This is a genomic window from Alkaliphilus hydrothermalis (assembly GCF_016908555.1).
GTDB lineage: Bacteria > Bacillota > Clostridia > Peptostreptococcales > Natronincolaceae > Alkaliphilus > Alkaliphilus hydrothermalis.
Genome location: NZ_JAFBEE010000018.1, coordinates 1 through 57,671 on the forward strand (window position 1 = coordinate 1; position 57,671 = coordinate 57,671).

The 57,671-nt window shown below is 37.9% G+C and carries 55 protein-coding genes, 1 pseudogene and 1 CRISPR repeat array (1 of these 57 running past the window's edge); of the genes and pseudogenes, 9 read left to right on the forward strand and 47 right to left on the reverse strand.

The features are described from left to right. Window positions 1–116: 116 nt before the first annotated feature. Window positions 117–992 carry an L-serine ammonia-lyase, iron-sulfur-dependent, subunit alpha gene (gene sdaAA / locus JOC73_RS11595; RefSeq protein ID WP_204403397.1) on the reverse strand — a complete coding sequence of 292 codons (876 nt, stop codon included), beginning with the start codon at window positions 990–992 and terminating at the stop codon, window positions 117–119. Between the two features lie 14 nt (window positions 993–1,006). Beyond that, window positions 1,007–1,675 carry an L-serine ammonia-lyase, iron-sulfur-dependent subunit beta gene (gene sdaAB / locus JOC73_RS11600; RefSeq protein WP_204403398.1) on the reverse strand — a complete coding sequence of 223 codons (669 nt, stop codon included), beginning with the start codon at window positions 1,673–1,675 and terminating at the stop codon, window positions 1,007–1,009. A 527-nt stretch (window positions 1,676–2,202) separates the two neighbouring features. On the opposite strand from sdaAB, the gene JOC73_RS11605 reads away from it, so the two are divergent. Beyond that, complete coding sequence (locus JOC73_RS11605; protein ID WP_204403399.1) at window positions 2,203–2,439, forward strand: hypothetical protein; 237 nt, start codon at window positions 2,203–2,205, stop codon at window positions 2,437–2,439. A 120-nt stretch (window positions 2,440–2,559) separates the two neighbouring features. Here the strand turns inward: JOC73_RS11605 and JOC73_RS11610 are convergent, their stop codons facing one another. The 9 genes and pseudogenes from JOC73_RS11610 to JOC73_RS11650 all read right to left on the reverse strand — a co-directional run bounded on the left by JOC73_RS11610 (window position 2,560) and on the right by JOC73_RS11650 (window position 13,088). Then, on the reverse strand, window positions 2,560–4,305 hold the full coding sequence (locus JOC73_RS11610) for an NADH-dependent [FeFe] hydrogenase, group A6 (protein WP_204403401.1): 1,746 nt from the start codon (window positions 4,303–4,305) through the stop codon (window positions 2,560–2,562). Between the two features lie 35 nt (window positions 4,306–4,340). Beyond that, window positions 4,341–6,014, reverse strand: coding sequence for an NADH-quinone oxidoreductase subunit NuoF (nuoF, locus tag JOC73_RS11615; protein ID WP_204403503.1), 1,674 nt, complete (start codon window positions 6,012–6,014; stop codon window positions 4,341–4,343). Window positions 6,015–6,058: 44 nt separating this feature from the next. Continuing rightward, window positions 6,059–6,433, reverse strand: a complete 375-nt coding sequence (locus JOC73_RS11620) for a (2Fe-2S) ferredoxin domain-containing protein (protein WP_204403403.1) — start codon at window positions 6,431–6,433, stop codon at window positions 6,059–6,061. A 16-nt stretch (window positions 6,434–6,449) separates the two neighbouring features. Beyond that, a complete protein-coding gene (locus JOC73_RS11625) occupies window positions 6,450–6,962 on the reverse strand; it encodes an NADH-quinone oxidoreductase subunit NuoE family protein (RefSeq protein ID WP_204403406.1) in 513 nt (170 codons plus the stop codon). A 204-nt stretch (window positions 6,963–7,166) separates the two neighbouring features. Continuing rightward, window positions 7,167–10,460, reverse strand: coding sequence for a DEAD/DEAH box helicase (locus tag JOC73_RS11630; RefSeq protein ID WP_204403408.1), 3,294 nt, complete (start codon window positions 10,458–10,460; stop codon window positions 7,167–7,169). Window positions 10,461–10,729: 269 nt separating this feature from the next. Next, window positions 10,730–11,020 (reverse strand): annotated as a pseudogene (locus tag JOC73_RS11635) (glutaredoxin family protein); the annotation flags it as partial. A 62-nt stretch (window positions 11,021–11,082) separates the two neighbouring features. Continuing rightward, entirely contained in the window at window positions 11,083–11,766 is a 684-nt protein-coding gene (locus JOC73_RS11640; RefSeq protein ID WP_204403412.1) for a helix-turn-helix domain-containing protein, read from the reverse strand. A gap of 119 nt (window positions 11,767–11,885) precedes the next feature. Continuing rightward, a complete protein-coding gene (locus JOC73_RS11645; RefSeq protein WP_204403414.1) occupies window positions 11,886–12,704 on the reverse strand; it encodes a YhfC family intramembrane metalloprotease in 819 nt (272 codons plus the stop codon). Between the two features lie 144 nt (window positions 12,705–12,848). After that, the gene (locus JOC73_RS11650; protein ID WP_204403416.1) at window positions 12,849–13,088 is read right to left on the reverse strand and encodes an autorepressor SdpR family transcription factor; all 240 of its coding nucleotides are present in this window, start codon (window positions 13,086–13,088) and stop codon (window positions 12,849–12,851) included. Between the two features lie 295 nt (window positions 13,089–13,383). Between JOC73_RS11650 and JOC73_RS11655 the strand changes: the two genes are divergently transcribed. The 5 genes from JOC73_RS11655 to JOC73_RS11675 all read left to right on the forward strand — a co-directional run bounded on the left by JOC73_RS11655 (window position 13,384) and on the right by JOC73_RS11675 (window position 17,499). After that, window positions 13,384–14,988, forward strand: coding sequence for a spore germination protein (locus JOC73_RS11655; protein ID WP_204403418.1), 1,605 nt, complete (start codon window positions 13,384–13,386; stop codon window positions 14,986–14,988). Between the two features lie 2 nt (window positions 14,989–14,990). Continuing rightward, window positions 14,991–15,503, forward strand: a complete 513-nt coding sequence (locus JOC73_RS11660) for a Ger(x)C family spore germination protein (RefSeq protein WP_204403420.1) — start codon at window positions 14,991–14,993, stop codon at window positions 15,501–15,503. A 138-nt stretch (window positions 15,504–15,641) separates the two neighbouring features. After that, window positions 15,642–16,175 carry a Ger(x)C family spore germination C-terminal domain-containing protein gene (locus JOC73_RS11665; RefSeq protein WP_330613181.1) on the forward strand — a complete coding sequence of 178 codons (534 nt, stop codon included), beginning with the start codon at window positions 15,642–15,644 and terminating at the stop codon, window positions 16,173–16,175. 13 nt (window positions 16,176–16,188) lie between these two features. Beyond that, the gene (locus tag JOC73_RS11670; protein WP_204403423.1) at window positions 16,189–16,398 is read left to right on the forward strand and encodes a hypothetical protein; all 210 of its coding nucleotides are present in this window, start codon (window positions 16,189–16,191) and stop codon (window positions 16,396–16,398) included. 15 nt (window positions 16,399–16,413) lie between these two features. Beyond that, complete coding sequence (locus tag JOC73_RS11675; protein WP_204403425.1) at window positions 16,414–17,499, forward strand: GerAB/ArcD/ProY family transporter; 1,086 nt, start codon at window positions 16,414–16,416, stop codon at window positions 17,497–17,499. Window positions 17,500–17,638: 139 nt separating this feature from the next. Here JOC73_RS11675 and JOC73_RS11680 read toward each other — a convergent pair whose 3' ends face one another. The 8 genes from JOC73_RS11680 to nadD all read right to left on the reverse strand — a co-directional run bounded on the left by JOC73_RS11680 (window position 17,639) and on the right by nadD (window position 25,442). Further along, window positions 17,639–18,019, reverse strand: a complete 381-nt coding sequence (locus tag JOC73_RS11680) for a RidA family protein (protein ID WP_204403427.1) — start codon at window positions 18,017–18,019, stop codon at window positions 17,639–17,641. Window positions 18,020–18,035: 16 nt separating this feature from the next. Next, a complete protein-coding gene (locus JOC73_RS11685; RefSeq protein WP_204403429.1) occupies window positions 18,036–18,683 on the reverse strand; it encodes a helix-turn-helix transcriptional regulator in 648 nt (215 codons plus the stop codon). 20 nt (window positions 18,684–18,703) lie between these two features. Continuing rightward, window positions 18,704–21,172, reverse strand: a complete 2,469-nt coding sequence (leuS, locus tag JOC73_RS11690) for a leucine--tRNA ligase (protein ID WP_204403432.1) — start codon at window positions 21,170–21,172, stop codon at window positions 18,704–18,706. A gap of 304 nt (window positions 21,173–21,476) precedes the next feature. Continuing rightward, entirely contained in the window at window positions 21,477–21,845 is a 369-nt protein-coding gene (rsfS, locus tag JOC73_RS11695) for a ribosome silencing factor (RefSeq protein WP_204403434.1), read from the reverse strand. 18 nt (window positions 21,846–21,863) lie between these two features. After that, complete coding sequence (locus tag JOC73_RS11700) at window positions 21,864–22,862, reverse strand: calcium/sodium antiporter (protein ID WP_204403436.1); 999 nt, start codon at window positions 22,860–22,862, stop codon at window positions 21,864–21,866. Between the two features lie 123 nt (window positions 22,863–22,985). Next, complete coding sequence (locus tag JOC73_RS11705) at window positions 22,986–24,197, reverse strand: LCP family protein (protein WP_204403438.1); 1,212 nt, start codon at window positions 24,195–24,197, stop codon at window positions 22,986–22,988. Beyond that, window positions 24,185–24,787 carry a bis(5'-nucleosyl)-tetraphosphatase (symmetrical) YqeK gene (gene yqeK / locus JOC73_RS11710; RefSeq protein ID WP_204403441.1) on the reverse strand — a complete coding sequence of 201 codons (603 nt, stop codon included), beginning with the start codon at window positions 24,785–24,787 and terminating at the stop codon, window positions 24,185–24,187. Before yqeK ends, JOC73_RS11705 begins: the two co-directional genes overlap by 13 nt. Window positions 24,788–24,791: 4 nt before the next feature. Then, on the reverse strand, window positions 24,792–25,442 hold the full coding sequence (gene nadD / locus JOC73_RS11715; protein ID WP_204403443.1) for a nicotinate-nucleotide adenylyltransferase: 651 nt from the start codon (window positions 25,440–25,442) through the stop codon (window positions 24,792–24,794). A gap of 236 nt (window positions 25,443–25,678) precedes the next feature. Between nadD and JOC73_RS11720 the strand changes: the two genes are divergently transcribed. Beyond that, a complete protein-coding gene (locus JOC73_RS11720; RefSeq protein WP_204403445.1) occupies window positions 25,679–26,149 on the forward strand; it encodes a hypothetical protein in 471 nt (156 codons plus the stop codon). A 172-nt stretch (window positions 26,150–26,321) separates the two neighbouring features. Here JOC73_RS11720 and JOC73_RS11725 read toward each other — a convergent pair whose 3' ends face one another. From JOC73_RS11725 to obgE, 15 genes are all read right to left on the reverse strand, one after another. Next, a complete protein-coding gene (locus JOC73_RS11725) occupies window positions 26,322–27,806 on the reverse strand; it encodes a DUF6382 domain-containing protein (RefSeq protein WP_204403447.1) in 1,485 nt (494 codons plus the stop codon). Window positions 27,807–27,860: 54 nt separating this feature from the next. Further along, window positions 27,861–28,295, reverse strand: a complete 435-nt coding sequence (locus tag JOC73_RS11730) for a prepilin peptidase (RefSeq protein ID WP_204403449.1) — start codon at window positions 28,293–28,295, stop codon at window positions 27,861–27,863. A 46-nt stretch (window positions 28,296–28,341) separates the two neighbouring features. Next, window positions 28,342–29,460, reverse strand: a complete 1,119-nt coding sequence (locus JOC73_RS11735) for a TadE/TadG family type IV pilus assembly protein (protein WP_204403451.1) — start codon at window positions 29,458–29,460, stop codon at window positions 28,342–28,344. Window positions 29,461–29,514: 54 nt separating this feature from the next. Then, window positions 29,515–31,689 carry a DUF5702 domain-containing protein gene (locus JOC73_RS15425; RefSeq protein ID WP_204403453.1) on the reverse strand — a complete coding sequence of 725 codons (2,175 nt, stop codon included), beginning with the start codon at window positions 31,687–31,689 and terminating at the stop codon, window positions 29,515–29,517. Then, on the reverse strand, window positions 31,667–32,371 hold the full coding sequence (locus JOC73_RS11745; RefSeq protein WP_204403455.1) for a TadE/TadG family type IV pilus assembly protein: 705 nt from the start codon (window positions 32,369–32,371) through the stop codon (window positions 31,667–31,669). The genes JOC73_RS15425 and JOC73_RS11745 overlap by 23 nt, the downstream gene beginning before the upstream one ends. A 67-nt stretch (window positions 32,372–32,438) precedes the next feature. After that, complete coding sequence (locus tag JOC73_RS11750; protein ID WP_204403458.1) at window positions 32,439–32,618, reverse strand: Flp1 family type IVb pilin; 180 nt, start codon at window positions 32,616–32,618, stop codon at window positions 32,439–32,441. A gap of 87 nt (window positions 32,619–32,705) precedes the next feature. Continuing rightward, entirely contained in the window at window positions 32,706–33,551 is an 846-nt protein-coding gene (locus JOC73_RS11755) for a type II secretion system F family protein (protein WP_204403460.1), read from the reverse strand. Window positions 33,552–33,577: 26 nt separating this feature from the next. Beyond that, window positions 33,578–34,567 carry a type II secretion system F family protein gene (locus tag JOC73_RS11760; protein ID WP_204403462.1) on the reverse strand — a complete coding sequence of 330 codons (990 nt, stop codon included), beginning with the start codon at window positions 34,565–34,567 and terminating at the stop codon, window positions 33,578–33,580. Window positions 34,568–34,575: 8 nt separating this feature from the next. After that, entirely contained in the window at window positions 34,576–35,826 is a 1,251-nt protein-coding gene (locus JOC73_RS11765; RefSeq protein ID WP_204403464.1) for a CpaF family protein, read from the reverse strand. Between the two features lie 40 nt (window positions 35,827–35,866). Beyond that, the gene (locus JOC73_RS15165) at window positions 35,867–37,000 is read right to left on the reverse strand and encodes an AAA family ATPase (protein ID WP_204403466.1); all 1,134 of its coding nucleotides are present in this window, start codon (window positions 36,998–37,000) and stop codon (window positions 35,867–35,869) included. 123 nt (window positions 37,001–37,123) lie between these two features. Next, window positions 37,124–37,657: an A24 family peptidase gene (locus JOC73_RS11775; protein ID WP_204403468.1), complete on the reverse strand. Its 534-nt coding sequence runs from the start codon at window positions 37,655–37,657 to the stop codon at window positions 37,124–37,126. A gap of 581 nt (window positions 37,658–38,238) precedes the next feature. After that, a complete protein-coding gene (locus tag JOC73_RS11780) occupies window positions 38,239–38,514 on the reverse strand; it encodes a hypothetical protein (protein WP_204403470.1) in 276 nt (91 codons plus the stop codon). Between the two features lie 205 nt (window positions 38,515–38,719). Next, window positions 38,720–39,022 (reverse strand): YhbY family RNA-binding protein, encoded by a 303-nt coding sequence (locus JOC73_RS11785; protein ID WP_204403471.1) that lies wholly within the window; start codon window positions 39,020–39,022, stop codon window positions 38,720–38,722. A 16-nt stretch (window positions 39,023–39,038) separates the two neighbouring features. Then, entirely contained in the window at window positions 39,039–39,221 is a 183-nt protein-coding gene (locus JOC73_RS11790; RefSeq protein WP_204403473.1) for a hypothetical protein, read from the reverse strand. Between the two features lie 24 nt (window positions 39,222–39,245). After that, the gene (obgE, locus tag JOC73_RS11795) at window positions 39,246–40,535 is read right to left on the reverse strand and encodes a GTPase ObgE (RefSeq protein WP_204403475.1); all 1,290 of its coding nucleotides are present in this window, start codon (window positions 40,533–40,535) and stop codon (window positions 39,246–39,248) included. 283 nt (window positions 40,536–40,818) lie between these two features. Between obgE and ylbJ the strand changes: the two genes are divergently transcribed. Next, the gene (gene ylbJ, locus JOC73_RS11800; RefSeq protein ID WP_207755105.1) at window positions 40,819–42,063 is read left to right on the forward strand and encodes a sporulation integral membrane protein YlbJ; all 1,245 of its coding nucleotides are present in this window, start codon (window positions 40,819–40,821) and stop codon (window positions 42,061–42,063) included. 55 nt (window positions 42,064–42,118) lie between these two features. Here ylbJ and JOC73_RS11805 read toward each other — a convergent pair whose 3' ends face one another. The 6 genes from JOC73_RS11805 to JOC73_RS11830 all read right to left on the reverse strand — a co-directional run bounded on the left by JOC73_RS11805 (window position 42,119) and on the right by JOC73_RS11830 (window position 47,989). Beyond that, window positions 42,119–42,565: an ATPase gene (locus JOC73_RS11805; protein WP_204403476.1), complete on the reverse strand. Its 447-nt coding sequence runs from the start codon at window positions 42,563–42,565 to the stop codon at window positions 42,119–42,121. A gap of 34 nt (window positions 42,566–42,599) precedes the next feature. Beyond that, window positions 42,600–43,073 carry a pantetheine-phosphate adenylyltransferase gene (gene coaD, locus JOC73_RS11810; protein ID WP_204403478.1) on the reverse strand — a complete coding sequence of 158 codons (474 nt, stop codon included), beginning with the start codon at window positions 43,071–43,073 and terminating at the stop codon, window positions 42,600–42,602. Beyond that, window positions 43,070–43,639 (reverse strand): 16S rRNA (guanine(966)-N(2))-methyltransferase RsmD, encoded by a 570-nt coding sequence (gene rsmD, locus JOC73_RS11815; protein WP_204403480.1) that lies wholly within the window; start codon window positions 43,637–43,639, stop codon window positions 43,070–43,072. The genes coaD and rsmD overlap by 4 nt, the downstream gene beginning before the upstream one ends. A 169-nt stretch (window positions 43,640–43,808) precedes the next feature. Then, entirely contained in the window at window positions 43,809–45,878 is a 2,070-nt protein-coding gene (gene recG / locus JOC73_RS11820) for an ATP-dependent DNA helicase RecG (RefSeq protein ID WP_204403482.1), read from the reverse strand. Between the two features lie 120 nt (window positions 45,879–45,998). Beyond that, a complete protein-coding gene (locus JOC73_RS11825) occupies window positions 45,999–47,576 on the reverse strand; it encodes a DAK2 domain-containing protein (protein WP_204403509.1) in 1,578 nt (525 codons plus the stop codon). Between the two features lie 56 nt (window positions 47,577–47,632). After that, window positions 47,633–47,989, reverse strand: coding sequence for an Asp23/Gls24 family envelope stress response protein (locus JOC73_RS11830; protein WP_204403484.1), 357 nt, complete (start codon window positions 47,987–47,989; stop codon window positions 47,633–47,635). 318 nt (window positions 47,990–48,307) lie between these two features. On the opposite strand from JOC73_RS11830, the gene rpmB reads away from it, so the two are divergent. Then, a complete protein-coding gene (rpmB, locus tag JOC73_RS11835) occupies window positions 48,308–48,499 on the forward strand; it encodes a 50S ribosomal protein L28 (RefSeq protein WP_204403486.1) in 192 nt (63 codons plus the stop codon). 353 nt (window positions 48,500–48,852) lie between these two features. Here rpmB and JOC73_RS11840 read toward each other — a convergent pair whose 3' ends face one another. The 7 genes from JOC73_RS11840 to rsmB all read right to left on the reverse strand — a co-directional run bounded on the left by JOC73_RS11840 (window position 48,853) and on the right by rsmB (window position 56,464). Next, window positions 48,853–49,497 carry a thiamine diphosphokinase gene (locus tag JOC73_RS11840; protein ID WP_204403488.1) on the reverse strand — a complete coding sequence of 215 codons (645 nt, stop codon included), beginning with the start codon at window positions 49,495–49,497 and terminating at the stop codon, window positions 48,853–48,855. A 16-nt stretch (window positions 49,498–49,513) separates the two neighbouring features. Further along, window positions 49,514–50,170, reverse strand: coding sequence for a ribulose-phosphate 3-epimerase (rpe, locus tag JOC73_RS11845; RefSeq protein ID WP_204403490.1), 657 nt, complete (start codon window positions 50,168–50,170; stop codon window positions 49,514–49,516). A 3-nt stretch (window positions 50,171–50,173) separates the two neighbouring features. After that, window positions 50,174–51,052, reverse strand: coding sequence for a ribosome small subunit-dependent GTPase A (gene rsgA / locus JOC73_RS11850; RefSeq protein ID WP_204403492.1), 879 nt, complete (start codon window positions 51,050–51,052; stop codon window positions 50,174–50,176). A gap of 10 nt (window positions 51,053–51,062) precedes the next feature. Continuing rightward, window positions 51,063–53,087: a Stk1 family PASTA domain-containing Ser/Thr kinase gene (gene pknB, locus JOC73_RS11855; RefSeq protein WP_204403494.1), complete on the reverse strand. Its 2,025-nt coding sequence runs from the start codon at window positions 53,085–53,087 to the stop codon at window positions 51,063–51,065. Between the two features lie 4 nt (window positions 53,088–53,091). Then, window positions 53,092–53,850, reverse strand: coding sequence for a Stp1/IreP family PP2C-type Ser/Thr phosphatase (locus JOC73_RS11860; protein WP_204403496.1), 759 nt, complete (start codon window positions 53,848–53,850; stop codon window positions 53,092–53,094). A 57-nt stretch (window positions 53,851–53,907) separates the two neighbouring features. Then, window positions 53,908–54,954: a 23S rRNA (adenine(2503)-C(2))-methyltransferase RlmN gene (gene rlmN / locus JOC73_RS11865; protein WP_408626931.1), complete on the reverse strand. Its 1,047-nt coding sequence runs from the start codon at window positions 54,952–54,954 to the stop codon at window positions 53,908–53,910. 172 nt (window positions 54,955–55,126) lie between these two features. Then, complete coding sequence (gene rsmB, locus JOC73_RS11870; protein ID WP_204403500.1) at window positions 55,127–56,464, reverse strand: 16S rRNA (cytosine(967)-C(5))-methyltransferase RsmB; 1,338 nt, start codon at window positions 56,462–56,464, stop codon at window positions 55,127–55,129. A gap of 213 nt (window positions 56,465–56,677) precedes the next feature. Then, a CRISPR array of direct repeats spans window positions 56,678–57,671; the repeat unit is 30 nt; unit sequence ATTTAAATACATCCTATGTTGAGGTTCAAG; it runs 478 nt beyond the window's last position.

Below are 57,671 nucleotides of genomic sequence, written 5' to 3' on the forward strand. Positions count from 1 at the left end.
CCAAGACTCGCTATGAGTGATTTGCTAAATCTTTCTCAGCGGGGTTCCCACCCACTATATGGTGCGCCCTTTGCTTGGCGCACGAACCGTCCCCCCTGACTTACGTCCCCCCTGACTTACTCCCCCAAAATCTCCCTCTTAATCCTCTGCCCTGTAGGTGTACCTGCTAGACCACCTATGGCACTTTCCCTCAATTCAAAGGGTAGACTTCGACCAACCCGATACATGGCTTGGACAACTTCATCAAAGGGGATGATACTCTTTACACCAGCAAGAGCCATTTCAGCGGAAATCAAAGCATTGGCCGCTCCGATGGCATTTCTTTTCTCACAGGGGGCCTCCACTAGTCCTGCGATTGGGTCACAAACCAGACCTAGGACATTCTTTAAACAAGCCGAAGCAGCATGGAGGGCCATTTCTGGATTTCCTCCCATCATTTCAACAACCGCAGCCGCCGCCATAGCAGCCGCAGAACCCGTCTCGGCTTGGCAACCTCCCTCTGCCCCTGCAACAGTGGCATTTTTTGAAATGATTAAACCGACTGCACTGGCGGTAATTAGTCCTTGAAGCAACACTTCATCATCAAGGTCAAATTCCTCCCCCACTGTAATAAGCGTGGCGGGTAAAATACCACTGGAGCCAGCAGTTGGAGCAGCTACGATTTTCCCCATGGCGGCATTCACCTCTAAGACAGCCATAGATCGACTGATAGCCTTACTCATTAAGGAACCACAAACAGATTTTTCCCTTTCGTTCCGTTCCTTAATTTTCTTGGCATCACCACCGATTAGTCCACCCACCGACTTCATATCCTCCGTAAGTCCCCTCTCGATGGCCTTTTTCATGATATCCAAGCTCACCCGTAGCTTATCCTTTATCTCTTCCTCCGTCAAACCAGAAACCTCCACCTCTTTTGCCAGCATGACTTCGTGGATTTTTTGATTATTTTCTTTACAACTCTCTATTAATTCTTGTCCGTTATTAAATGGCATAGTCTACCTCCGTGTTATTTAATCGTCACTAAAAATGCATTCACGATTTGATCCGTCTCTCTGATATGGGTCAATAAATCCGTATCAATAGAGCTATCCGTCTCGATAATCATAAAGGCTTTCTTTCCTTTACTATCACGATACACCTGCATAAAGGCAATATTCACATCATATTGTCCTAAGATGGAAGTTACTTTCCCTGTTACTCCTGGGGTATCATTGTGGGAGATAATGAGGGTTGGGTACTCTCCAGTGAACTCCAACTCTACTCCATCAATCTCGGTGATTTTAATATTGCCACCCCCGACAGATGAACCTAATACCGTCAACTTCACATCATTCCCCTTCACAATATCTATCCGTACTGTATTAGGATGTTCTTCCCCCAAGTCAGCTTCTTCAAATCGAAAGATCAATCCCTTTTCCTTTGCCAGTTGAAAGGAGTTTCTGATTCTTTCATCATCAGCCTCAAAGCCTAAAATCCCCCCCAATAGGGCTTTATCAGTACCATGCCCCTTGTAGGTCTTGGCAAAGGAACCATGAAGTCTAAAGACGACCTCCTTCACATCTCCCCTCGCCAGTTTATAGGCTACATAGCCCAACTTACAAGCCCCTGCCGTATGGGAGCTGGAGGGGCCAATCATATTTGGTCCTACAATATCAAAAATACTAAAATCCTGCATAAAAAATTCTACTCCTTTCGAGTATTCCACTCAATATATATGTAAAAAATCTAAATCAAAGGGTATTTAATAAGTATTTAACAAAATCCATCTCATACAAACAATTTATAAATATATCTAAGAAATAATGGTATCAAAACTGTGTTGAATTTACTAGTCCTTTTTTCAGGTTATCTATTATTTTTTCTTTAAGTATTATTGGTCTAATATAGGAAATTTATATGGAATCCTTAAAGATTGAGTGCTTAGGAGTTGATAACATAGCTTATTTGACATTTACATCGTAATGTTAATATTTAGGACAAAGCAAATTAGGCAGGTTCATGTTTTTTAAAGGACTTCTCATACTAGTATCGAATATAATATATTATGAAGAGGAAAACTAGGTTAATTATATTTGCAGTGGAATTAATACCCTTTTTCTCATATTAATACCATTAATTCCTTAGCCTAGTTAGTTTTTTGACAAAGGCATAGGCTATTTACCTAGGATAAATCCTAAATACAAAAGTTTAGGGGGGATCATTTTGAGTGGAGCAGAAATATTTATATCAGTCATATTTTTAATTCCTATATACGGTCTATTAATTTACAGTTATATCAATCCAGAAGAAAGTTATGACCTATTTGGTAAGAAAAGCATTATGGATGAAGACATTGAGTTAATTGAAGAAGAAATACAGTGGCTTAAACTAAGATCACTATTTTCAATAATTATATTAACTCTTGTAATAGTAATGATGATTTATAAAAGCACCTTATAAAAGAAAACTACGGCATCTAAACACCGTAGTTTTCTCTTTATCTTTTATTTTGTAGGCTTTTGTCTATATAATCTTATATTCCCAATATCATTTATGAGATGTTATCTACCAATCAGCAACCTAAATTCTTTCCTTAGGAGAATAACTAGTATGAAGCAAATGATGGGCCTTTTCCCCATAGGGCTCACCCATATAATCTTCATACATCTTCATAACTTCCTTATTATGGTGGGACTTTCTAACGGTCTTTCTTCTGTCTTCCTCGTAAATAGCCTGTTGACGTTTCTTCACAACCTCATCATTTCCATAATGATATGGTTGACCGCCTCCACCGATACAGCCCCCTGGACAAGCCATAATTTCGATGGCATGATATTTAGATTCACCACTTCTTACTTCCTCTAATAATTGACGGGCATTACCTAAACCGTTGGCAATTCCTATACGAATTTCTTGACCATTAATATCTACAGTAGCTTCCCTTAGCCCTTCGATACCTCTTAAAGCTGTGAATTCAACATCTTCTAAATCTTCCCCCGTCATCCAATCATGAACAGTTCTTACAGCAGCCTCGATTACTCCGCCAGTTGTACCAAAGATGATGGAAGCTCCAGTAGATTCTCCCAATGGATTGTCAAAATCTTCATCGGGTAATTTGTCAAAATCAATACCAGCTTCCTTCAACATGGCTCCAAATTCACGGGTAGTTATAACAATGTCTACATTATCATGGTCATCTATTGCCAACTCTGTTCTAGCTGCCTCTGCCTTCTTAGCGATACAAGGCATGATGGAAACCATCACAATATCAGCAGGATCAATATTATTTTTCTCAGCAAAGTATGTCTTTGTAAGGGTTCCCAGCATAATGTGGGGAGACTTACAAGTAGACGGTACATCTACTAAATCTGGGAATTGATGCTCGATAAAGCTTACCCACGCAGGACAACAGCTGGTCAACATAGGTAGTCTTCCGTTGTTTTCCAATCTATTCATTAATTCCTTTGCTTCTTCAATAATGGTAACGTCGGCACCATAATCTGTATCGAAAACCTGATCAAAGCCTAATCTTCTTAATGCCGCCGCCAGTTTACCTGTTACAATGGTTCCAGCCTCCATACCGAAGAGTTCCCCTAAAGCAACCCTGATGGCTGGGGCAGTTTGTACCACTACATATTTCTTAGGATTGTTTAAAGTTTCCCATACCTTTGGCACATGGTTAACCTCAGTCAAGGCCGCAGTTGGACAAACTGCAACACACTGACCACAGTAGGTGCAGGAGGTATCCACCATTGGTAGGTTAAAGGCTGGACCCACCACCGTCTCAAACCCTCTGTTTAGGGCAGATAGGATTCCACAGGTCTGCACCTCATTACAAGCCGTCTCACATCTTCTACAAAGAATACATTTACTTTGATACTTTACTAAGGCTTGGCTGGAGCTATCAATATGGAACTCGTTCATTGCTCCAGAGAAATTGATTTCTCTAACATTTAACTCGTGGGCTAAAGCCTGTAATTCACATTGAAGATTTTTAGGACAAATCAGACAGTCGGTTGGATGATTGGACAATAGTAATTCCACAGCCATTCTTCTTCCCTTGATCGCCCTTAATGTATCAGTACGGATCACCATTCCATCATTGATTGGTGTAGCACAGGCAGGAGCAAGATTCGGTCGCCCCTCCACCTCCACCATACATACACGGCAGGAAGCTGTTCTATTAACCATCTTAAGATCATGTAAATCCAAATGGCATAGGGTTGGGATTCTTACCCCTGCTTCAACAGCCGCGTTTAAGATTGTATATTCTCGAGGTACAGTTACCTCTTTTCCATTAATCGTTACTTTAACTTGTTCCTTCACAATTACACCCCTTATTAGGATTTTTTTCTATATTACTAATGTAGTTGTATTTCTTTCTCCTTCTGTTTTTGCTCTTTTAATTCCTGTTGCTTCATTTCTTTTTGCTTTCTCTTAATTCCTTTACAAACCCCTGCTGGACAGTTTTTATGAACAACATGCTCTATATATTCATCTCTAAAATATTTTAAAGTACTCAATACAGGGTTTGGAGATGTCTGTCCAAGACCACATAGAGAATTATCCTTAATATATTCACCAAGGCTTACTAATCTATCTAAATCCTCTAATGTTCCGTCGCCGTTAGTAATCTTCGTTAAAATCTCATGGAGTCTTTTGTTCCCAACACGGCAAGGCGTACATTTGCCACAGGATTCTTCCTCCGTGAATTCAAGATAGAACTTTGAAATATTCACCATACAGTCATCCTCATCCATTACAATCATTCCACCTGAGCCCATCATGGAACCAATGGACTTTAAGCTATCATAATCAATGGGGATATCTAGATCTTTTTCTGGGATACATCCACCAGATGGTCCTCCAGTTTGAACAGCCTTTAGCTTTTTACCACCTCTAATGCCACCACCGATTTCAAAAATAATATCCCTCAAGCTGATTCCCATAGGTACTTCAACTAATCCTACGTTATTAACCTTACCTGCTAAGGCAAATACCTTAGTCCCTTTACTCTTTTCCGTTCCAACACTACCAAACCATTCAGGTCCCTGTAGGATAATCGGTGGTACATTAGCAAAGGTCTCTACGTTATTTACACATGTAGGCTTGTTCCACAATCCACTTTCTGCTGGGAATGGTGGCTTTGCATTAGGCTCGCCTCTTCCCCCTTCAACAGAGTTGATTAAGGCTGTTTCCTCTCCACAAACAAAGGCTCCAGCGCCATACTTTAGCTCTACATCAAAGTTGAAATCTGTACCAAATAGGTTAGTTCCCAATAATCCTAATTCCCTAGCCTGATCGATTGCTACATTTAGACGATGAATTGCCAATGGATATTCGGCACGGATGTAGATATATCCCTTCTCAGCTCCAATGGCATAACCAGCTATTGCCATTGCCTCAAGAACACTATGGGGGTCACCTTCAAGGATACTACGGTCCATAAAGGCCCCTGGGTCACCCTCATCGGCATTACAGATGATGAACTTCAAGTCATTTTTATTTCGGTAGGTTAGCTCCCATTTGAAACCTGTTGGGAAACCGCCACCCCCTCTACCCCGAAGACCACTTTGCTTGACAAGTTCGATAACCTCTTCAGGCGTTTTTTCTGTCAAGCATGTTCCAAGGGCTAAGTAACCATCTACTGCGATATATTCTTCAATATCCTCTGGATTGATCAGCCCACAATTTCTAAGGGCGATTCTGTGTTGCTTTTTATAAAAGGGCATATCATGTTGCTTTTCTAATTTTTCTTCTTCATTTGGTTCTACATAAAGAAGATCCTCTACTTTTCTTCCCTTGATTACATGCTCCTCTACAATTCTTTTCGCATCCTTTGGCTTTACTTCCACATAGAAAATATCATCCGGCTGTACCTTTACGATTGGTCCCTTTTCACAGAAGCCAAAGCAACCTGTTTTTACTACTGTTACTTCTTCCTTATATCCATACTTGTCTAAAACAAGGTTTAACGCATTAACTAATTTATCACTGCCCTGGGATTCACATCCTGTGCCTCCACAGACCAACATATGTAAACGAGTATTTTTCACAATTTTCCCTCCAGATTACAGTTTTAATGAAAGGCGCTTCCAACAACTAAGTTCTTTACTACTTCACCATTTATAACGTGTTTTTCGATGATTTCCTTAACCTTATCAGGAGTCACCTTTCCATAAAGAACAGGTTTTTCATTTGGTCTACTTACCTGCACAATTGGTTCTGCGAAGCAATTTCCCTGGCAACCAACTTGAGAAACATAGACATTCTTTAGTTCCTTGTTACCTACTTCCTCAATTAAAGCCGTTAAGGTCTCCCTTGCCCCAGCACTGATGCCACAGGTTCCCATGCCAACTAGGATTTTAGTTTCTTCTCCTTCGCCGCCACCCCTAAGATTAATTTTCTTGCTTGCTCTTTCTCTAATGGCTTTTAATTCCTCTAAAGACTTCACTTAATCACCCCCATATTTATCTATACTTAGCTATAATTTTGTCAATCTCTTCTAGCTTTACCCTACCATACACTTGATCATCAACAATGATGACAGGGGCTAGACCACAGGCACCAATACATCGAACACCATTTAAGGTAAACTTACCATCTTCAGTGGTTTGTCCAGAGCCTACCCCTAGTTTTTCAGATAATGACTCCAATAAAGGTCCGCAACCTTTAACAAAACAAGCAGTTCCAGTACAAACATTGATTAGATACTCTCCACGGGGCTTATCATTGAAATAGTTGTAAAAGCTGACAACCCCATATACCTTTGCACCACTTACCCCCAATGCCCTAGCCACAAAAAGCTGTACATCCCTAGGTAAATATCCAAATATTTCCTGAGCTTTATGAAGTACTTGAATTAAAGTACCTTCTTTTTCAGGAAGCTCGTCAATATACTTCTTTAGTTTTTCGTATTTTTCATTCGGCAATTTCTTCTCTTGTTCATTTGGTTCCTGTAGGATTAAGGTTTCCTGCTCCATATTCCTCTTCCTTTCTATACTTTTATCCAGCTTATCCATTGGGATATCTAGTATATTGTCTAGTATAGACAAGGTATTTATGCATTAATCAATAAAAAAAATAAGAATTCAAGCAAAAAGAAACCCCAGCCATCGTCCCGCATAAACAGTACGGGAGAATACTGGGGTTTCGCCAGTGACGAAGGAGATGAGGCATTCAACAGCCTAGAGGTCGAATATTTGACGTATTTCCTGCTCCGTGAGTTTCGAGATTAACGTCTCCCCCGGTTGAATCACCGCATCTATCAGTTGTTTTTTCTTTTCCTGTAGGGCGATGATCTTTTCTTCTATCGTTCCTTTTGTAATCATTTTGATGACATGGACCACCTTCTCTTGTCCAATACGGTAGGCTCTATCGGTGGCTTGCTCCTCTACTGCTGGATTCCACCATGGGTCGTAGTGGATGACCATATCGGCGGAGGTTAGATTTAGTCCTGTTCCCCCTGCCTTTAGGGAAATTAGAAATATTTTTCCATCTCCTTCATTAAATTCCTTGATGATTTGTCCCCGTTCTCTTACATCGGTGGAGCCATCTAGATACTTATGATGAATCTTCTCCTTATCAAGATAGCTACTAATCATCTTTAACATTCCAGTAAACTGGGAGAAAATCAGTATCCTATGTCCATCCTCTAGACCCTCCTGTAGGATTTCCCCTAAGAGATCAAATTTCCCACTGTCCTTTGTATAATTTTCAAGGAATAGGGCTGGATGACAACAAATTTGTCTTAAACGGGTAAGCCCTGCCAGTATCTTGATGTGACTCTTTTGTAATCCACTAGTGTTCAGTTCTTCCTCTATTTCTCCCCTTATTTTTGAAAGGGTAGCCAAGTAGACCTTTTTCTGATCTTGGGTCAAGTCGGCATAGAAGGTTTGCATGATTTTTGGAGGTAGCTCCTGTAATACTTCCGTCTTCATTCTTCTTAAAATAAAGGGTTTTACGTACTTAGTTAGATTTCCATAGGCCTTTGGATCTTGGTCTTTGATAATGGGCTTTTCAAAGATGTCTCTGAATTGATTATATCCCCCAAGGTACTTTGGCAGGATGAAGTCAAAGATAGACCACAACTCCGTCAGGCTGTTCTCAATAGGGGTTCCTGTTAAGGCAAATCTGTTTTTTGATTTAATAGCCTTTACTGCCCTAGCGTTTTTTGAGGTGGGATTCTTGATATGTTGTGCTTCGTCCAATATATAATAGTTAAAGCTAAAGGATTGATATTTCTCCACATCCTTTTGTATTAATGGATAGGAGGTAATAATCAGATCATAATCTTCAACAATTGGGATTAATCTTTCCCTTTCTGTTGGTGTACCACTAATCACTAAAGTTTTTAATTCTGGGGCGAATTTTATCACTTCCTCCTGCCAGTTGGTCAATAGGGATGAAGGCACCACGACTAATGAAGGAGTTTTTACCCCCTCCTGCTTATCTGCTAGGATGGCACTAATCATTTGTAGGGTCTTTCCTAGACCCATATCGTCGGCTAGAATCCCCCCCAATCCCAAAGTGGATAGGGTCTTTATCCAATGGAATCCTTTTTTCTGATATCCCCTCATCAAAGGTTCTAGGGTATGGGGGATTTCAAAATTACAAGATTCTGGGTTCTTAATCTTTTGAATATATCCTTCAAAGGACTCATCCTTTTTAATAAAGCCCTCCTCTTCTATCATTTCCTCCAACAGCATACCTCGATACTTTGGAATCTTGATGGCACCATCTTCAAAATCCCCCTCCTGTAGGGATAATTGATGAAGGATCTCCCTTATAGGTAGGTTGGCTTGGGCATCCAGTTGCAGGATTGTGCCATCCTTTAGTCGATAATATTTCTTCTTCTTCTCCAATGCCTGTAGGACTGCCGCCACCTCTTCTTTTGAGATATCCTCCATTTCAAAGGTGATTTCTAGAAGATCATCCTCCCTTAAACGAATCCGCCCCATCATGGTAATACTCTCCCGAATCTTTAGTTTCTTAAAAGCCTCCGAATAATAAACCTCTGCCAGTTGATTTAAATCATTGATTCGATTCCGTACTAAATGATAGATTTGTTCATCATCCTCAAGATATACTTCAGATTTTTTTACCTTGAAATCCAGTTCTTCAAAGAAGTTAAGGATTTTTTCCTCAGTTCTTGTATCCCTTATCAGAATCTTATAACTTGAATTGATATTCTGCTCTTTATCGAAAGGATTAATTTCATATTTTCCATAATTAAAAACAATCTTCACCTTGACATTTTTACCATTGGTATCTAAGTAAACCTTCGGGACTAATTCTTCATTTTCTATAATTTCCTCCATCTCTTTGCTCATTTCAACCTTGCCAGTTTTTAGGATATTGGGAAAAACATTTCTAAAGAAGGAAGGTTGCAGATATTGGGGGATTAACAATCCCTTCCCATCCTGCTGTGTGATGGCCTTTAATAGAGGACTAATGAATTGTTGTTCCTGATGGGGAACTTTGATGATTCTATCCCCGGCAAAAAAATATTCTCCATCAGGTGTGATGGGGAACAATAGGTCACCCCCTGTAAATCTAAGCTTTAGCTCCTCTTGGTCTTTTTCCAATAAAATCTTCAGCGGTAAAGACTCTTCAACAATGGGTACGCCATCATACTTCTCTCCATTGATCTCTACATTTATAGTTCGCCCCTTCATCATTTTAAGCATTCGCTTTGTTCCCACAGGAGGCAAAGTTACGTGTTTTCCTTTAAATAAAGAGTCCTTTGTATTAAATAGATCCTCTGCTGCTACTACTTCATATTCCCTTAATTCTTGTAGAAAACTGAGAATACTAACGTCTTCTTCTGTAAACTGATTAATAACGGGGTCGAAGGTGAAATTCTTCCCGAACATTATTTTTCTCTTTGCCCCGATGGCATCAATAAAATCCTTTATATGTCTCACCCGATACAGCTTAGTTTCCCCAACCCTAAGGGCAAAATTAACGGTCCAAGGGCTGTATTTATCAAAGGGGTCCACCTCCAAAATGCAATCAACCCCCAATTCTAGAGATATGAATTTCTCAGCTTCACTGTTGAAGTAATCAATCACCTCGACAATTGCCCGATCATGGGCTCTAGCATTCAGTTTTGTGCTTGAATTTATATGATCAGTTATATTAATCATTTTTCCTTGTTTTGGCTTTTCCTTTACCTCTGGTGTTTTAGATTTATGCATTTTTTTTATGGTGAGGAGCATAGCAACAATATGCTTGCAGTAGGATCTATATCCTCCATAGGCAGGGCAGGTACATCTAGCATCAAGAAAATCTCGTTCTTCATCAAAATCCACGGAAACCTGATAGCTTTTGCTTCCAATTACAACCCCTATAAACTGGTTACTAACCGCATCAAACCTTAAGCTCTTGACTCGCCCCCCTCTAAAGTAATCTTCGCCTCTTTTGTAGATATGTCTGGCGGTGTCTTTCTCCCATTGCAATTCTTCATCCACATTAAACATACTTTATCCCTCTTTTATCGGTTATTTCTGTCTCTCTAATATTCTATTATATCACTATTTCCTGATAAGTATAAAGGCTAAACAGTAAAAATATGGAGATAAGAGCGTGTTATATATCCCCTATATGAGCCTATAACGTAAAAAAACTACTGCTTAAACATTGATGGAATCGCCTTCAAGCCTCCATTGGTTCAACAGTAGATTAGTTTGATCAGTTTTTTAGATTGCTTAGTCTAACTTTAAAATGTAATGGTTCTATTAATTATTTCTTATGTAGTCAAGACGGTTTTATCACTACAGTTTGGGCAAGTAATTTTAATCTTCCCTTTATTTTTAGGCACCCTCATCCTCGTACCACATTCCTTACAGCCCATGATGGTATAGTCCAATAGCGCATAAATTCTCTGAGTATCCAAACCCACCACCACTTCGTCACCAATTAAGAAGGCTGGTACTCCCCGAATCTGTCTACGGGAAAACTCCACCCTAGCCATATGGTCTGCATTGATATCTTTTTCTTCATAAAGAATACCACTCTTCGAAAGAAACTCTTTCGCAGGACGACAATGGGGTCACGATTTACTGGTAAACATAATTACCTTAACCATAGATTTTACCTCCTCTATAATTCAAACTCCACCTTGACACATTTACCGATTAACCTAATTTTATTCAAATCAGTCATTATAGGTTCTTCACCTTTTACACCAGTCCAGATCGTTACTTTTTTACTTGCTTCTTTTCTTAGCATGCGTAGCATTCTCTTTTGATTCATTTCAAACAAGTAAATACTATTATTATGTATTTCATTAGTCATACAAATCATAGCCACGTCATTCTTTTTGATACGTAGAGACTCCATCTGATTATCGCTTACTTGATAGAACACCAATTTTTCCCAATGGTAGCCATCAATTTTCTTACTTAAGACAGGTAGCTCCTTGTGGGCGACTATTTTGTTGCTACTCATATCATAAATAGGGAACTTTTTGATAATGTTTGCCAAAGCATCTGACCATTGCTCCGTAGGCTCAACTGGCTGGAAAACTTCTCTTTTTTCCACTTTAGGCTTGTCTTCCTTTACTCTTTCGGATTTTTCTTCTGGTACTTCCAACTGATTTACAATCTCAGCCTTTTCTCCCAATGCCTTTAGAATCTTCTCAGCTGCCTTTTCATTGATTACCTTTTTACCAGACTCTATTTGAATAATATAGTTTGCTGTTAAGCCACATTTTTTTGCCAGGTCCTTTTCAGACAATTTTGCCTTTTGTCTTGCTTCCTTTATCTTTAATGCGATACGATTCATGACCCTTCACCTCTATTTAATTAATATTATGTAATATCTATTATAGCAGGAGTTGCCTTTATTTCCAATAGCTTAGAAAGACTGCCTTTTTTGTGGCAGTCTTTCTTTATACTTGTTATTTATTTCATATCTGGCAAGTCATCAATTGTATCAATATCCTTTGGCAAATCATCAAATCTGTCTTTTACTTTAATCGTATATACCAAAGCCAACACTCCCACCACTGCTAATAATCCTTCCACAATCCATAGACTCCAACCCCAATCCACCATCACAATAACTGCTGCATTGACTCCAGTATGAATCAAGATGGCATAAAGTAGATATTTATAATCCTTTTTAATCACGGTCTGAATCACCAATAAAGATAAGGCGATATGAAGGCTGATGACAAAGATTCTTTCAATACCTCCTGTCAGGAACATAACTGGGGAGATATTAATCAGTTGCTCCTTGATGGTTTCCCCCATTCCCTCTGGCAGTGCTGCCCCAATGGTATTATCATAACTACCTGCATTGATCATTAGACTGTAAATAATATTATTAATATTAGTCAATCCCACCAGTAGTATCGCCTCTACACCTCCGTGACCAATACCAAAGGTAACTCCATTTTTCCAATCAAGACGATCCTTTAAAAGAAATCTAAATCCAAACAACCTACCAAATTCTTCAAATAAAGCAGCAGATAATCCTAGGAAAATTGCCAATACCCAAACATTTGAAGCGATTAACTCGTAGCCATCTGTCTTTGAAAACATTTGCAGTAGAGGAATTCTCGTCACTCCTTGAAAAAAGAAAAATATTAACCCTCCAATAAAAAATGATTTCACAGATGCCCTTCTTGCCTTACACATATAGATACACAACCCTATCGGCAAAAGAAACGCAATCATTAAAGAAACCACCATAGCTACAATTGAAGCATTACTTACCATAAAAATCTCCTCCCCTTTTATACTTTATATTAATATGTTTTTCATTGAAGCCAAAATACGATTTCTTCAGTTCTAAGCCTTAGTTTTTCTGTAAATAAACCATAGTGAGTAAATACACCTCCTACTATTTTTTATTGAAGAAATCTAAGAAGTTCCCGATGACATCCTTAAAACAGAAATATTGATGGAATAGATGACGAACTGCCCCTTTCTTTCGGATGTAATCAGCGCTGCATCCCTTAAAATTTCTAAATGTTTTGAAATAGATGGTTTTGACATATCAAATTGGTCTGAGATTTCCCCAGCACTCATATCCCCTTCCTTGAGTAATTTTAGAATAGATCGGCGGGTTTCATCACTTAAGGCCTTGAAAACTTTACTCATTAAGCTCCTCCATTTCATGATTATATAAGTAAGTTGATTGAATCAAATTATTTAGTATTTTAAAAGCATGAATTTAGTTAATTAACTAAATATGTAACTATTATAATACTTCTCTACATTAACAACAAGTAGTATTTGCTTAAAATTTTGGGTTCTACTGGTTTAAATAAATAAATCCTATTTTTTAGAACATTCTATAAAAAGTAATATTTTGGACTAGAAGTTAATTTCTATAATATTTAATAGTAAAATGAACAAACTATATCTAACTATCCTAATAGAATGGAGGCAGACAATGTTTGGCAAAGCCAGTAAGATTCTACAATATATGCGATTAAAGGTTCTTAACGATCAAACTCAGAAGGATAACACTCCTAGTATGACCGTTGAGACCACACCCATTCCAACCTCCATCACAAAGCTTTTAGAGAAATTAGAGGAGGCCTTCTCCCTATGTAGCGACTTTGTCTTGAGGGAAGTGGAATTAGCTGGCGATGTCCCCCTTAAAATACATATTGCCTACATAAATGGTTTAGTAAATAAGCAAATCATAAACGAAGAGATTTTAAAACCAATTATGTTGAATACAACCTTAGAATATAACGATAGAAAAGTCAGGAAACAGGATATAATTAGCCTTCTCAGTAAAAATTTGATTACCAACTCCAGTGTTGAAGAGGTTGAAGATTTTAATCAAAGCCTACATCATATTTTATGTGGCTATACGCTTATATACATAGATGGTCAAAGTAGAGCATTAAAAATCGAAACACAAGAATGGGAAACAAGAAACGTTATTGAACCCAATACCGAATCGGTTATACGGGGTCCCCGTGAAGGTTTTGTGGAGTCCATAGGCACCAACATTGTGTTGCTAAGAAGAAAAATAAAAAATTCAAAGCTAAAGTTTGAATCCTTTAATTTGGGTGAAAGAACAAATACGAATGTATCTATTTGTTATATAGAGGGGATTGCCCCAGTGGAAGTAATCAAGACAGTAAAGCGAAGACTCTCGAAGATTAAGATAGATGCTATTTTAGAGTCTGGATATATTGAACAATTTATTGAAGATGCCCCCCTTTCATTATTTGCAACTGTAGGGAATAGTGAAAAGCCCGATAAGGTGGCAGCTAAAATATTAGAGGGTAGAGTAGCCATCCTCTGTGACGGTACTCCCTTTGTCTTAACAGTCCCCAATCTGTTTATTGAGTCTCTCCAATCCAGTGAAGATTACTATACTAGAAGTTTTTTTGGTTCATTTAATCGTATATTAAGATTACTGGCTTTTTTGACTACAATATTTTTACCTGCCATTTATGTGGCCACTATTTTGCATCATTTAACAGTCATCCCCTTTGATCTACTGATTTCTGTATCAGCAGCAAGGGAGGGTGTACCCTTTTCACCTTTAATCGAAGGGCTTTTTATGGTGATTGTGTTTGAATTTTTAAGGGAGTCTGGAGTCAGAATGCCTAGACCCGTAGGTCAGACTGCAAGTATTGTCGGGGCATTAGTTATCGGAGAAGCCGCTGTTACAGCAGGTATTGTTAGTCCTATTATGGTTATTGTCATTGCCTTGACAGGTATTTGTAGTTTTATTATCCCCTCACTGGGGGATGTTCTGCCTATGCTTCGTATATTTTTTCTTCTAGGTGCCCATCAACTGGGTTATCTAGGGATATTGATCGTTCTTTTTGTGCTCATGATTCACCTATCCTCCATCCGTTCCTTTGGAGTACCCTACTTGTCTGTGCTAGCACCAACCGACATAAAAGATCTAAAGGATTCCATTATACGAACCCCCCTTTGGATGATGATTACCCGACCAGAGGCCTTCAATTTTGACCACAAGGAAGACAATCCTAGAATGTCTGAACAAATCATAAAGAAAGAGGATTAGATATGGGGAAAATTTGCAAAGGATTAACTTTAGTACTGCCTATTTTAATATGTATCGTGGCCACTACAGGCTGCTGGCAGGATCAAGACATTGAAAAAAGATCGCTGGTGGCTGCAGTAGGTGTAGATCGATTGCCAGACGATATGATTGAAATCACCCTTCAAATCGTAAAAACCGATGCTGCTTCTAAGTCCAGTGAAAATGGAACATCCCAAAACGCAGTATGGGTTTATTCCACCAAAGGAAAATCTGTTTTCGAAGCTGTTAGAAATCAACTAAAGTCCTTAAATAGAAAACCTTTTTTTGGACATAATCAATTAATCGTTATTGGAGATAACATGGCACAAAATGGTATTAAAGATATTATTGATGTATTTGAGAGGGATCCTGAAATCAAACTAACTCCCCTTGTGTTAATTGCTAAAGGAGCTACAGCTAAAACAATTCTACATGCCTCCAGTGAGCTGGAACCTGTGCCAATTGTTCACATAAAGGATATACTTGAAAACTTTTAGGGAAACCCCGTCATTCAACGGGTACAATTAATTGAATTTTTACAGCAGCTCAACAAAAAGGGCCATCAACTTACTGTTGGTGCAACAGAATGCATCAAGGACGTTGATACATCCAATTTAAACGTATTAGACTTAAAAATAGAAGGCGCTGCCGCCTTCAAAGGAGACAAATTAATCGGGTGGCTTACTCCAGAGCAAACTAATGGGCTTCACTATATAAACAATAAAATTAAGAGTGGTATAATTAATGTTCCTGCCCCCAATAGAAAGGATGCATACGTTACTATTGAAAGGATAAGAGGTCTAAATACAATTAAAATGGAGTTGGATGGTGAAGAAATCAAGATTACTATAAATGTAAAAGCAAGGGGTGCCCTAGCAGGACAGCAGATAGACATCGACCTAGCTAACCCTGACATGTTAGAGGTACTGGAGACAAAATGCGAGGAAGCCATTAAGGCAAAGATTAATGATACAGTGATGGTGGCACAAAAAGAGTTAGAAAGCGATATTTTAGGATTTGGTGAGGCTATTAGAAGGGATGAGTTATCGGTATGGAAGAAAATAGAAGCAGATTGGGAAGAGTTGTTCCCTTCTATTCCAGTAGAAATTAACGTTGTTTTTGAAATCCTTCGTACAGGATTAACTAGCAAACCATTGGAAATCCAATAAAGGAGGGGTTGTTTTGATTATAGGATTAACTATTGGCTATATATTAATGATGATTTTTGATATTCCCCTCATCATAAAGTCCAATAAAATAAAAAAAGTAATTATTCTTTATCTAACTATTTCATTATTGGGCTTTACCTTGAGCCTACTGCAAATTTTAGATAAGCAGCCCCTTAGCCCATCAAATCTTATCGCAAAAATTATAGATACTTTTGTAAAGTGAGGTGTAGTTAGTTATATGATAAAAAATCAACAGCTATCCTCCTATCAACTATGTCTAGCAATAGTTGCTTTTATCTTTGGAAGCGTTGCCATATTCTCTCCAGTTCTATCGGCACAACAGGACGCATGGCTTGCCCATGTGATTGGGTGGGGAGGGGGATTTCTTTTAATCAGCCTATATGCAGGGATAGCACTATTGAACCCCAACATGACACTAATAGATGTATTAAAAAGTCACTTTGGAGAGTACTTAGGTAGCATTATTGGACTCCTCTATGTTTGGTATGGTCTCCATATCGCTTCTTTAATCCTCCATAGCTTTTCAGAATTTATGGTATCGGTAAATTATACTGAGACCCCAACTGTCTTTATTGTCATTAGCGTTCTTATCCCAATTTTCTACGGCCTAAGGAAGGGGCTAGAGGTTTGTATCAGGGTGAACCAAATGTCAATGATTTTTTTAGTTGCTACACTTCTCTTAACGATTTTATTGAGTATACCTTTATTTGACCTAGGACATTTGCTACCTTTTTTAGAATTTGGATTTAAACCAATTTTAAAGGGAGGCCTCCACTTAACAGCCTTCCCCTTTGGAGAAACAGTTCTTCTATTGATGATTTTTCCCTGCTTAAAAAAGCAGAAGGATCTTTTAAAAATCTCTAATCTTGCTGTATTTATCGCAGGATTGCTTCTATTATTGAATCTATTGAAGGATTTGTTAATACTAGGGCCTGATATCATGTCCCGACATCTCTTCCCCACCTACATGAGTGTCTCTATGATTCCTCAGGCTGTACTTGAGCCAATTGTATCAGCCAACCTCTTGATCAGCTCTGGTTTTCAAGCTCTTCTTTGCATTTTCGCAGCTCTGGTGGGGATTGCTCAAATATTTGGGCTAGACGACTATAAGCCGTTGGTTTTACCAGTGGTTGCCTTTGTTGCCAGTTTGTCCTTCTGGGTTCATGAAAGCTATCCAGAAGCCTTTACATGGAGTGTAAAATATTGGACTATCTATTCTATACCCTTTCAATTAATCATTCCCGTCATTTTGTTTGGGTTGTCATTGATTAAGAAAAATAAGAAATGGACTGTAAATACGTAGTTTCCGATTATTGAAGTTCTTTGCCTAATTTCTCAACTTGGATAAAATAATTAACTTTTCTAATTAAAGAAACCACTCCGCAGGAGTGGTTTCTATATCTTAAACCATACATCATCTGGTATTTATATTTCTTTCCCCACTAATCCATTACCGCAATAGCTTCAATCTCAATCCTAACATCTCTAGGAAGTCTTGCAACCTCAACACAAGCTCTAGCTGGCTTGTTGTTAGTAAAGTAATTAGCGTATACCTCATTGATGGCTCCAAACTCATTCATATCCTTGATGAAGATGCCAACCTTAACAACATTGTCTAATGTCATGCCAGCTTCTTGCAGGATGGCTTTCACATTCTCTAGACATTGTTTCGTTTGATCTTTAATGTCTTGGGAAACTAGCTCCATTGTTTCTGGCACAAATGGAATTTGACCAGAAATATATAAAGTGTTTCCTGCCTTTACAGCTTGGGAATAGGGTCCAATAGCTGCTGGTGCATTTTTAGTGTTGATTGTTTCTCTCATTAATAATCTCCTCCTATTATCCGTTTACTCTTATTTCATCTAAATAATTATAGATGGTATATCGGGAAACACACAGAATCTTAGCAACATAATCTATTGCTCCCTTGATTAAAAAGGCCCCTTGTTCATCTAACTTCTTCACAATATTGACCTTTTCCTCCTTATTCATGTAAGCAACTGGCTTACCGTAGGTTTCCAAAGTTTCAGCTACAATATTCATTAATACATCATTTACATTATTTGTCGCAAATTCTCCGTTATTCATTTCAACCTTTGAATCCGTTTGAATAAGCTCCTCCAGAGATTTCTGAGCAACGACAAACTCTGATATGTCAATATTGATGCAGAGACAGCCGATAATCTGATCATTTTCGTCCCGAATGAACATTGTGGTGGATTTTAAGACTCTTCCATCGGAGCTTTTATTTTTGTAATTTAATATATTGTCAGCTTCATTTCCTTTACGAATAGCCTTTAATCCCACATCCAGCATAGGGCTTCCAACGGACCTACCTGTCACATGACCATTGCAAATGGCAACAATGGATTTTTTAGATTCTTTAATCTCATGCAATACCACTTCACAATTTTTCCCGAAGGTCTTAGCAAGCCCCTCCACCATAGGGATCATACCTTTTAAAATCGGATGCAAAGCTTTAGTCATTTTACCCCCCCTATATATCACTACTTCACTACTATATTTACCAACTTCTTAGGAACTGCAATGATCTTCACCACTGTTGCTCCACCAATAAGCCCCTGAATCTTCTCATTTTCCATTGCTAGTTTTTCTAGGTCTGCCTTAGAGATATCAGCAGGAATCACCATCTTATCCTTTACCTTACCATTGATCTGAATGACTACCTCGATTTCATCCTTTACAATCGCCTTTGGATCGTATTGAGGCCAGCTTAATTCATGAACACTACCTTCACCCATGATCATCGCCCAAAGCTCTTCTGTCATATGGGGAGCAAAAGGAGCTAATAATACGATAAGATTTGAGATACCTTCTTTATATAATTCACCATTGATGGCGTCCTTATTGTTTTCCTTGTATTTATAAAGATCATTTACCAACTCCATAATGGCACTGATGGCTGTATTGAAGTTGAATCGTCCCTCTACATCGTCTGTTACCCTCTTGATAGTATTGTGAATCATATATTTTAAGTTCTTATCTTCTTTAGATGTAGTCGTCACTACATTATCAAACATCTTATTTTCATGGGCTTCAATAGCCAATCTCCATACACGATTTAAGAAACGGAAACAACCTTCCACCCCTTGATCATTCCATTCTAAATCTCTTTCTGGTGGAGCAGCGAAAAGAACGAATAGTCTAGCTGTATCAGCACCGTACTTGCTGATGATTTCCTCTGGGCTGACAACATTCCCCTTAGACTTAGACATCTTAGCCCCATCCTTCAATACCATACCTTGAGTAAGAAGATTTTTAAAAGGCTCATCCACATCAATTAATTCTAAGTCTTTGATTACCTTAGTAAAGAATCTTGCATAAAGCAGGTGAAGAATCGCATGTTCTACCCCACCGATATATTGGTCAACAGGCAACCAGTAGTTACCAGACTCCCGATTAAAAGGTGCCTCTGTATTTTTAGGATCAGCATATCTTAAGAAATACCAAGATGAATCTACGAAGGTATCCATTGTATCTGTTTCCCTCTTACCCATTTTACCACACTCTGGACATGGTGCCTCCATAAAGGACTTACTGGTTGTCAGTGGAGAAAGACCTCTTCCAGTAAATTCTATATCTGTTGGTAGCTCTAATGGAAGGTCCTCATCCTTAACTGGTACTGCTCCACAATCATCACAGTAGATAATCGGAATAGGAGTACCCCAGTATCTTTGTCTTGAAAGCAACCAGTCCCTTAGACGATAGCTAATGGTCTTTTGACCTGCACCAGACTCTTCTATCTTCCCAGCTATTTTCCCATAGGCCTCTTGGTTGTTCAATCCGTCAAACTCTTGAGAGTTGATCATGATTCCGTCACCATCATAGGCTTCATTTTCCAGTGTCATTTCTCCTTCTAGGTCAGCAGGCTTGATAACTGGTAGAATCTTAATATCATATTTCTTAGCAAAGTCAAAGTCTCTTTGGTCGTGGGCTGGTACTGCCATGATGGCACCAGTTCCATAGTCTATCAATACATAGTTGGCGATATAGATTGGTACTCTTTCACCAGAAACAGGATTGATACAGTATTGACCTATGAAAAGACCTTCCTTTTCCATTTCAGTTGAAGTTCTTTCAATATCTGATAGATGTTGTAGCTTTTCAATTAGGGCGTTTACAGGGGCCTCATACTCTGTTCCTGCCACCATTTCAGCTACATAAGGATGCTCTGGTGCCAATACCATATAGGTTGCTCCATAGATGGTATCTGGTCTAGTTGTAAACACCTTCAGCTTCTTGTCGGTATTTTCGATAGGGAAGTCAATCTCTGCCCCTTCACTTTTACCAATCCAATTTTTTTGCATGATTTTAACCTTGTCTGGCCATCCATCTAGCTTTTCAATGTCCTGGAGTAAATCTTCTGCATAGTCGGTGATTTTGAAATACCATTGGTTTAACAGCTTTTTTCCAACCTTGCTATCACATCTTTCACAGTGTCCACCTACAACCTGTTCATTTGCAAGTACTGTCTCACAATCTGGACACCAGTTTACTCTTGATTCTTTTTTGTAGGCTAATCCTTTTTTATAGAATTGTAGAAAAAGCCATTGGGTCCACTTGTAGTAATCTGGGAAGCATGTAGCCACTTCTCTGTCCCAATCATAGCTTAATCCAAGTACGCTTAGTTGCTCCTTCATTTCTAGGATGTTTTCTCTAGTCCATTTGTCAGGGTGGATCCCATGCTTGATGGCAGCATTTTCAGCCGGTAAACCAAAGGCATCCCAACCCATTGGATGTAGAACATTAAAGCCCTGCATTTTTTTAAAACGAGCCACTACATCACCTATAGAGTAGTTTCTAACATGTCCCATATGAATTTTACCAGATGGATAAGGGAACATTTCTAAAACATAATATTTTGGTTGATCGTTTTCTACTGTCTTAAAGGCATCATTTGCTTGCCAGTGATTTTGCCATTTAGCTTCAATCTCTTTAAACTGATAATTTGACATTGCTTTCATCCTCCAATTTTTTCTATAAAATAAAAAACTCTCTAGTCATTTAGGGACGAGTAAAAACCCGCGGTACCACCCTAATTGACAGAAAGTCCTCTTTCACGGTTGATATAGGAACCCCTCCTATAAGTGTTTCATAAAGGCAAGTTCAACAGTTAGCCCTATCGGTTTGCACCCACCACCGACTCTCTAAAAAAGCTAAGAGTGTTTACTACTCCTTCCACTTTAAAGCTTTTAAATTGTATAGACAATAAAAACCCTCTAAAAATTGTTTTTATATATGTATCTAATTATTACTTCATTATATATTATTCTTTATAACATTGTCAACATCAATTATTTCAGCATCCTTCCAAATTTTTTCAAGGTTGTAGAATCCTCGATCTTCTTCAAAGAAAAGGTGTACAACAATATCTCCATAATCTAGTAGAATCCAGTTACCAGTCTGATGCCCTTCTTTATTTCTAAGCTTCATATCAAGCATTTCCATACGGTCTTCGATTTCATCAGCAATGGATTTGACTTGTCTAAGGGAGGTCGCACTGGCGATTATAAAGTAATCACAGATGGAGGAAATCTCACTGAGCTTTAATACTGCGATATCTTCCCCTAACTTATCATCGATCCCCTCAACAATTCTATAAACTGTTTCTAATGTTTTATTTTCCATATAACTCCTCCTATGTCTTTACATAAATAATCTTACCAAAGTAAATAAATATATGCAATATATACCGAAAATTCCAAAACCCAATCCTCGGCTTATTTTACCTGTTAAAAAACCACCTATTGTTATTATAACCATCATTAACAGGGTTATGGGTAAATCTAAGTATAAAGTCTGGGGAATGTTGAAAATTGTAGCCCCCATCATTATATTTTGATAGCTAATAACAATCCCTTCTGAAGCCAGCTTGGAGCATACCCCCAATACCATGACCATATTAAGAACATTGGCACCGATAATATTCCCCACCGAAATCCCCTGCTGCTTTTTCACCACTGCAGTGATGGCTGTTGTCAGTTCTGGCAATGAAGTCCCCAAGGCAATCAAGGTCAAACTAACCACCTGTTCAGGAATACCGATAATCCCAGCTAAAGCAACACCGTTATTCACCAGCAATCTAGCTCCTAGGGTAATAAAGATTGCCCCTAACACAAACCTCCCAATATAATGGAGGGAGTTGCTTCTGTCATACCCCATCCCTTGGAACTCATGATTTTTCTTCCCTCTGCCACTGAATTCCATAATGTTCATTGCTATATAAATACCGAATAGAATTAGAAAAACATTCCCTTCTCCCGATGAGATGATTCTATTAAACGCCAAGTAATACAAGACCCCACAGGTGAGCAGCATAAATGAACTTTTAACTGTAAAACTACGCCTTTGGATTTGTATAGGAGATAGAATTGCTGTCAGACCTAAAATCAAACCAATATTACATACCATAGACCCCACAACATTGCCTATGGCAACATCGTAAAATTCTTGATGGGTGGCAATGGATGAAACCAAAAGTTCCGGCAGTGTAGTGGCAATACTAACAATAGTGGCCCCAATCAAGACATTGGGAATCCCCGTTACTTTTGCCAACCATACTGCCGATACAACAAACCAGTCTCCGCCTTTAATAATAATAAACAAGCCCAAAGAAAATAGCAAAACTATCCCTAAAATTCCCATAAAATCCTCCTAGCAATTTATTAAATCAAAATCCAATCAAAATCAATCATCATTGTTTTAATTGTCTCATTGATATAAATATATTGATTAAGTAGAAATATATTCATGGGGAGACGTATATAATTACTTATCCAAGTCTTCTCCTATAATAACTCGGATCTCAGCACTAGCAACATCACCTTCATATTTAGTTACTTTTTTGATTCCTAAAAGTTTTGCTATCTCCTTCGCCTTTTTCTCAGCTTTACCACTATACTCGATAAAGGAAGTACTAACATCCGAAGTCGTATAGTTGCCTACCATAACTTCCTCCAATTGGATATTTGATGCTTCAATTTTCTCTTTGTAGGTAGAGGCTATTCCCGCTTTACCACATCCATTTAACACCTCAACAGTTGGTACATATTCTGCTTCATCTAATAGATGGGCATTTCTAATTTGCTTTAGTTGTTCTTCGTCCGGTAGATAATAGGAGATGCCATTAATATATTTAGAAGTTCCTGGTAATGTTAATCTTACAATATCTTCCCCTTGAAGCCCTACAGCCTTTGAGCCTAGTGAAACTAATTTTGTCTTAGGAATGTTGGTATTTACATTATCATAGAAAATATCAATCAGCTTTGGAATCTTAGTAATGACGGAGGGGGAAAGTACTTTATCCTTTAAGGCGCTAACAAACTGTTGTTGGGCTTCAATTCTTCCTAAGTCTTGATTTGCATACCCTTTTCTATAACGCATGAAATTAACTGCCTCTTGTCCATTGAGGGTTTGTAATCCCTTTTTAATGTTGATGCTCAATGGTGGGGTTGACCGTCTATCGGTGTATTGCATATCCATAGGGACATCCACCTCTACACCCCCCAATGCATCTACCACCTCTTCAACAGCTTTATAATTCACCCTTACATAATAGTCTATATCTATATTAAATAGTTTTTCCATCGTCTCCTCTAGAAGTTCCTCTTCTCCGTAAGCATGGGCATGGTTAATTTTTTCGTGATACCTTCTTCCGGGAATTTCTACTCTAGTATCCCTTGGAATTGATATTAATACGGGATTTTTCCCTGATGAATTCACACACAAAAGCATGATGGAGTCTGACCTTGTCCCCTTAATACTTTCCTTATCTGGGGCATCCACGCCAAAAACAAGGATATTTAAACGCTCATCCTTTACAAATGGATTTTTGAATAAAGTTTCTTCTCCATTAAACCCTCCAGCCTTAATTAAATTTGCAAAGGCCCCCCCTGCAAAAAACATAAGTACGATCAACAGAAGAAAAATGCTAAATCGTTTTGGGCTACCTATTACTCTCTTTTTATCTATTTTTGCCATAAGTCACCTCGTAGGTCTTTCACTTGTTGAAGGAGTTCATTCCTTCCGTGGATTGTATTTGGATGAAGGAGCTTTCCAATACTTAAAACATAATGGATCGTATTATTGAATGCCTGCAACACAGCCCTGTCTAAATTCTCCTCTGCCAACAGCCTGAGTTCATCTACCCCTTGGTAATTTCTCCCCACCTCGATAAAGTCTGCCAAATAAATAATTCTTTCAAGTTTTCCCATATTGGCTGCACCTGTTGTGTGATTTTCCACAGCCTTTAATATATTTTCATTGTGGATATTAAATTCCACCCTAGCAATATGGGCAGCAACCTTACCATGGAGTAACTGATATGCCTCCATTAGAACCTCATCCACCTCAAGTCCATGCTTTTTTATATAACCCTTTAATTGTTCCTCAGTAAAGTCCTTCGCATAATCATGAAGGAGGGCTGCAATCTCCGCTTCATGTAGATCTGCTCCATACTTTTCGGCTAAATAAACAGCCGCATCCACCACTCCTAAAGTATGAATATATCTCTTTTGATTAATTACTTCCTTCAACTTTTCCTTTATATGCTCTACTAGTTCCTTCTTCATGTCATCACTCCTCTTGTGAAAGATACAGTCCATGTTTTCTAATATATGCACCTATGCCCTCTGGTACTAGATACTTAATAGACTTTCCTTCATTTGTCCTTTTTCTAATATCTGTAGAAGAAATTTCAAGGTTTGGTATTTTAATCTTTAAAATCTCTGCGCCATATTGATTCTTTAAATAGAGAATTTTATCCTCCAGCTCTGTATTATTAAATCCTCCCCTGGTTACCACGGCGAATTTAATTAATTGAAACAGCTCCCGGTAACCCCGCCATAACTGAATATCCATCAAAACATCTGACCCTGTAATAAAGTAGAAGGATGCATTTTCAGGAAATTCTTTGTGTAGTTGGTGTATTGTGTCTATTGTATAAGATGGTCCCTCCCTCTGGATTTCCATAGGCGTAACAGTAAATTTTCCATTATCGATTGTGGCAATCTCCGTCATAATGAGCCGATGATAGGCTTCGGTAACTTGAACACCCAGTTTGTGGGGAGACCTTCTGTTTGGAATAAAAACAACCTCATCCAATTGAAGGTCCTCAAGTGCCATTTCTGCGATAAATAAATGACCATTGTGGATGGGATCAAAAGTCCCTCCTAAGATTCCTATTCTCTTGATTTGGCTAACTTCACCTTTTTTCAATATCTTCATATTTATACCTCTTTTTATCAGTGCTAGTTGCTATATTATACTATATTTCAATAAAGAATCAAATCGTATCAATTATATACTAAAATGACTTTTTTGTCGAACATTATCAATTAAACAGGATAAACATTGTTTCATGGGGCAAGATATCTATATAGCTAACAGAATATTTTTAATATACGGCACAACTTGTACTTAACAACTAGTAAAATCTATTATTAAGGAAGGTTGATGAGCAAATGATTGATGTTAACATTTATAATTGGTTGATAGGCTTTATTCTTCCTTGGATTGCGGGGATTTATTTATATAAAAGGAAAGCCTACATTATGTTACTTATTACACCTTTTGCCAGTATAGTATCCTATGTTTTCAATAGTTTTGGTTATTTTTATGGATTTTGGCATTCAACTCCTCTAAAATATGGTTCCCTCTCAACCCTGCCAATGAATATTGGCCTGTTCGGAATTTTGGGCTCTATCTATATTTATACGCTAGAACTAAAAGGAACACCAAGTTATTTAGTTCTTTTAACCTTTACTGGTGTCACTACCCTAATGGAGACTGTGTGGGTTTATCTTGGTTTTGTCGTCTATAAAAATAGTTGGAGTTTTGGACTAACGTTTCTTTCTTACCTTTTCGCCTACTTACTTGTGCATTGGTATTACTTGCTACTGAAAAAACACCATTTATTACCTAGTAAAATATAAAATGAAAGTAATTAATCTCTAAAATTATCAGAGATCAATTACATGATATCTAAATTTTTCTCAATAGACAATATGAAGCCCTAAGCCTGCAAAAAGTACTCCTACAGGATTAGGGCTATCCTTCTATCTTATGATATCACATTTAAAACTTGTATTTCCTTGGCAATAACCGTTAGCGACTATTTTCCTCAAATGAAAATATGTATTCAGCATCTGCAAAAGTGACTCTGTCTTCATCCTTTAAAAGGAAATCAATATTACTTTGAATCCTTTCTCCATTCAAATATGTACCATTACGGGAGTTAAGGTCTTTGAGAAAGTATCCACCATCTACATGACGAATTTCAGCATGGACTCTACTTACAGTTTTTTTAGGCACTACATAATCCACCTGTTCCTTCAATTTTCCCACTATAAATAAATCTCCATTAATTGGCTTCTTTTCCTTGATCCCACCTTGAACACTGATTAAGTTGGGTCTTCCGTTACTGGACACCAATAATACTGTATCTAGATTTCCGGCATAGGTTCCTTTTTTTGGGTAAGCAGTATTTTCTTTAAAACCTTTTACTTGTTTTGAATTTGGTGGATGATCTTTCACTGTTTCCACTTCTTTTACAACTGTAATCCTTTCCTTAAGGAAAACTTTTTTGAAGAGAAGATAGTTTATTACCGACACCAAAATAAATACCCCCATAAGCGATGCTACATCAACCTGCCCTGTAGCAGGATTTTTCAGAATAGTTGTCTCAAGAAAAATCAATCCCACTGTAATTAGAATCAAGGTTTCTGATAAAAGAATCATTAATTTAGTCCTATTGGTGTAGTCCATTTCCTTTGCAGCTTGTTTTGCCTTGGATACCACCGTCTCTTTTTTCAATCCCTTTTTTTCTTTTAGAGTGGTATCTTTATTAGCTTTGTATTCTTTACAAGCCTTATTATCTTTTTTAATCACTATTTTTCCTTCTTCAAAGGGCATATGATTCTTCGGTGGATACTGTGACAGCTTATTTGAGGGGAGTTGCTCTTGAGGCTCTTTAGAACGAGTTTTTGTGCCTATTGTGCTTTCCCTCAACACTTCCCCCTTTAGTTCCCTTAAGGATACCAAGAAACCTTCTAAAGTAAAAGTCTGTAGGTTTAACAAGTATAGAATTTTTAAAAGTAGGTTGTCACTTGACTCTTCATTGGGATCTACTGCAACGATAAGACGATTGATTAATCGTCCAAGCTCCTGTCCCAAGTCCCCACCCTTCATAGGCGAGGGTATATATAGCAGGCTAATCTGTAGGGTCTCTGGGTGAATAAATATATATTCCTCTTGAATGCAATACCCATCATAATTTAGTAGAAAATTAGTTCCTGCTAAAATTCCCTGTAGAATTTCTATTAATATCTCCAATAACTCTATTTTTTTTAATTTTCGCCTTTCCAGTAGATTACTCAGTTTGAGCTTTGAGGTTATGTTATAGTACAAATACCTATAAATATCTTTTTGTCTTAAATTAAACTCTAGGAGAGAAGGTATATTATTGCTCAACATCATCTCCACTTGGTAACCATATAAGTCATCCTCTTGATTGACCTTTAATACTAAATAACTCCCCCTCACATCACTTTCAAAAGTGACTTCATAGGGTAATTTTGCTTCCTTTTCCATAGGTTACTCCCTTCCTTTAGTTTAGTTTTATCTATACCCACTCTATATGTTGGTTTATTGTAGAAAAAAAACTAGGATAGTGCTGACAAATATAAAGGGGGCAAAGGGTATCACTGTCTTTTTACTGACCCTTCCAAACACTAAAAGTACTAGACCAATCATTCCACTTAAAATGGAGGAAATCAGTACAATATTTAATAATCTCCACAAACCAACATACATTGCAAGACATGCTAAAAGTTTTACATCCCCTAGCCCTAACCCTCCCTTTGTTAGATGTGCAATCGCCAGTGCCAATCCCCCAACCACTGTTACCCCCAATAAAACAGAGGTAATGGATAAATCTTTGTTGAAGAAAAATAATAGTAATCCTATTAACCCTCCAGCTAGTAGGAGTTTGTTGGGAATGATAAAGCTTTTGAAATCGTAATAGGCAACTACTCCTAAAAAAATTATCAATATTCCATAGGAAACTAAAGACCAATTCATACCCCACCTCCTCATCAGTTTAATTTGCAACTTCCATCCCATAATCCTACTTTACAACAGTCACTTTGATGGTAATACTTCTATCGGCTGCATATTTTTTTGCATCTTCCATATGCTTCACTTGTTCTTCTGATAATTTTTCATAGGGAATAACAATATTTAATAGCTTTCCATTATAATCCCCTGGCCCTACCTTAGTTCCCTTATAGGTTCGATCAGTGAAATCCTCCAGCTCCCGAATTTCCGCAGTCAGCTGATAAAAGAATTTCCTTCCTTGATTACTGGCAAGACGGGTATCATGGCTTCGTATGGCCGTGACTTGCTGATTCTCCAGTTTATCAATAATGGGGAAATCCACGTCTAAATTGCTTCCTAAAAGCCCTTTTATTGCCCTCCCCCGTTTAAATACAGAAAGTCCCCAAACATCAAAGCCAGCCACTACAATTTCATCCACCAGTCCTGCTGGAAACAGTTCATCCCCTATTGTCGCAGACTTATTAAAATCTGTAGGTAAAGAGCCCCCCATCCACGCCCGTAAAGTTACCCGTTGAAGAATGGGGATTTCATTAATAAACTCAAAAGGTAATGGCAAGTCAACTCTATAAGAGACCACAATATCTATGTCTTGATTATCAGTAAGGTAACTGGACCTACTGAAGTCCAATCCCTCCCAACCCTCTACTATATTTAGCCTTTTTAATCTTAAATCTACACTGGGGTTTTTGGAAGTAATAAAATATTTCTTTGAAAGCTCCTTCACAATCATATTTCCAAAATGAACTTTCCCCTCATCATAAATATGGGCCGCTACAACATAGACTGTATCCTCCACTGCATTATCGGAGTTCATATTCGCATAATTTCCAAGCTTATCATCTAAATCTTTTTGTATACCATAAATCCCACTGGCATGATAGAGGTAACTAATATTTGATAGTTCATGGGCGGTTTCCGTCAAGGCATGATGCATGATTTCATTGAGGTAGTAAAGCCTGCTGAAGATCCCAATTGTCATCACTGCACAGATAAAAATCGGCAAAACAATTGCTGCCTCTACTGTTATAGACCCTTTGGAGCTGGTGCCTCTAACCCTTGTGAAGACCTTAAGACTTTTAAAAAACCTTAATTTATTAAGTCCTTTAAAACTAAATAAACCTTTTATCATCCTGTAGCTCCTCACTGTACAATCTACTACTTTAGTCGAATTCTTATATTTTTCCTAATACCCCTGCATGAGCTCCATTTTATAATGGGCTTGTCTATCCTTCTTGCCCCAAAAAAGCACCTTCATGGAATATTGAACTTTCAAATCGACAAAGGTATTAGATTGCTTGATTAGGTACTTTTCTCCATAAATAGGGTTCTTTTGAAGATTCAGCTGAATCAAATCCTTTACACGATTAATTTTTGTAGAATGGCTATAGCCTGGTCTAAGCAATAGGAACCTTACGTAATCCTCATAAATTAACTTCAAAGCTTCTTTTCCCCTATAAAAATTGACAGCCTCCCCCTTTAACAGTTGGTTGACATCTTCAACAGAGTAATTCATGGCATAGCCACATAATATTAATGTCTTAATCAATGGCATTGCCGCTGGTCCAATGGGTGCTGCCAAGCTTGTTGCTAAAATGGTGGCGCTCTCCACCAGTTTTGGGTCACTATATACATAAAGAAGATTGACTACAAACCTCATCATGATCAGATCTCTTTTTACAGCAGTGATATTTTCCTGCTGAGAGGGATTTCCATAGAGGATATATTCCACCTCTGAATTAAAAAAAGCAGTCCGTTGCTTTTTCTCCTGATTAACGTAATTATTAAATACATCTAGTATATATTCATTGATGTAAATCTCATTACGAATCCCTTCCCCCAGTGCCTCTGCTCCCCCCAGAATGGTTGAAATCATGTTGAAGCTTTCATCACTATATCCCAAATCCTTAGGTTCATAATCAAACTCTATTGGTGAAAAATTGAACTTCCCTTCCATCCCTTTGGATGGTAAAATATCTTGTAGTTTTTGAGGAATTACAATACTATCCTTTTCCTTTGTGCTCAATAGATCATTGGCTTCCCTTGCAGCCTTCTTCCTTTCATCCGCTTCCCTGGCCTCCTTTTCTTCTTCAGGTTCCAGTTGCCACTTATAATAAGTCAGGTCATTGTTATACTGATTAATTTTAATATTGTAATCCTTAACTTTACCATTGATTTCACCGACCTCACCACTGGCGTAATTTTCATTTCTTCGATAAGCCACAGTGGAGTTAATCTGATTAATCAGCAGGAGGGCTTCCCGAAGACTTTGATAATTTGCTCCACTCACCTCCACCAAATCCCCAATGCTGTATTCTTCAATGGCTTTTCTGTATTTGTCCAATTCCTTTTTCATGGTGGCTATATCAACATTTGTCCCTTCCAGAGCCTCAATCTTACTTTTGATAGCAAGCATTTTTTCTTCTATTTGACCAGCCAACTGTTGTATTTTAGCATTTGCCTCCATGTGGCCCTTTAGTTTGCTGGTAATCTGTGTTATCTGACTTGTCAGTTGTTGATCAGCATTACTGATTTTTTCCTGCAGGGCTGCGATACCAGCTCCTATTCCTGCTATTGAGTCTTCCAACTGCTTTTTATCCTCTGGTGGAACATTCGCCAGCAACCCATGTTGATGCTGTAATTCTTTTAAAAGCTGATGTTTTTCACCTTGCAAAGCCACAATAGTAACCACATCTGTCCCGATTCCTTCCCCCAATTGCTTGTACTGTTGATGATTAAATCTCTTTGCCTTTTGTATTTCAACTAACAATTCCTTTTCCATATGGGCTAGGTCGTTTAGTTCCCTTTCAATTTCAATTTTCTCCTTTAGTAAAGTAGCATTTTCCTCTACAGTGGACATGGCTTTGATTTTTTCATAGAACTCCTCCACTAGAATTTTAGGCCCTCTATATTTCATATGTTCCAGTATTTGCTGCCTAAGGACAACATCCTCCTCCAAAGAATATCGGGGGGTGACCTGTAGCTTTTCTATATTAAATTGATAAAGATCCCAATAATCTGCTTTGGACTTTAGAACTGGGCCCTCCAAGAAATCTGTTGGTCTTAAACCTTTATTCATATATTCCTTAACAAAGGCCTCCATCTCCCCTTGGGGCATTGCCAATGCAAATAATCCATATTCCTTTTTTAGGGTCTGGTCATAGTGGGATAGGGTAGAAATAAGAGCCGTAGAAGCCACCCGTTTCATGGTTGCATCCCCTGTACGGATTCTGGCACCATCCACCAGCATACCTGTAAGGGTAATGACGACCAATAGGGTTATACTTAAAAAGACTGTGATGGTTCCCTTTTCTCCAAAGTAGTCTTTTTCATCTTGCTTATTGCGATTGAAGTAAATCACCGATTTTCTCCTTTATCAAATTTATATTTTCGTTATATTGTTCCTTTATTGCTTTTGTTAACTCAAAGTCATCCATTAAATTTGTGGCCAAATCAACATTTCTTATAAACTCAGCAGAATCCTTCACGATGGATTTTGAATCTACCTCTACAGTGTATTGATTTCCTAATATATTTAAGCCCCCCACCAAAGGAAGCGGAATGTTATATTTTACTGCCAACGAAATATTTACTTCCCTATAGATGATTAAATCCTTGTATACCACCTTCACATTACTCTCCTTCAATCCTAATACAGATTTTTCACTTATCTTTTTAGCAAGATAATCCGCTACCTTCTTCTCCTTAGTAGCGGTATCCACCAGCAAGGTTAATCGCCAATAGAGGGGAGTTTTAATTTCGTCATCACCAATAGAACCTGAATCTAGTAGTGGAGTGATCTCATCGTAGGAGCTGATTCTTCCCCAGCCGATTGCCACCCCCTCTGCAGTGGTATTAACCAAAGATTGGAGATGGGCGTACTGATACATAATCACCACCATATAAATGACAGAAAGTATTGTTAGGATGATAAAGGGAAAAATCAACGCCAATTCCACCGTCATACTTCCCCTTTCTTCCTTTGGAGTATCCATTGATTCCTCTTCATATAAATTGAAATATGAGTCCATGTCACTTTTCATTCTCTCAACATCCTTTAAGAAGGGGAAGATAAAATAAAGTGTATCCCCCCTGTTTTGATTGCCTTTATTAGATTTTTTGTGGATCTATTTCATTTCCTTTAATTTTACCTAGTACATCTCTTACAAATTCAGCTATAGCAGTTTTGAATATGAGAGCTAAACCCACTAAAACAGCAACCAATAGTACCAATTCTACAGTACCTAATCCACCTTCCTCCACTAGGAATCCTTTGATTTTCTTTAACATGCCTCTCCCTCCCTTCTCGAAATTAAAATCAATAGCTTTAAAACCTTAAACGATAATTGATATAAACATTCTTAAATATTTTTAGTACTACATCATCCTCAATGCTAAAACCGCTGGTGTCATTACGATTAAAAGGATGGCAGCAAACATAATCATCATGGGGATTAATAATTTAGTAGATGCCTCTTCCCCCAATACCTTTGCCGTGTTTTTTCTGGACTCCCAACATTCAGTAGTCAGTAACCTAAGCATTGAAATGGTTTCTTCATTTCCCTTTTTCAGATTTTGAATGATTAAAGAAACAAATTTAAAAATTTCTGGATTCCTACATCGATTTGCAAAGTCCTCATAGGCCTCCTCTTCAGATTTTCCATTTCTTATTTCATGGATTGTCACCCTTAGTTCTTTGTACAGGGGTCGGTCCCTCACCTGTTCTGCTACGATTCGTTCCCATGCCTTTGAAACATTAAGTCCAGCATTCATCAGTAAAATCAGTCTACTCAAAAACACAGTAAAGTCCAATTTAATCTCCAACTGCCTTTTCTTAAACTGCTGCTGCACTTCGTTATTCAAAGCAAATATAACGCCTACGATGGCTAGAATCGAAAAAAATATAAACTCTGTACTAATCTCCTCCAGAATCACTGCAAAGAATGCAAACAATAAAACCACTAATAGCGTCAATGTAACTTGATTTGCCCAGTGGACCTCTATATACTCCCTACCTTCCTTTCCCCCATGAATCTGATTAAACAATAAAATCATCCTTTGGTCATAGCCCGTATTATATTGATAATCTATTTGCTTCATTAAGTAATGCCCCATCCCTAAAAATCGTTTTAAGGGGTAAATTTTTTCATCCAACTGATTAAATATGTCTTCATACTTCCCTTTTGACAGAAAATAGAGTAGGATTAATACTACTAAATTCATAACAAGCCAAACTTTTAAAACCATCGCTACACCTCAATCCTGACAATTTTTCTTGTAATTACCATGGAAATCCCAAAGAGGAGTATAGCCACCGTCATGACAATTTTTCCTGTCATGCTATTAAATACAGGAGCCATATAGTCTGGGGCACTCCACGTCAATACCGATACCATCACCACTGGAATGATATTTAAAATTTTTTGCTCGAATTTTCGTTTGGAAAGCATCAGATCTAACTCCTGTTGAAACTCTATCTTATCAGTGATCATCTTTGAGGTGTTCTTCATCACCTCCACTAAGTTGCCACCTGTTCTTTTGCAAATCATCAATACTTCAACAAAATTTTGTATATCCTCACTGTGGCTTCTTTTGGCAAAATCCAAAAAAGCCTCCTCCACCGTCACATTCATTTCTATTTTTCTGACGATATATTGCAACTCCTCGACAATATAGGTGTCGTTATATGGATACAAAAGTTCTAACTCCTTTACCCCATCCCGTATTGCCATCTCTAGAGATTTCCCCACCGATAAAGAGGATGTGATGACATAAAGTGCCTCCTTGAATTCTAGATTTAGTTGCTTTTTCTGTAGTTCAATTTTGTCCCTTCTCTTGTAGGAAGGATAGAATAAAGCAACAGGAGTCAGTAGGAAGGCTCCAACCCAACTCTGATAAAATATGTAGCCAATGATATATAGCACCACCACCGCCAATGACAGATAGATTAACCTCTCCCTCTGCCCCATAGGGTATTGGTTATAATCGTAAAGCCAACTATTAGGAACAGTTTCCCTATAGGCTTTAGCTACTTTATGATCATCATCCTTACCTTGCTCGACTGCTTTTTTTACCTCTTTTACTCCCTTGCTTTTACTGAAGAGTTGCCTTCCTTTTGAAATCATAGAATCAACAAAATATTTTCCGCCTTTAGTCGATTTCTTATCGGCAATCTGAAGTAGGATGATCCCCCCTAGAGCTAAGATTCCTATTATTATTAAAATCCATCTTATAATCATAACGCCACCTAATCCCTTTCACTGGAATCCAACTTTATACCGGCTAATTTTAGCTTCAAGGTATTCGATAGTTGGTTTTCACTTCTTTTTAAACTTCCAATGACCCTCTTTTGAACATCTTCACCGATTTCTTCAAATTCAAATAATGGATTGAGACGAATTTTTCCTTTTTGAAAATCAACAACCTCGGTAATTTCCATCACCCGTCTTGACTTGTCTCTGATTCTGGCAAGATGAACAATAATATCTATTCCACTGGCAATCTGTTGCCTGATAGCCTCTAGGGGTAGAGGGGTTCCACTTAGAACCATGGTTTCCAATCGACTAAGCATATCCTTTGTGGAGTTGGCATGACCAGTTGATAGGGAACCGTCGTGACCTGTATTCATTGCTTGAAGCATATCAATAGCCTCAGTACCCCTTACTTCTCCAACAATAATCCGATCAGGTCGCATCCTTAGGGCGGTTTTAATCAATTCCCTCATAGGAATACCATTTTTCCCTTCAACATTGGCGGTACGGGTCTCCAGTTTTACTAAGTTTTCAACCCCTTTTATTTGAAGCTCTGCCGAATCCTCTATGGTAATAATCCGTTCATCCCTAGGAATGAAATTTGATAAAACATTTAAAAAGGTGGTCTTTCCCGAACCTGTCCCTCCACTAATGAAAACATTGTACCTTGCCTCCACCATTCTTTGTAGAAATATGGCAGCCTCCTCCGTCAGGGATCCCATCTCCACCAACTGCTGGATGGTGATTGGGTTTTCTGGGAATTTTCTAATCGTAAGGATCGGGCCATTCAGTGCAACGGGGGGTAATACCGCATTGATTCTAGCACCATTTTGTAGCCTTGCATCTACAATTGGTGAAGCCTCATTGACTACTCTATTGACCTTTGCAACGATGGATTGGATAACATCCTCCAGCTTTTTTTCATCGGTAAACTGTTGTTCTAGCCGTTGGCTTTTTCCACCTCTTTCAATAAATATATCCCGAGGGCCATTAATCATAATCTCTGTGATGGATTCATCCTCCAAGAGAGGTTGAAGAATATCCAAACGTCTCATGGAATTGAATACCGACTCTATAATGGATTGTTTTTCTGAAATCTTTAAGTAGCGTTCTTTAGAATGATTAAAGACAGAGGTTTCGATAAGCTCCTCAATTTCTTCATCAGTAGGGTCCTTCATATAATCCATATTCTCTTTGATTTCGGCTTTAATCTTTTCTATTAATTCCTTTAATTCTGCTGTTTCCATAAAAATCTCCCTTTAACGATTCTTTTATTTCCTATATTTCCTATATTTCCAAAGTATTTAACATATCCAAAACAGCCTTTGCCAATGGGCTACTGCTATTTAGCACCAATTTACCATCACGTTTAACCCAACTTTCGCGACTTTCAGGCAAGTTAAATTTGATAAACTTCTCTTCAACATCTATCTGAATTTCCTCCACTAAGTCATCGCCATCATCCACCATGCTACAGTTCATAATCCAAATAATTTTGTCCAACAACTTATCTTTCACCTGTGGCGTCCTATTGATTTGTTCTAAAAGCTGATCTCCTTTTGTTCTTGCGATGGGATCATGATTTAGAATCATCATAACTTTATGAGACATTGTCATAAATTTAAGATTGTTGGAGTCAAAATTACTCGATAAATCCAATATGATATAGTCATACATACGACTACCCTCAAGTTCTGTTAAAAGATACTCAATATCCTTTGGCTCAATTTCCTCCAGTTCCAATGGACTATCAAGGGGTGCTATATAATGAATCTGGGTGGCATAATCCTTCATCACCATAGATTCCAACTTTAAGGTAAGGTTTTTATTCCTATTCTTTGTCAAATAAAAAATATTTGAAAGACTGTACTCACTCCCTTGTTGAAAATATATATACTGGGAAGAGATCCCCTCAAGATTTAAATACAATACCTTTTTCCCCATTTGCGCCAACAGGGTGCCCGTAGCAACAGCAACAGTAGTCTTTCCTACCCCTCCCATGGGAGAGTATATGGAAAAAATTTTACATCCTTCTGACTTCCCTACCGTTTGATTATTTGTTTCGGAGAATCCACTGTGGATCTCCTCCTCTACAAATGCATCCATAATTTTTGAAATCAAAGCATCACAGGATTGAAATTTCTTAATCAAAGGAAGCTGACTTGACTCTACTTGAACCAATCCCTCCGATAATAGGAAAATTTTTTTTATCCCCAAATGATTTAAATCCTCTGTGTAAAAACCACTATTTACCAATAAAATGTCTACTTCCTGAGGATTTTTCTTTAGATAATCCAGTAAATACTCCTGTTTTGAAAAGAAACCTAAATAAAATCGTTCCTGCTGATTCACCGAAAAATATTGTTCCAAAGCCCCCAAGTACCGTTGGTCTGGGTCTGCAATTAACAGTTTTAACCTCACTTCTTCACCCTCCTATTGCAGATTTACTTCAATTACTCAAATATTTCCCTCTTGCTCTCTTGCTTATTTTCTCTCAATTGCTCATTTTCATCTATTGCTTATTCATTTCTTTTTTGCCCCGTCTTACAAGGGCTTCAAGAAAATCATAATCATCACGCCTGTAAATATGGCTACTGCAAAGGGAAATTTTCCATCCCTATCTTTTTTGATTTGGGTATAGCCATTAATTTTTCCACTTATTATTGTCATGCATATATAGTTGATTAAATACTTAAGTCTCTGCCTTCCATTTTTTCTGATGATCATTAGCCCCAGTGCAATAAAACCCCCACTAATAAAAGAAACTACCATGGTTTTCAAAACAAAATCTTTCCCCATCAAAGCGCCAATGGCGGCAAAAAGTTTTAAATCCCCCGCCCCCATTGCCCCTACTATATAGAAAATGAGTAATAAGACAATAGGAATACCTATTCCATAGAAAGACTGAAGACCACCTATCCATCCCCCTACAACTAGATTTAATATCAGTCCCACTACCATGAAGGGATATACAATAACATTTTTTATTTTATTTGTTTTCCAATCAGTATATAGTGACATACTGATAAGGATAATTAATAGACCATAGTTAATAAATATAAACTTTTCTATAACCATTGAACTTCTCCTATTTTATACATATTTAAAATCAAATCCTTTTACTTATCTATCCACAATCAGTTACAATAAATACTTTTATTCTATATTTTTTCCGAAACTCCTTTATTTTTTCGTCGGATTTTATATTATTTTGCAGATTATAAATAAGAAAAAAGACCCATTAATTCAAAAGGTTGAATCATTGGATCTCTACTTTACAATATTATCATTTTAGTTGTAACTTGCTTTAACGATTAAAACCTTATTCCTCTAATATACTATGATTTTTTTAGCTGTTCATTTAGGAGGTAGCAAACCAGAGCATGAAAACCACATCTTACCACCCTATAATGTTCTTTTTTCTACAACCTCCAATCGGGTCCCATTAAGCCTTGCATTTTATTCCCTCCTTTGATTTGCTTTCAATACCCATTATATAACATATTACATGCTAGTTCTTTGAAGCGACCCAGAAGATATGTATCATCAACAGGACACAAAAAACTCTCTTATAGTTTAAGTTAATCAAGCCATAAGAGAGTTTTTTGAAGACCATTAAAACTGCATTAAGTAAGTAATTTTATATTTTATATGTTATTTTACAGTCGCCAATCGGCCCCAAGTATTCCACCAAAACGAGCCCAGCCTTCCTTTTCTTCACCGTCTATGGTATATACTACTCTATATACCACACGCCCTTTACTCACTACTTTAAAGGGGCCTGTTCCTGCAAGAAAAGTGCTTCTCTCTATTGTAATAACCTTTCCACCCATAGATTTAATTTTATTATGGATTCTTTTCTCTCGGCGCTTTCCTTGGCTCATTACAACCCATATACATACAGCTAGGGTCAAAATTAGTACTAGTACCTTCATCTTGTTTTCCTCCTTCGTAAATCTTACCATGTTGTCCTGTTATTACATTATATACTATTTTGCATAAATATAAAAATTTTACGTAAAAAAAACTTCATATTTTTGCAGTTAGACGATAGAAAAAGTTTGGTCTATACATTTATATTAATTAAATGTAGAACTTTCCTATCCGTTATAAAAAAAACTAGTGATTTCTCACTAGTTCTTATTTTTTAGGTCTTGGTAATTCAATTCTAGGATTATTTTTTGATCTTCTAAATAGAACAAATTTATTTCCAATAGCTTGAACGTATTCAGCCTTTAGTAGTTCTGCTGCTTCATTGGCTGTATCTTTAGTATCTAATAAAGCCGTCTCTAGGATCGTTACCTTAACAAGCTCCCTTGACTCTAAAGCTAAGTCCAATTGTTCTAAAAAACTTACCGTCAAACCAGCTTTACCGATTTGAGTAATTGGCTTTTCCTTGTTTGCTAAACCTCTTAAAAAACTTCGTTGCTTTCCAGTTAACATTGATCTGCTCCTTTTCTTATACCTCTACTTCTTTCCTGCTCTTTCTGCGATGAACCTCATATTCTTTAACACCCTTCTTCCAACCTGTACGAATCTTCTCAACACTTGTTGATTGCTCACTAATTACAAAATCATTTTTAGCTAAACAAAAATAGGTTTTGGCATTTACTTTGCAGTTTTCACAGTTTATACAGTTCATACTTACTTCTAGACCCCCGTCTCTTTAATCATAGTACTCAAACTCAATCTCATCAATTTTTACTAAATCACCATCATTAATTCCCAGCTCTTTTAGCTCATCGATGATTCCCCGCTTTCTTAAGACTTTTTGGAAGTAGGCTAATGAATCCATATCATCAAAGTTCGTAGAGTAAACTAGTCTTTCCACAAACTTGCCTTCTACAATAAAGGTATTATTTTCTCTTCTAATTGTAAATAATTTTTCTTCTTCTGGATTAAATTTATATACTTTTTCCTCTTCTACACCCTCAATAATAGCTTGTCTTTCTTCTTCTTCAGCTTCTTTTAGTCTCTGAGACACAAAAGCAAGTAGCTCGTCTAAGCCTTTATTGGTGGCAGCGGAAATGGGAAATACTTGAACCCCTATTGACTCCAATTCCTTCTTAACTCTTTCGTAGTTTTCTTCGGCTCCTGGAAGGTCAGTCTTGTTAGCCGCTACAATTTGAGGTTTCTCTGCTAGTTTTTCACTATAGAGTTTTAGTTCTTGGTTAATTTTTTCAAAATCCTCTAAAGGATCTCTTCCCTCCACAGATGCTACATCCAATACATGGATTAATACCTTCGTTCTTTCTACATGACGAAGGAATTCATGACCTAGTCCAATCCCCTCATGGGCACCTTCAATAAGCCCTGGAATATCAGCCAATACAAAGCTATCACCGAACTTTGTCTTAACCATTCCTAAGTTTGGTGTTAATGTAGTGAAATGATAGTCTGCAATCTTTGGTGTTGCACTGGTAACCACCGATAAGAAAGTAGACTTTCCTACGTTGGGGAAGCCGATTAATCCTACATCGGCAATTAATTTTAGCTCCATTACAACTGTAAGGGATTGTCCTTGTTCTCCCGCAATGGCGAAACGGGGAGCCTGTCTAGTGGCAGTCTTAAAGTGTACATTTCCTTTTCCACCTTTTCCACCTCTGGCAATCACTTTTCTTTCCCCATGCTCTGTTAAGTCAGCAAGGATTTCACCAGTCTTTTCATCCTTGATGATTGTTCCTGGGGGTACTTTTAGTACAAGGTCTTTTCCATCTGCACCAAACATTTTCTTGTTCTTGCCGTCTTCACCATGTTGTGCAGCGTAATGCTTTTTGTAACGAAAATCCATCAGGGTTCTTAAACCTTCATCCACTACAAATACCACATCTCCGCCTTTTCCACCATCTCCACCGGCTGGTCCACCGGCTGGAACATATTTTTCTTTTCTAAAGGCGACAGAGCCGTCTCCACCTTTTCCTGCCTTTAGATTTATTACCGCCTGATCTATAAACATTATATCACCCTTAATATTAGTTTGTTTGTTGGTATATGGAATCTATGTAAATGGCTATAAAGTATAAATTCAATAATTTTATTATATCAACTAAATGACCACTGTCAACATTTTTATTATTTCAAAGCCTAAACCCCATGTATTTAGTATAACCAAACCCCTCTCTTTAAATCAAAAATTATTTTAGTCAACTTAAGAATCCACGGGAATAGAATATCTAATTAATCAATTAAATATACATTAAATAAGAAAAAACTACAAACCTTAAAACTGGAGGAATACTATGCCTGTGAAAAGCAAAATAAAATACTATCTCAACACTTACTTAGCTGTATTTGTGGTCTTCTTTTTTGTTTTAACCATCGTTTTATACCCAGAACAATCAGTTAAATCCGCCTACGAAGGGCTTATAACTTGGGTCACCATCGTTCTACCTGCCCTACTCCCCTTCTTTGTAGGGGCAGAGCTATTAATCGGACTTGGGGTTGTAAAATTTATTGGGGTTCTATTGGAGCCCTTGATGCGACCTTTATTTAACGTTCCAGGTGAAGGATCTTTTGCCTTTACAATGAGTGTCACCTCTGGCTATCCAGTGGGGGCGAAAATCATCAGCAAGTTACGTCTCGATAATCAAATCACCCTTGTGGAGGCCCAACGGCTAGTTGCTTTTTGTAGCACTTCTGGTCCACTATTTCTCATGGGGGCTGTAGGGGTTGGGATGTTCAAGTCAAAAGAAATCGGCTATTATCTTGCCATTACCCACTATATAGCTGCCATCTCCGTAGGTTTAGTGTTTGCCTTTTACAAAAGGTCTGCTACCTCCACAGTACCAGTTCCTAGAGAAAAAAATAGAATCCGTCAAGCCTTTCGACAGCTTGCCATTAGTAGGAAACAAAACCCTCCCTTTGGTCTATTAATGGGAAATGCTGTAAGAGAATCCTTCAACACCATGTTGATGGTGGGGGGATTTATTATTATGTTTTCTGTTATTATTAATATCTTAAATGAAGTAGGTATCGTAGAGGTGTTTTCCTATTTCTTTTACATACTCCTAAAACCACTTAATATGAGTTTGAGTATGATTCAATCTTTGATGGTGGGTTTTTTTGAGATTACCATCGGTAGTAAAATGGTGGTGGAGAATATTCATTCCACAGTGCTGACCAAGATGGCTGTTACGGCCTTTATAATGGCATGGAGTGGATTTTCTATCCATGCCCAATGCATAAGTATTATTGGCGCTACCGATATCAATACTACCCTATATATGGGGGCTAAGTTGCTCCATGGAATATTTGCAGCTGCTATCGTTTATTTACTTTATCCCTTTGCCTCAAATTTTCTACCATTTTCAAGACCTGTATTTCATCAACAATATCTTTTAAATCTTACCTATCCACAACAGTTTTACAATACCTTAAAATTCTCCTTGGAGATTTTCGTGGTAATCGTTATCGTTCTTTTAGTAACCTCCATATTTTTATCACTACTGCTCTCCCTTAGTCAATGGTTTAAAAGAAAACGCTAAGAATACAAAACCCAGCCCTTTGGGATGATTTCATCCACAAGGGCTGGGTTTCGCTTTATTTCATACCCCTTAATTCATTTCTATTGCTCTTTACTGTTTGAACCAACTTTGATAAAGATTCTTCTGCTGATGCCAATAATTCATCGGCATACTCCCTAGCTCCAAGACGCAGTTCTTTGGCGTTGTTTTGGGCCTGGGCGATGATTTCCTCCGCCTGAATATGGGCATTCCTTGTAATCTCGTCCTCATTTACCATTTCTCTAATATGTTTGTTGGCTTCCTCAAGGATCATATCAGCCTCCTGCTGAGCCTCCACTAATATCTTTTGGCGTTCTTCTTTAATCCATTGGGCCTGCTTCACCTCATCCGGTAGCAGGATTCTAATTTCTTTAATTAATTCTAGGACTTCGCCTCTATCCACTAAAACCTTTTGGGCAAAGGGAATCGAGGAGCCGCTTTCAACTATATCTTCTAATTCCTCTAATAAACTTAAAACCTTCATATAAATCCCCCTTATCAGTTCCTCAAACTCACCATTAAAGCTTCTTGAAAATAGCTTTTCTTATAAGGTCTGGTACCAATCCTTCAATACAGCCACCAAATTTAGCAACTTCCTTTACGATGCTAGAGCTTAAATATGAATTTTTGCTACTGGTCATTAAAAAGATTGTTTCAATATCTGGGGCTAACTTCCGATTCATTAATGCCATTTGAAATTCATACTCGAAATCCGAGACTGCCCTCAATCCCTTAATAATGATTTTAGCATCCTTGGCCTTCAAATAATCCACCAATAATCCTGAAAAGCAATCCACCTTTACATTTGGGAAGGGCTTTACCACTTCCTTAATTAACTCTACCCGTTCCTCTAGACTAAACAACGGATTTTTACTTGGGTTCATTAATACAGATACGACTACTTCATCACATATGTTAGAAGCCCTCTGAATAATGTCTAAATGTCCATTTGTAATGGGGTCAAAGCTTCCTGGGTATATTCCTACCTTCATTTTGTTGTTTCCTCCCTTAATTGGTAAAAGGAAATACTTGTATTTCCGTAATTGTTTTTTCGGATGCAAGTCAATTCTTCTGTATCAACTAAAATTTCCTCATCATTTTTATCATGCTCCACTACAATCAGTCCCGAAGGCTTTAATAGATTGGTCGATACGATTAAACTTAAGGTTGAGTTGATTAGCCCTTTACCATAGGGTGGGTCCATAAAAATAAGGTCAGCCTGTACCTTCTTATGGGCTATACGTTTAATTCCACTGGATATATCGGATGAAATAATCTCTGCAGAGGAAATTAAACGGGTCTTCTCTAAATTATATTTTATAGTTTCGACACTTTTCCTGCTTTGGTCGACAAAATAGGCCCGTTGAGCCCCCCTTGATAAGGACTCTATACCTAAATTTCCAGTTCCTGCGAACAAGTCTACCACAGTACTATCTATTATGTAGTTTTGAATGATATTAAAAATCGACTCTTTTACCCGATCAGAGGTGGGTCGGACATCCATTCCTTGTGGGGGCTTCAGCCTGTGTCCCCGTGCTTTTCCAGATATAACTCTCATTTTTCCATCCCTCTTCCTCTCGTATTATTTTAACACACTGTTTATTTCTTAACAAAACGGTTTTAGATATTTTTCAACATTTCTAGAGATTTTCTTGTCTTCCTTTATTTTTGTTTAATATACTTAAATTATGTACCCTCTTGTGGGATAACACCATCTGTTTTTAATTTTAGCTAAAAGAAATATCATCATTTAAGCCCTCAAATTTTTCTTCGATCTTTTTTTTCAACCGTGGATATGCCTCTAGGCTCAAGGTTTCCTCCTCCGCCAATAGCTTTTGCACTTCAACCTCCACCTGCTTTAAAATCTTCATATGTCTAAAAATGTTAGCTATTTTAAACTCTGGCAAACCATGCTGTCTAGTGCCAAAAAATTCCCCTGGACCCCTTAAGGAAAGGTCTTTTTCTGAAAGTATAAATCCATCATTGGTCTCCACCATAATTCCCATGCGTTCCTTGGCAATATCAGTCTTGCTATCATGGAGAAGCAAACAATAGGATTGATAAGCTCCCCTTCCTACCCTTCCCCTTAGCTGGTGAAGCTGGGCTAGTCCAAATCTCTCTGCATTTTCAATTACCATTACAGAAGCATTGGGCACATTTACCCCTACTTCTATAACCGTAGTAGAGACCAGAATATGAATTTCTCCCCCCTTAAACTCCCCCATGATGACTTCCTTTTCCTTTGGACTCATTTTTCCATGGAGTAATCCTACTCGGTAGTCCTTGAAGTAGGTTGCTGCCAATTCTTCAGCAATTTCAGTTGCCGCTTGTGCTTCAATTTTCTCCGACTCCTCCACCAATGGACAGACCACATAGGCTTGTCTACCCTCCTGCAGCTGCTTTTTGACAAAATGATATGCCTGATCCTTTTCTGTTAGCTTTTTCTCATAAGTTTTAATGGGCTTTCGTCCTGGGGGTAATTCATCTATGATAGAAATATCTAAATCACCATATAGAATCAATGCCAGGGTTCTAGGGATCGGTGTCGCTGTCATTACTAATACATGGGGATTTATCCCCTTACTTGCCAACACAGCCCTCTGACGAACACCAAAACGATGCTGTTCATCGGTGATGGCTAAAGCTAATTTGTGAAAATCCACCCCCTCTTGGATGATGGCATGGGTTCCTACCACAATCTGAATTTCCCCAGATGCGATTACCTCAAGGAGTTTTTCTTTTGTCTTCTTCTTTAAACTCCCCACTAACATTCCAACTTTGATTCCTAGAGGTTGAAAAACTTCCTGTAGGGAGATATAGTGTTGTTCTGCCAAAATTTCTGTTGGAGCCATCATCGTCCCTTGGTATCCGTTTAAAACTGCTAAATATAGTGCCAAGACTGCTATAATCGTCTTCCCTGACCCTACATCTCCCTGCACCAATCGATTCATGGGGACGTCTTTATTTAAGTCTGAGACAATTTCCTCCAAAGTCCTCCGCTGAGCATTGGTGAGCCTGAAGGGCAATCCATTTAGAAGCTGGTCAAACTCCGCCATCCTTTTCAAGGCAATCCCTTCCAAATCCTTCGACACAGTTTGTTTAATTCTAAGTAATGCCAACCTCAGAAGGAGAAATTCATCAAAAATCAATCTATATTTAGCCACCTTCAAAGCCTTAGCCGAATCTGGGAAGTGAATATTCCTTAGTGAAAAATTAAGATCACACAAACGATTTTCCTTGATGATCCTTTGTGGAAGATAATCTTCTGTATCCTTTTGAACTTGATCAGCAATAGACCGTTGCAGATTGATCAGTTGTATCTGCTTCAATCCTTCGGTAGCTGGATATACCGGTAAAATCATGTCGGGGTCTTCTTCCCGTTCCATCGTATCCACCAATTCAAAGGTGGGGTTCACCATTTCCAGTCCATATCTTCCCCGCTTTACTTCTCCACTTACCATCATGATCTTTCCAGGCTTCAGCTTATTTTTTAGGTAGGTCATATTGAAAAAGGTTAAGTACAACTTACCAGTATCATCCTTGATGGCGGTTTGAAGAATAGACAATCGCCCTCTTTTAGGAAGACTCCTAGCCTCCCCCATAATTTCGCCAAAGATGGTGGACTTTTCTCCAGCCGTCAGCTGATTAATGGTTTTTACATTTCTTCGGTCATCATAATCCCTTGGAAAATGATAGAGCAGGTCTTCTACAGTTTGGATTTTTAATCTATTTAATTTTTGGGCTGTTTTAGGTCCAACCCCTTGGAGGGCTTTTATGTTCTGTTTTAAAAACTCCATGACCTCACTCCTTAAATGATAAATTACTACAAAAAACCAGCCCCCTAACGTATTACCACATACGCTACGTTGCTGGTTTTTCAACTACACTAGTTTCTTTGAAAATTTATAATCCTTTTACTACTCAACAGAGAATATATAATAATATAACGGTTGACCGCCATAGTAAATTTCAATATCGCAATGGGGGAAATGAGATTCAATTTCCTCAATTAACGCTTCAGCATCTTCTTCTTGAATATCTTGACCATATAATAGAGTAATCATTTCATCATCTTCTGTAACAAGATTCTTTAGAAGTTGGATAGAAACCTCGTCGATACTCTTACCAGCAGCCTGTATTTCCCCATCGCCTATTCCTAGTATATCATCTTTATTAATAATCATATCATTATAGCTAGTATCTCTTACGGCATAGGTGACCTGCCCTGTTTTAACGTTTTTCAATGCTTCCTGCATTCCCTCTTGGTTTTCTGCGCCTGTAGCCTCTGGATTGAAGGCTAACATCGCTGTGATTCCTTGAGGCACCGATTTGGAAGGGATTACAATGATATTTTTGGAGGATATTTCTTTCGCTTGATTTGCTGCCATGATAATATTTCCATTGTTGGGTAAAAGGAAAATCGTATCGGCTTGAATTCCTTCAATTGCTTTTACAAAATCCTCCGTACTCGGATTCATTGTTTGACCACCTTCAATAACGTGATCCACCCCTAAATCCTTGAAAATTGTAGTTAAGCCATTCCCCATAGTAACAGTGATAAAACCAAAGTCCTTCCCTTGAGCAGCTATCTTCTTTTCTTCGCCATAGGTTTCATGGGGACGGGATTGTAATCTCATATTATCAATTTTTATATCTGCTAAATATCCAACTTCTAAAGCATGTTCCATAGCTTGCCCTGGGTGATTTGTATGAATATGTACTTTAACAACAGTTTCATTTCCTACCACCAATAGGGAATCTCCAATAACTTTTAGTTTATTTTTTAATGCATCTATGTCTACATTGTTGCCATGAATAATGAATTCAGTACAATAACCAAACTCTATATCTCCTTCAGGTAGATCGTGTTCAACTGTTACCATTTCAACCGATGGCTCTTCATCTATTACACTGGACTTACCTGTCAAGGCTGCCAATGCCCCCATGTAGAAATATAGTAAACCTTTTCCACCGGAGTCCACTACCCCAGCATCCTTTAATACCTTTAACATTTCAGGAGTCCTCTTTAAAGACTCATCAGCTGCATCGATTACCTTCTCCATGAAAGCTACCACATCTGTTTCCGTTTCAGCGAATTCAAGGGCTTTTTCTGCGCTTTCTCTAGCTACAGTTAGTATTGTGCCCTCTACAGGTTTCATCACTGCCTTGTAGGCTGTGTCTGCTCCAGATTTCAATAGATTTGCAAGGTCCTTTACATTAAGACGATTTTTGTCTTTAGCTCCCTTTGCAAATCCCCTAAATAATTGAGAAAGGATTACTCCAGAATTCCCTCTAGCCCCCATTAAAGAACCATTAGCTAAACCATCGGCTACCTCCTCTAAGGATTCCCCTGACTTAGTTCTTACTTCTCTAACAGCTGATTGCATTGTCAAAGACATATTGGTTCCGGTATCACCATCGGGTACAGGAAATACATTCAGTGCATTGACTATTTGCTTGTTATTTTCTAGGGATTGTGCACCTTCTATTATCATTTTCTTAAACAGTTGCCCGTCTATATGTTCTATTTTCAACCTAGTACCTCCTCAAATTACTTTTCAACTCTGACACCTTGAACAGTAATATTTACTTTTTTTACCTTCATTCCGGTCAGGTTTTCTATATTGTATTTTACTTTATCAATTATATTATTTGCAACAACAGAGATTCTTGTTCCAAACTCCACTATTACAAATAAATCAATAGTGATTGTATCATTTTCGGTTTGAACCTTTACTCCTTTACTTGAATGTTCTCTCTTAAGAAGCTCCACTATTCCACTGGCTGTAGATTTTGCAGCCATCCCTACTAATCCATAGCATTCCATAGCAGATACACCAGCAATAGAAGCTAATACATGATCGTCAATGGTAATCGTTCCTAAGTCATTTGTCAGTTTTCCAGGCATGATAACCCCTCCTTTTCCTATTACTTTTCCCTTTATTTTAGTTTTTTAAATAGTTTTATCTCTATTTTCTCATAATACACTTATGTAAACACTTATGTGAAATATGCTTGGGCTATCGGCTAATCATCTATACCTATTTTATATCAATAATCATTATAGTTCAACAAAAAAACCATAAACCCTCCTTTTACATAAAATTTCTTCATAATCTAAAGGGTTAGATCTAATTATTTTAATATAGTTATTGCCAAACTATCAGTAATATGTTAATATTATTATGTTTTTAAGTTTGCCTTGCTTGAAGGAGGTGTGTTTATTATGGCAAAAGTATGTGACGTATGCAACAAAGGGAAAGTATTCGGAAACCAAGTCAGTCACTCTGTCCGACACAGCAAAAGAACCTGGGCTCCTAATTTAAGAAGAGTCAGAGCTATTGTTAACGGTACTCCAAAGAGACTTAATGTTTGTACAAGATGTCTACGTTCTGGAAGAGTAGAAAGAGCATTATAATTTTTTATAAAAATTATAAATGATGATATAAAAGCCGCCATAAATGGTAGGCTTTTTATATTCTTCATTTTGAGATGGTTTATGAGATGTAGCTAAAGACGAAATATAAACAACCCAACGACTAAACAGCCACACCCAAAGATAAATATCCAGAAGGTAAATGGGATGATATATATCAAAGTTATGATTCCAACAATCACAAAGACCAATCCCAAAAGATTTCCTATGGTTAAACCATGTCTTTTTCTTCTTCGGAACATGTCATCACCTACTTTTTTATTCTTATTTACATCATATGCAAAAATACAAAAAATGCCACTCTAGACCATTAATACCTAGAGTGGCTTATTAATTTAATCTATACTTTTACATACCAGCAGAGTGCCTTCTTTAACCTCAACCGTTGCTTTCGTTTCCTTAAATTGATTACTAATCCCAAGGGTACTTCCCATTGAAAAACTGTGGTCTGTTAAAGGATACTCTAGACCCTTCAACGTTACCCCCTTCACCTCTTCACTGATGGGGATTATAGAAAGATACTCTCCCTTTTTCCCCTCCAACAGAAGTTGACCATTAGTAATGGTTAATTCATTTTTATCGTCCACTAACCTGCCAGCGATCCCTCTCTCCAATAGTCTCTTTAGAAGCATAATATTGGCGATACTATGATCCCACCTAGAGCCTACCGCCCCTATTATGGTTATCCTTTTAGGATTTAATCCCATTGCATATTCTAGGGCCAATTCTGAATCTGTAAAATTCTTTCGGGCAGGGAATTTTTTAAGCTCCACACCCTTCTCCTTCATCCAGTCCAAATCCTTCTGGGAAATAGAATCCAAATCCCCCACCAACATATGGGGAACAATCCCTAAAGGAACTAAATATTTTGAAGCTCCATCAGCACAAATGATTTTACTGTTTTCCCCTGAAGGTTTGTCTAAAAGATTTTGTAAAAATTTAAGATTTAAACAACCATTGACAATGATGACTATGTCCATAATTACCTCCTAAAGCCTAGATAGTAGCATTTTTTCTCATAAGCTCCACTGTTTTTGGAATATCATCACTATTGAAAATAGCACTACCTGCAACGATCACATTAGCACCTGCCTTTGTTACTAAATCAATATTGTCGGGCTTTATTCCACCGTCAACCTGTATGTCAATCGAAAGACCTCGGTCATCAATCATTTTCTTTAACGCTTCTATTTTCTGTAGAGTAGCCTCGATAAATTTTTGTCCTCCAAAACCAGGGTTTACTGTCATCAACAGCACCATATCCAAGTCCTCTAATACGTACTCAAGTACGCTTAAAGGTGTGGCAGGATTTAGGGCTACACAGGCCTTGGCCCCATGTTGTTTAATTAATTGAATGGTTCTATGAAGATGGGTACAAGCCTCACTATGTACTGAAATAATGTCCGCTCCTGCCTTGACGAATTCTGGAATATATTGGTCTGGGTTTTCAATCATCAAATGCACATCAAAGGGCATATTGGTCTTTCCCTTTAGGCTTTGAGCAATTAATGGTCCTATTGTGATATTAGGTACAAAATGCCCGTCCATCACATCTATATGGAGCAGATCACAACCTGCCTCCTCTACCTTCCTTACATCCTCTAAAAGTTTTGAAAAATCTGCTGATAGTATTGATGGGGCTAATTTCAACATCTACTAGTACCTCCTATTTTTTCTTATTTCCTCTAATAGTTGTAGATAACTTGTATATCGGGATTGGGGAATATCCCCCTCCTCAACAGCCGTTTTGACACCGCAACGGGGCTCATTTTCATGGATACAGGAGAGGTATTGACATCCCTCACGATATTCATCAAATTCCCTAAAGGTATCGGAAAGTTCCTCCACCTCCATAAAATCCACCGTTAAAGAGCTGAACCCAGGAGTGTCCACCACCCAACCTGAAGACTGGAGGGGGATGAGCTCTACATGACGGGTAGTATGCTTTCCTCTGGCATTTTTTGCGCTGATTTCACCAGTTTGCAATACAAGATTGGATTGAATCCGATTTAATAGGGTGGATTTTCCCACACCAGATGGTCCTGCAAATACGGTTGTTTTTCCCGCTAATAACTTTTTAATTTCATCTATTGAGGCTTTATTCTCTTTCGTGGTAAAAATCACAGGATAACCCGTGGCTTCATAAATCTTTTTTAGTTTTGCTTGTTCTTCTTCATCAGCAAGGTCGATTTTATTAATACAAATAGCAATCTCCAGCCTTTGGCTTTCTGCCAACACGATAAAGCGATCCAATAAAGCTAGGTTTGGATCTGGCTGTGTTATGGCAAATACCACAATTGCCTGATCTACATTGGCAACGGGAGGACGAATCAACTCCGTCTCCCGCTCCTTAATTTCTTCTATCATTCCTAAAAGTTTTTCTTCATCGGTGACGGAAAAAACTACATAATCCCCCACCATTGGAGTCATCTTGTTTTTTCGAAAGATTCCCCTTGCCTTACATTCATAGGTAATTCCATCGTAGTCTATATAATAAAATCCACCAATTCCTTTAATGATCCTGCCTTCCCTCATTCAATTCCTCCTAAAAATTAATTACCACTGGTTCTCCATGTAGATGACCATTTACATAAATTTCTAGTGTTTGTTTACCAGAACCCGTCATATTGAATATGGCTCTTTTCCCATCCTTTTCAATATCATGAAGCTTACTATGCACTAACTTTTTTCCCGTGGAGGTAATCAGATAGATATCTAATTTAATCACACCAGAATATGAGTCTAGCTTTATCGTTACACTTTTTGAAGTTTTAGTAACGGTATTTTCTTCGTCTTCTTCCCCTGAATCGCCGTCACCTTCACCATTACCGTTATCTCCCTGCGCAGGTGTTTCTGTTGTTGGTGGTGCTACTGGTTGTTGGGGCTGTTCTTCTATTTTCGGACCTTTACTGACCACTAAATTAATTACAGTATTTTCCTCCACCTCTGTAGCAGCAGGAATACTTTGACTGATTACTTCGTTAACATCATATTCATCACTATATTCTTCTTTAATCGGACCCTCTATCAGTTTTAATTGATCTAGAGTTCTTCTGACGGCATCTAAATCTCTACCCACTAGATTTGGCATTAGGAAAATCACTTTTTCTGGACCTTTACTAATGACTACATCCACAGATGAATCTTGTGGCACTTCAGCTCCTGCCCTTGGGTTTTGTCTAATCACTTGCCCCGCGGGTAAATCACTGAATTCAAGTTCCTTTTCCCCTTCTACTAAGTTGGCATTCCTTAATATGTAGGGTACATCCAACTCATCCTTGAATACTAAATCAGGAACCTCTACTTGCTTTACTCCTTGACTAATCAATAGTTGAATATTGAATCCTTCCTTTACCTTCATTCCCTCATCTGGATTTTGGGAAATAACGTGGTCCAATTCCACTTCACTACTGTACTTTTCTTTAATGTTTAATCCAAGTTTCAATTCATCTGCTAGGGCGACGGCTTCTTCTCTACTTAATCCAACAAACGCTGGCACTTCCACCTCCGGCGTCCCAAGGAATCCACCAAAGTAGTAGAATCCAAAGGTAAAGGCTAAAGCTAAGATTAATGCTGCAAAGACTGCAGAAAATACAACGGATTTTTTCACTTTCTTCTTTTTCTTCTTTTCCGAAACCTCTGGAGCTTCTTCTTTTTTATTCTTCTTTAAATCCTCATCACTAATAGCTGGTATGATTTGGGTAGGTGAATCCTCTTCACTAATTTTCCCATGATAGACAACATTAGCATTTGGATTGTTCTTTAATCTTGATAAATCCTCCAGTAATTCCTCAGTATTTTGATATCGAGCCGACTGCTCCTTCGTCATGAGTTTCAAAATAATATCCTCTAAAGTCTTTGATATTTCAGGGTTTAGCTGAGAAGGTTTTGTAGGCTTTTCTTGAATATGCTTTAATGCCACGGAAATGGGACTATCACCCTCAAAGGGAACTCTACCTGTTGCCATTTCATACATGGTGATTCCAAGTGAATACAGGTCTGACTTTTCATCGGTATAGCCCCCCCTAGCCTGTTCTGGTGAAAAATAGTGAACAGAACCAATTACGCTACCGGCATTGGTGATGGTAGAGGAGGTGGCTGCTAATGCAATTCCAAAATCCGTCACCTTTGCCCGATGGTCGGCGGTCACAAGTATGTTGTGGGGTTTAATATCCCTATGGATAATATGATTGTGATGAGCGTGTCGGAGAGCAAAGGCAATTTGTCTACTGACATCAACAATTTCCTCATTAGCCAACTTTCCCTTTTCTTTGATTAACTCCTTTAGGGTTTTCCCTGCTACATACTCCATTACAATATAATAGATTTCTTCACTTTCACCTACATCATAGATATTTACAACATTTGGATGGGACAAACTGGCAGCAGCTTGGGATTCTCGTTTGAATTTATCTATTAGGTCCTTATCGTTTGTAAACTCACCCCTAAGAATTTTAACTGCAACAAAACGATTCAGTAGGTTGCATTTGGCCTTGTAGACCACCGCCATTCCACCGCCACCGATTTTCTCAACAATTTCATATCTGTTACCCAGTATTTTACCAATCATGTCCTCACCTACTTTCTATATTATCGCGATTATTTTTGATTACGATTACAGTTATATTATCAAAGCCTCCCCGTTGATTGGCGAGGGATACCAGTTCCCTACAACAAGCTTGACAATCCTCGGTTTCCAGCACAATTTTTTCGATTTCATATTTATCTACAAAATTGCTTAAGCCATCGGTACACAATACTAAAATATCTTCATCCTGTATATCTGTATTAGATATATCCACTTTAATATTTTCGTCGGTTCCAAGGGCCCTAGTGATAATATTCTTTTGGGGATGTTTCATGGCTTCCCTCTCAGAGATACTTCCCTGTCGCACCAACTCTGCAACTAAAGAGTGGTCTTGAGTAATTTGTCTGATCTGCCCTTTTCTGATTAGATAAGCACGACTGTCTCCAATATGTCCTATGTATAATTGATCATTCACTCGAAGTACTAATGTAGCAGTTGTTCCCATCCCATCACATTCTTCATCCACCTCACTGTGGGATAGAATCTCCTTATTAGCCCGATTAAAGGCTTCGAAAAGGATTCCTTTGATCCCCTGTTCTTCTAAATCTTCACCTTCACCTGATATATATTTAATAATATGCTCTCGAATGATATCAATGGCAATGGAACTGGCTACTTCTCCGCCATTATGTCCTCCCATTCCGTCTGCCACCATGTACATCTCCAAGCCTTCATTCATAATACAATAGTTGTCTTCATTTATTTCTCTAACCTTCCCTACATCTGTACTACCCCATACTTTCATTCTTCACCCCTCCTTACGCTGTATATATTATTCTACACATTTCTGCAAAACCCTTCATTACTTCCCTAGTCCTGTTAAATGTCTATTACGTAATTGACCACAGGCAGCGTTGATATCTGCCCCCATTTCCCGCCTTACCGTGACTTCTATCCCATTTTTCTTTAGGATATTTTCAAAGGCTTTGATTTGGTCTTGATGGGACTTTCGATAAAACCTTTCATCCACTTCATTGACAGGGATTAAATTAACATGACATAAAAGTCCCTTTAGCAGCTTGCTGAGTTCCATTGCTTCTTTTTCTCCATCGTTTACTCCCCTAATGAGGGCGTATTCAAAGGTGATTCGGCGATTGGTCTGCTGCAGATAATACCGACAGCTATCAATCAATTCATCTAAGCTATATTTTTTGGCTATTGGCATTGTCTGTCTTCTAATCTCATCATTTGGTGCATGAAGGGAAATGGCTAGATTGATGGGAATTTTTAAATCCGCCAAAGCTCTAATCTCTGGCACCAACCCACAAGTGGATAGGGTGATATGGCGATTGCCTATGTTGATACCGTCCTCGTCATTTACGACTCTTAAAAAATTAATGACTTCTTTATAGTTATGCAATGGCTCTCCACTACCCATTAGTACGATATTGGAAATCCGCTCTCCAAAATCCTCCTCCATGGCAAAAATCTGAGCTAACATCTCTCCAGCCCTTAGATTTCTTTCCAGCCCTTTGATGGTGGAGGCACAGAAGGTACAACCCATGGCACATCCTACTTGAGAAGAGATACAGGCGGTGTTGCCGTGCTTGTATTTCATCACTACCCCTTCGATAATGTGGTCATCCTGTAGGGAAAATAGGTACTTTGTGGTGCCGTCAATCTTGGAAACCAGTTTTTGTGCAATTTCCACTTGACTAATATATGCGTTGTCGGACAATTTTTGTCTTAGATTTTTTGATAGGTTACTCATATCTTCAAAGGATTTGACTCTTTTATGAAGCCATTGAAAAATCTGCATTGCTCGGAATTTCTTTTCTCCGATACTTTCCATAAAGGTGATTAGCTCCTCTTTGGTTAAGCTTAATAGGTCTGTTTTGGACAATTGTATTGCTCCTTTCTATTTAAAGGATGTTAAAATTAGCCAAAAATCATAGATTTCTGCCATTGAACTAATGATGTTAGAAACTCTCCATACTAATTTTTTAATGATACAAAACCTATGAAATTAGTATTACGGTTTCTAACAAAGTGACTGCCAAGAAATCATAGATTTCTGCCATCTACTTTTTTCGCTGAAGTTTTGCTATGAAAAAGCCATCGGTACCGTGGACATTTGGATATAGCTGGATCATTTCCCCTTGGGTTTCGCCAGGGATTATGTCTTTATATTCTTCTCCTATATTTACCAGTTGAAAATTTGTATTGTCCTTTAGAAATTTTTCTACGACTCCTTGGTTTTCGGAGGGTTCGATGGTACAGGTGCTATAGACGATAAATCCCTTTGGTTTTACGTATTTCGAAGCATTCCTCAAGATTTCCAACTGAATCTCTGTGATTTCATTGATATCGTCAGGCGTTTTGTTGTATTTGATTTCTGGTTTTCTACGGATGATTCCTAATCCTGAACAGGGTGCATCCACCAATACTTTGTCTGCCATTCCTAATAAATTGCCATCTATGTCTTTTCCGTTGAAGTTTTGAGTTTCAACAATGCTTGTCTCTAGTCTCTTGGCATTTCGTTTGATTAGTTTTAACTTGTGGGGATGAATATCCCTTGCCAGTACTTTCCCTTCATTTTTCATCAATTGTGCCATATGGGTGGCTTTTCCCCCTGGGGCACTACAAACATCTATGACGAAATCTCCTTCTTTGGGTTCCACTATTCTAGCAATCAGCATTGATCCAAAGTCCTGTATGTATATGTATCCTTTTCTTAGTAGCTCCATCTCCACTAGGTTGTGTACTCCCTTTATGGTGAGGGCTTCTGCTATGTGGGGGTTTTGGGTGACTTTTAAGCCTTCTTTTTCTAATGCTTTGATACAATCTTCTATTGATATTTTTAAGGTATTGACCCTAACATTTAGCTCTGGTGTTGTGTTGTTTGCCTTTAGTAATTCCTCTGTAAATTCCATTGAAAAATGCTTTAGGAACTGCTGTACCATCCATTCTGGATGGGAATATGTAATGGATAGATATTTTACTGGTTCTTTTTTGACGTCAGGCATTTTGATGTTGTCTTTGTTTCGGATGACGTTCCGTAGTATGGCATTGACGAAGCCAGAAGACTTCTTACTATATATCTTAGCCAAGTTTACCGATTCATTTACCGCCGCCGATGGAGGAATCTTGTCTAGGAACTGTATTTGATAGATTCCCAGTCTTAATAGGTTCAAGGTATTGGCATTGATTTTCTTTAGTTTGATTGATGAAAACTGTTGTATCACATGATCTATGTAAATAGCGTTTTCTAACACTCCATATACTAGCTCTGTCATAAAACCTTTATCTAGCTGACTATATTCTTTTCCGTCTAATTCTTTATTTAGGGCTAGGTTTGAATAGGCTTTGTTTACTTCTACATCATATAGAACTCTTAGTGCTCCTTCTCGTGCATTCATTTTTTAACGCACCTCCCGTTTATAAGTATAACAAATAGTATTAAGTAAAGAAATGTCGAATTTATACTTGTTTTTATTATAGCCTATTTTGGGGATTTTTTTGCGTTTGGGTGAGGGCATATTAGAAGAGGCATAAGAAATAAAAAAACTCTGGGCCCCGTAGGTAACCAGAGTAAGGGATTTCAATACCCTTTTGCATGATGGAAAGATCCTATTTAAATACATCCTATGTTGAGGTTCAAGTTATTTAAAATTAACTGCTATAATTACAATGTTAATATTTAAATACATCCTATGTTGAGGTTCAAGAAGTAAAGGAAAGTAAAAGAAAAGAAATAAAAGGAAAATTTAAATACATCCTATGTTGAGGTTCAAGTATATACACCCCAGTTTCTTTTTTATAAGAACTTTAATTTAAATACATCCTATGTTGAGGTTCAAGAAGGGAACTATATACCAATTAACGGAGATTTACGGATTTAAATACATCCTATGTTGAGGTTCAAGGTTTTAACCCCGAAGGGTTCCCTAAGTTTCTTCCATTTAAATACATCCTATGTTGAGGTTCAAGTTAATATCCCTAGACCCAAAGAGGATTTAGAATAAATTTAAATACATCCTATGTTGAGGTTCAAGGCAAGGCAAGGCAGCTGATATTCAGATTCAGGGAAATTTAAATACATCCTATGTTGAGGTTCAAGTAAAACAAGTGAGTGTTACTTGTTCAGGGAAACCTAATTTAAATACATCCTATGTTGAGGTTCAAGGCAAAAGATAGCTTACATATGCAAGACAAGGCGGCATTTAAATACATCCTATGTTGAGGTTCAAGTAATTGCCTATTCCCCATTCAACATATACTATATCTATTTAAATACATCCTATGTTGAGGTTCAAGATACAGATTCAGAACAAAGGTAAAGTAACTGTAGGATTTAAATACATCCTATGTTGAGGTTCAAGATTTGATGAAGATGAACCATTAGAGGTGTATAGATGATTTAAATACATCCTATGTTGAGGTTCAAGGGACATCAAAGAAAGGAAGCTCGCCATGTAGCAAAATTTAAATACATCCTATGTTGAGGTTCAAGGGTAGATTCCTTAAGGGAGGTTGGGGTGATGATTTTATTTAAATACATCCTATGTTGAGGTTCAAGTTAAACTAAAATTAGTTACTGTTTCTTTATGTTCTGATTTAAATACA

Excerpts from the sequence above, each read along its gene's own strand:
- sdaAA (WP_204403397.1), bottom strand. The coding sequence starts at position 992 with ATGCCATTTAATAACGGACAAGAATTAATAGAGAGTTGTAAAGAAAAT.
- sdaAB (WP_204403398.1), bottom strand. The coding sequence starts at position 1,675 with ATGCAGGATTTTAGTATTTTTGATATTGTAGGACCAAATATGATTGGC.
- nuoF (WP_204403503.1), bottom strand. The coding sequence starts at position 6,014 with ATGTTGGTCTGTGGAGGCACAGGATGTGAATCCCAGGGCAGTGATAAA.
- JOC73_RS11625 (WP_204403406.1), bottom strand. The coding sequence starts at position 6,962 with ATGGAGCAGGAAACCTTAATCCTACAGGAACCAAATGAACAAGAGAAG.
- JOC73_RS11630 (WP_204403408.1), bottom strand. The coding sequence starts at position 10,460 with ATGTTTAATGTGGATGAAGAATTGCAATGGGAGAAAGACACCGCCAGA.
- JOC73_RS11640 (WP_204403412.1), bottom strand. The coding sequence starts at position 11,766 with ATGAATCGTATCGCATTAAAGATAAAGGAAGCAAGACAAAAGGCAAAA.
- JOC73_RS11645 (WP_204403414.1), bottom strand. The coding sequence starts at position 12,704 with ATGGTAAGTAATGCTTCAATTGTAGCTATGGTGGTTTCTTTAATGATT.
- JOC73_RS11650 (WP_204403416.1), bottom strand. The coding sequence starts at position 13,088 with ATGAGTAAAGTTTTCAAGGCCTTAAGTGATGAAACCCGCCGATCTATT.
- JOC73_RS11655 (WP_204403418.1), top strand. The coding sequence starts at position 13,384 with ATGTTTGGCAAAGCCAGTAAGATTCTACAATATATGCGATTAAAGGTT.
- JOC73_RS11660 (WP_204403420.1), top strand. The coding sequence starts at position 14,991 with ATGGGGAAAATTTGCAAAGGATTAACTTTAGTACTGCCTATTTTAATA.
- JOC73_RS11675 (WP_204403425.1), top strand. The coding sequence starts at position 16,414 with ATGATAAAAAATCAACAGCTATCCTCCTATCAACTATGTCTAGCAATA.
- JOC73_RS11680 (WP_204403427.1), bottom strand. The coding sequence starts at position 18,019 with ATGAGAGAAACAATCAACACTAAAAATGCACCAGCAGCTATTGGACCC.
- JOC73_RS11685 (WP_204403429.1), bottom strand. The coding sequence starts at position 18,683 with ATGACTAAAGCTTTGCATCCGATTTTAAAAGGTATGATCCCTATGGTG.
- leuS (WP_204403432.1), bottom strand. The coding sequence starts at position 21,172 with ATGTCAAATTATCAGTTTAAAGAGATTGAAGCTAAATGGCAAAATCAC.
- rsfS (WP_204403434.1), bottom strand. The coding sequence starts at position 21,845 with ATGGAAAATAAAACATTAGAAACAGTTTATAGAATTGTTGAGGGGATC.
- JOC73_RS11700 (WP_204403436.1), bottom strand. The coding sequence starts at position 22,862 with ATGGGAATTTTAGGGATAGTTTTGCTATTTTCTTTGGGCTTGTTTATT.
- JOC73_RS11705 (WP_204403438.1), bottom strand. The coding sequence starts at position 24,197 with ATGGCAAAAATAGATAAAAAGAGAGTAATAGGTAGCCCAAAACGATTT.
- yqeK (WP_204403441.1), bottom strand. The coding sequence starts at position 24,787 with ATGAAGAAGGAACTAGTAGAGCATATAAAGGAAAAGTTGAAGGAAGTA.
- nadD (WP_204403443.1), bottom strand. The coding sequence starts at position 25,442 with ATGAAGATATTGAAAAAAGGTGAAGTTAGCCAAATCAAGAGAATAGGA.
- JOC73_RS11720 (WP_204403445.1), top strand. The coding sequence starts at position 25,679 with ATGATTGATGTTAACATTTATAATTGGTTGATAGGCTTTATTCTTCCT.
- JOC73_RS11725 (WP_204403447.1), bottom strand. The coding sequence starts at position 27,806 with ATGGAAAAGGAAGCAAAATTACCCTATGAAGTCACTTTTGAAAGTGAT.
- JOC73_RS11730 (WP_204403449.1), bottom strand. The coding sequence starts at position 28,295 with ATGAATTGGTCTTTAGTTTCCTATGGAATATTGATAATTTTTTTAGGA.
- JOC73_RS11735 (WP_204403451.1), bottom strand. The coding sequence starts at position 29,460 with ATGATAAAAGGTTTATTTAGTTTTAAAGGACTTAATAAATTAAGGTTT.
- JOC73_RS11745 (WP_204403455.1), bottom strand. The coding sequence starts at position 32,371 with ATGAAAAGTGACATGGACTCATATTTCAATTTATATGAAGAGGAATCA.
- JOC73_RS11750 (WP_204403458.1), bottom strand. The coding sequence starts at position 32,618 with ATGTTAAAGAAAATCAAAGGATTCCTAGTGGAGGAAGGTGGATTAGGT.
- JOC73_RS11755 (WP_204403460.1), bottom strand. The coding sequence starts at position 33,551 with ATGAATTTAGTAGTATTAATCCTACTCTATTTTCTGTCAAAAGGGAAG.
- JOC73_RS11760 (WP_204403462.1), bottom strand. The coding sequence starts at position 34,567 with ATGATTATAAGATGGATTTTAATAATAATAGGAATCTTAGCTCTAGGG.
- JOC73_RS11765 (WP_204403464.1), bottom strand. The coding sequence starts at position 35,826 with ATGGAAACAGCAGAATTAAAGGAATTAATAGAAAAGATTAAAGCCGAA.
- JOC73_RS11775 (WP_204403468.1), bottom strand. The coding sequence starts at position 37,657 with ATGGTTATAGAAAAGTTTATATTTATTAACTATGGTCTATTAATTATC.
- JOC73_RS11780 (WP_204403470.1), bottom strand. The coding sequence starts at position 38,514 with ATGAAGGTACTAGTACTAATTTTGACCCTAGCTGTATGTATATGGGTT.
- JOC73_RS11785 (WP_204403471.1), bottom strand. The coding sequence starts at position 39,022 with ATGTTAACTGGAAAGCAACGAAGTTTTTTAAGAGGTTTAGCAAACAAG.
- JOC73_RS11790 (WP_204403473.1), bottom strand. The coding sequence starts at position 39,221 with ATGAACTGTATAAACTGTGAAAACTGCAAAGTAAATGCCAAAACCTAT.
- obgE (WP_204403475.1), bottom strand. The coding sequence starts at position 40,535 with ATGTTTATAGATCAGGCGGTAATAAATCTAAAGGCAGGAAAAGGTGGA.
- ylbJ (WP_207755105.1), top strand. The coding sequence starts at position 40,819 with ATGCCTGTGAAAAGCAAAATAAAATACTATCTCAACACTTACTTAGCT.
- JOC73_RS11805 (WP_204403476.1), bottom strand. The coding sequence starts at position 42,565 with ATGAAGGTTTTAAGTTTATTAGAGGAATTAGAAGATATAGTTGAAAGC.
- coaD (WP_204403478.1), bottom strand. The coding sequence starts at position 43,073 with ATGAAGGTAGGAATATACCCAGGAAGCTTTGACCCCATTACAAATGGA.
- rsmD (WP_204403480.1), bottom strand. The coding sequence starts at position 43,639 with ATGAGAGTTATATCTGGAAAAGCACGGGGACACAGGCTGAAGCCCCCA.
- recG (WP_204403482.1), bottom strand. The coding sequence starts at position 45,878 with ATGGAGTTTTTAAAACAGAACATAAAAGCCCTCCAAGGGGTTGGACCT.
- JOC73_RS11825 (WP_204403509.1), bottom strand. The coding sequence starts at position 47,576 with ATGATAATAGAAGGTGCACAATCCCTAGAAAATAACAAGCAAATAGTC.
- JOC73_RS11830 (WP_204403484.1), bottom strand. The coding sequence starts at position 47,989 with ATGCCTGGAAAACTGACAAATGACTTAGGAACGATTACCATTGACGAT.
- rpmB (WP_204403486.1), top strand. The coding sequence starts at position 48,308 with ATGGCAAAAGTATGTGACGTATGCAACAAAGGGAAAGTATTCGGAAAC.
- JOC73_RS11840 (WP_204403488.1), bottom strand. The coding sequence starts at position 49,497 with ATGGACATAGTCATCATTGTCAATGGTTGTTTAAATCTTAAATTTTTA.
- rpe (WP_204403490.1), bottom strand. The coding sequence starts at position 50,170 with ATGTTGAAATTAGCCCCATCAATACTATCAGCAGATTTTTCAAAACTT.
- rsgA (WP_204403492.1), bottom strand. The coding sequence starts at position 51,052 with ATGAGGGAAGGCAGGATCATTAAAGGAATTGGTGGATTTTATTATATA.
- pknB (WP_204403494.1), bottom strand. The coding sequence starts at position 53,087 with ATGATTGGTAAAATACTGGGTAACAGATATGAAATTGTTGAGAAAATC.
- JOC73_RS11860 (WP_204403496.1), bottom strand. The coding sequence starts at position 53,850 with ATGAAAGTATGGGGTAGTACAGATGTAGGGAAGGTTAGAGAAATAAAT.
- rsmB (WP_204403500.1), bottom strand. The coding sequence starts at position 56,464 with ATGAATGCACGAGAAGGAGCACTAAGAGTTCTATATGATGTAGAAGTA.